This window comes from Hydrogenophaga sp. (assembly GCF_048549895.1).
Lineage (GTDB): Bacteria > Pseudomonadota > Gammaproteobacteria > Burkholderiales > Burkholderiaceae_C > Hydrogenophaga.
Window position 1 is genome coordinate 1 of the sequence record NZ_JBLYYB010000041.1, and the last position, 56,104, is coordinate 56,104.

59 protein-coding genes (1 of these 59 cut by a window edge) are annotated in these 56,104 nt (G+C 59.5%); 52 read left to right on the forward strand and 7 right to left on the reverse strand.

Annotation, left to right across the window (positions count from 1 at the left end; translation table 11 throughout):
* The 17 genes from ACN4F8_RS03485 to ACN4F8_RS03565 form a co-directional block, all read left to right on the forward strand.
* The coding region (locus tag ACN4F8_RS03485; protein ID WP_419472325.1) for a hypothetical protein at positions 1-488 on the forward strand (488 nt) is incomplete at its 5' end.
* Positions 489-685: 197 nt separating this feature from the next.
* Positions 686-1,450 carry a type IV secretion system protein gene (locus ACN4F8_RS03490; RefSeq protein ID WP_159608885.1) on the forward strand — a complete coding sequence of 255 codons (765 nt, stop codon included), beginning with the start codon at positions 686-688 and terminating at the stop codon, positions 1,448-1,450.
* The gene (locus tag ACN4F8_RS03495; protein WP_236574439.1) at positions 1,447-2,310 is read left to right on the forward strand and encodes a TrbG/VirB9 family P-type conjugative transfer protein; all 864 of its coding nucleotides are present in this window, start codon (positions 1,447-1,449) and stop codon (positions 2,308-2,310) included. Before ACN4F8_RS03490 ends, ACN4F8_RS03495 begins: the two co-directional genes overlap by 4 nt.
* Position 2,311: 1 nt before the next feature.
* Positions 2,312-3,610: a TrbI/VirB10 family protein gene (locus ACN4F8_RS03500; RefSeq protein WP_159608886.1), complete on the forward strand. Its 1,299-nt coding sequence runs from the start codon at positions 2,312-2,314 to the stop codon at positions 3,608-3,610.
* A gap of 11 nt (positions 3,611-3,621) precedes the next feature.
* Positions 3,622-5,259: a TcpQ domain-containing protein gene (locus ACN4F8_RS03505; RefSeq protein ID WP_419472326.1), complete on the forward strand. Its 1,638-nt coding sequence runs from the start codon at positions 3,622-3,624 to the stop codon at positions 5,257-5,259.
* Between the two features lie 14 nt (positions 5,260-5,273).
* Complete coding sequence (locus tag ACN4F8_RS03510; RefSeq protein WP_162147767.1) at positions 5,274-5,675, forward strand: TcpQ domain-containing protein; 402 nt, start codon at positions 5,274-5,276, stop codon at positions 5,673-5,675.
* Positions 5,672-7,345, forward strand: coding sequence for a PilN family type IVB pilus formation outer membrane protein (locus ACN4F8_RS03515; protein ID WP_419472327.1), 1,674 nt, complete (start codon positions 5,672-5,674; stop codon positions 7,343-7,345). Before ACN4F8_RS03510 ends, ACN4F8_RS03515 begins: the two co-directional genes overlap by 4 nt.
* A complete protein-coding gene (gene pilO2, locus ACN4F8_RS03520) occupies positions 7,345-8,658 on the forward strand; it encodes a type 4b pilus protein PilO2 (RefSeq protein WP_159608890.1) in 1,314 nt (437 codons plus the stop codon). The genes ACN4F8_RS03515 and pilO2 overlap by 1 nt, the downstream gene beginning before the upstream one ends.
* Positions 8,645-9,229 (forward strand): hypothetical protein, encoded by a 585-nt coding sequence (locus ACN4F8_RS03525; protein WP_159608891.1) that lies wholly within the window; start codon positions 8,645-8,647, stop codon positions 9,227-9,229. Before pilO2 ends, ACN4F8_RS03525 begins: the two co-directional genes overlap by 14 nt.
* Positions 9,230-9,268: 39 nt before the next feature.
* Positions 9,269-10,768, forward strand: coding sequence for a GspE/PulE family protein (locus tag ACN4F8_RS03530; RefSeq protein WP_159608892.1), 1,500 nt, complete (start codon positions 9,269-9,271; stop codon positions 10,766-10,768).
* A 2-nt stretch (positions 10,769-10,770) separates the two neighbouring features.
* A complete protein-coding gene (locus tag ACN4F8_RS03535) occupies positions 10,771-11,850 on the forward strand; it encodes a type II secretion system F family protein (protein WP_159608893.1) in 1,080 nt (359 codons plus the stop codon).
* Positions 11,847-12,416, forward strand: coding sequence for a prepilin-type N-terminal cleavage/methylation domain-containing protein (locus tag ACN4F8_RS03540; RefSeq protein WP_236574440.1), 570 nt, complete (start codon positions 11,847-11,849; stop codon positions 12,414-12,416). The genes ACN4F8_RS03535 and ACN4F8_RS03540 overlap by 4 nt, the downstream gene beginning before the upstream one ends.
* Positions 12,417-12,477: 61 nt before the next feature.
* Positions 12,478-13,419, forward strand: coding sequence for an ATPase, T2SS/T4P/T4SS family (locus ACN4F8_RS03545; protein ID WP_159608894.1), 942 nt, complete (start codon positions 12,478-12,480; stop codon positions 13,417-13,419).
* 1 nt (position 13,420) lies between these two features.
* A complete protein-coding gene (gene pilM / locus ACN4F8_RS03550; protein ID WP_305727056.1) occupies positions 13,421-13,879 on the forward strand; it encodes a type IV pilus biogenesis protein PilM in 459 nt (152 codons plus the stop codon).
* 3 nt (positions 13,880-13,882) lie between these two features.
* Entirely contained in the window at positions 13,883-14,938 is a 1,056-nt protein-coding gene (locus ACN4F8_RS03555) for a type IV pilus twitching motility protein PilT (RefSeq protein WP_159608896.1), read from the forward strand.
* A gap of 83 nt (positions 14,939-15,021) precedes the next feature.
* Complete coding sequence (gene pilV / locus ACN4F8_RS03560) at positions 15,022-16,554, forward strand: shufflon system plasmid conjugative transfer pilus tip adhesin PilV (RefSeq protein WP_159609085.1); 1,533 nt, start codon at positions 15,022-15,024, stop codon at positions 16,552-16,554.
* Between the two features lie 154 nt (positions 16,555-16,708).
* On the forward strand, positions 16,709-17,464 hold the full coding sequence (locus ACN4F8_RS03565; protein WP_159608897.1) for a YcbK family protein: 756 nt from the start codon (positions 16,709-16,711) through the stop codon (positions 17,462-17,464).
* Between the two features lie 188 nt (positions 17,465-17,652).
* Here ACN4F8_RS03565 and ACN4F8_RS03570 read toward each other — a convergent pair whose 3' ends face one another.
* A complete protein-coding gene (locus tag ACN4F8_RS03570; RefSeq protein ID WP_419472328.1) occupies positions 17,653-17,862 on the reverse strand; it encodes a hypothetical protein in 210 nt (69 codons plus the stop codon).
* Between the two features lie 125 nt (positions 17,863-17,987).
* Here ACN4F8_RS03570 and ACN4F8_RS03575 point away from each other — a divergent pair, with 125 nt between their 5' ends.
* A complete protein-coding gene (locus tag ACN4F8_RS03575) occupies positions 17,988-18,542 on the forward strand; it encodes a hypothetical protein (RefSeq protein ID WP_159608899.1) in 555 nt (184 codons plus the stop codon).
* A 68-nt stretch (positions 18,543-18,610) separates the two neighbouring features.
* On the opposite strand, the gene ACN4F8_RS03580 is transcribed toward ACN4F8_RS03575, so the two are convergent.
* Entirely contained in the window at positions 18,611-19,393 is a 783-nt protein-coding gene (locus tag ACN4F8_RS03580) for a hypothetical protein (protein WP_159608900.1), read from the reverse strand.
* A gap of 269 nt (positions 19,394-19,662) precedes the next feature.
* Between ACN4F8_RS03580 and ACN4F8_RS03585 the strand changes: the two genes are divergently transcribed.
* From ACN4F8_RS03585 to ACN4F8_RS03605, 5 genes are all read left to right on the forward strand, one after another.
* Entirely contained in the window at positions 19,663-19,962 is a 300-nt protein-coding gene (locus tag ACN4F8_RS03585) for a hypothetical protein (RefSeq protein ID WP_419472329.1), read from the forward strand.
* Positions 19,955-20,338, forward strand: a complete 384-nt coding sequence (locus tag ACN4F8_RS03590) for a hypothetical protein (RefSeq protein ID WP_159608902.1) — start codon at positions 19,955-19,957, stop codon at positions 20,336-20,338. Before ACN4F8_RS03585 ends, ACN4F8_RS03590 begins: the two co-directional genes overlap by 8 nt.
* Positions 20,338-20,730, forward strand: coding sequence for a hypothetical protein (locus tag ACN4F8_RS03595; protein WP_159608903.1), 393 nt, complete (start codon positions 20,338-20,340; stop codon positions 20,728-20,730). The genes ACN4F8_RS03590 and ACN4F8_RS03595 overlap by 1 nt, the downstream gene beginning before the upstream one ends.
* Before the next feature lie 275 nt (positions 20,731-21,005).
* Positions 21,006-26,165, forward strand: coding sequence for a DEAD/DEAH box helicase family protein (locus tag ACN4F8_RS03600; protein ID WP_159608904.1), 5,160 nt, complete (start codon positions 21,006-21,008; stop codon positions 26,163-26,165).
* Between the two features lie 625 nt (positions 26,166-26,790).
* Positions 26,791-27,456 carry a hypothetical protein gene (locus tag ACN4F8_RS03605; RefSeq protein ID WP_159608905.1) on the forward strand — a complete coding sequence of 222 codons (666 nt, stop codon included), beginning with the start codon at positions 26,791-26,793 and terminating at the stop codon, positions 27,454-27,456.
* A 229-nt stretch (positions 27,457-27,685) separates the two neighbouring features.
* On the opposite strand, the gene ACN4F8_RS03610 is transcribed toward ACN4F8_RS03605, so the two are convergent.
* Positions 27,686-28,426: a hypothetical protein gene (locus tag ACN4F8_RS03610; RefSeq protein ID WP_419472330.1), complete on the reverse strand. Its 741-nt coding sequence runs from the start codon at positions 28,424-28,426 to the stop codon at positions 27,686-27,688.
* Positions 28,427-28,892: 466 nt separating this feature from the next.
* Between ACN4F8_RS03610 and ACN4F8_RS03615 the strand changes: the two genes are divergently transcribed.
* From ACN4F8_RS03615 to ACN4F8_RS03685, 15 genes are all read left to right on the forward strand, one after another.
* Positions 28,893-29,423 carry a hypothetical protein gene (locus ACN4F8_RS03615; RefSeq protein WP_159608907.1) on the forward strand — a complete coding sequence of 177 codons (531 nt, stop codon included), beginning with the start codon at positions 28,893-28,895 and terminating at the stop codon, positions 29,421-29,423.
* A gap of 70 nt (positions 29,424-29,493) precedes the next feature.
* A complete protein-coding gene (locus ACN4F8_RS03620; RefSeq protein WP_159608908.1) occupies positions 29,494-30,819 on the forward strand; it encodes a hypothetical protein in 1,326 nt (441 codons plus the stop codon).
* A gap of 219 nt (positions 30,820-31,038) precedes the next feature.
* Positions 31,039-32,409: a replicative DNA helicase gene (gene dnaB / locus ACN4F8_RS03625; RefSeq protein ID WP_159609086.1), complete on the forward strand. Its 1,371-nt coding sequence runs from the start codon at positions 31,039-31,041 to the stop codon at positions 32,407-32,409.
* The gene (locus tag ACN4F8_RS03630; protein WP_419472331.1) at positions 32,406-33,563 is read left to right on the forward strand and encodes a competence protein CoiA family protein; all 1,158 of its coding nucleotides are present in this window, start codon (positions 32,406-32,408) and stop codon (positions 33,561-33,563) included. The genes dnaB and ACN4F8_RS03630 overlap by 4 nt, the downstream gene beginning before the upstream one ends.
* Positions 33,564-33,813: 250 nt before the next feature.
* Positions 33,814-34,188, forward strand: coding sequence for a hypothetical protein (locus ACN4F8_RS03635; protein WP_159608910.1), 375 nt, complete (start codon positions 33,814-33,816; stop codon positions 34,186-34,188).
* 69 nt (positions 34,189-34,257) lie between these two features.
* Positions 34,258-34,467, forward strand: a complete 210-nt coding sequence (locus ACN4F8_RS03640) for a hypothetical protein (RefSeq protein ID WP_419472332.1) — start codon at positions 34,258-34,260, stop codon at positions 34,465-34,467.
* Positions 34,468-34,597: 130 nt separating this feature from the next.
* Positions 34,598-34,870, forward strand: coding sequence for a hypothetical protein (locus tag ACN4F8_RS03645; protein ID WP_419472333.1), 273 nt, complete (start codon positions 34,598-34,600; stop codon positions 34,868-34,870).
* A gap of 385 nt (positions 34,871-35,255) precedes the next feature.
* Complete coding sequence (locus ACN4F8_RS03650) at positions 35,256-35,612, forward strand: hypothetical protein (protein WP_419472334.1); 357 nt, start codon at positions 35,256-35,258, stop codon at positions 35,610-35,612.
* 20 nt (positions 35,613-35,632) lie between these two features.
* Complete coding sequence (locus ACN4F8_RS03655; RefSeq protein ID WP_419472335.1) at positions 35,633-35,779, forward strand: hypothetical protein; 147 nt, start codon at positions 35,633-35,635, stop codon at positions 35,777-35,779.
* A 136-nt stretch (positions 35,780-35,915) separates the two neighbouring features.
* Positions 35,916-36,521: a DUF7007 domain-containing protein gene (locus ACN4F8_RS03660; protein WP_419472336.1), complete on the forward strand. Its 606-nt coding sequence runs from the start codon at positions 35,916-35,918 to the stop codon at positions 36,519-36,521.
* Between the two features lie 366 nt (positions 36,522-36,887).
* Positions 36,888-37,091, forward strand: a complete 204-nt coding sequence (locus ACN4F8_RS03665; protein ID WP_159608916.1) for a hypothetical protein — start codon at positions 36,888-36,890, stop codon at positions 37,089-37,091.
* Positions 37,092-37,328: 237 nt separating this feature from the next.
* The gene (locus tag ACN4F8_RS03670) at positions 37,329-37,943 is read left to right on the forward strand and encodes a hypothetical protein (RefSeq protein ID WP_419472337.1); all 615 of its coding nucleotides are present in this window, start codon (positions 37,329-37,331) and stop codon (positions 37,941-37,943) included.
* Positions 37,940-38,215, forward strand: coding sequence for a hypothetical protein (locus tag ACN4F8_RS03675; protein WP_159608918.1), 276 nt, complete (start codon positions 37,940-37,942; stop codon positions 38,213-38,215). The genes ACN4F8_RS03670 and ACN4F8_RS03675 overlap by 4 nt, the downstream gene beginning before the upstream one ends.
* Positions 38,216-38,406: 191 nt before the next feature.
* Positions 38,407-38,760, forward strand: a complete 354-nt coding sequence (locus tag ACN4F8_RS03680; RefSeq protein ID WP_419472338.1) for a hypothetical protein — start codon at positions 38,407-38,409, stop codon at positions 38,758-38,760.
* A 285-nt stretch (positions 38,761-39,045) separates the two neighbouring features.
* Entirely contained in the window at positions 39,046-39,900 is an 855-nt protein-coding gene (locus ACN4F8_RS03685; protein WP_419472339.1) for a hypothetical protein, read from the forward strand.
* 139 nt (positions 39,901-40,039) lie between these two features.
* Here the strand turns inward: ACN4F8_RS03685 and ACN4F8_RS03690 are convergent, their stop codons facing one another.
* The 4 genes from ACN4F8_RS03690 to ACN4F8_RS03705 form a co-directional block, all read right to left on the reverse strand.
* Positions 40,040-40,411: a hypothetical protein gene (locus ACN4F8_RS03690; RefSeq protein WP_159608921.1), complete on the reverse strand. Its 372-nt coding sequence runs from the start codon at positions 40,409-40,411 to the stop codon at positions 40,040-40,042.
* 98 nt (positions 40,412-40,509) lie between these two features.
* Complete coding sequence (locus ACN4F8_RS03695; RefSeq protein ID WP_419472340.1) at positions 40,510-40,929, reverse strand: hypothetical protein; 420 nt, start codon at positions 40,927-40,929, stop codon at positions 40,510-40,512.
* Positions 40,930-41,067: 138 nt separating this feature from the next.
* Positions 41,068-41,418, reverse strand: coding sequence for a hypothetical protein (locus ACN4F8_RS03700; protein ID WP_159608923.1), 351 nt, complete (start codon positions 41,416-41,418; stop codon positions 41,068-41,070).
* Between the two features lie 23 nt (positions 41,419-41,441).
* Positions 41,442-42,782 (reverse strand): hypothetical protein, encoded by a 1,341-nt coding sequence (locus ACN4F8_RS03705; RefSeq protein ID WP_419472341.1) that lies wholly within the window; start codon positions 42,780-42,782, stop codon positions 41,442-41,444.
* Positions 42,783-44,044: 1,262 nt separating this feature from the next.
* Here ACN4F8_RS03705 and ACN4F8_RS03710 point away from each other — a divergent pair.
* The 14 genes from ACN4F8_RS03710 to ACN4F8_RS03775 form a co-directional block, all read left to right on the forward strand.
* A complete protein-coding gene (locus ACN4F8_RS03710; protein WP_159608925.1) occupies positions 44,045-45,598 on the forward strand; it encodes a tyrosine-type recombinase/integrase in 1,554 nt (517 codons plus the stop codon).
* 50 nt (positions 45,599-45,648) lie between these two features.
* Positions 45,649-46,347 (forward strand): hypothetical protein, encoded by a 699-nt coding sequence (locus ACN4F8_RS03715; protein ID WP_159608926.1) that lies wholly within the window; start codon positions 45,649-45,651, stop codon positions 46,345-46,347.
* A gap of 188 nt (positions 46,348-46,535) precedes the next feature.
* Positions 46,536-47,273, forward strand: coding sequence for an NUDIX hydrolase (locus tag ACN4F8_RS03720; RefSeq protein ID WP_159608927.1), 738 nt, complete (start codon positions 46,536-46,538; stop codon positions 47,271-47,273).
* 46 nt (positions 47,274-47,319) lie between these two features.
* Complete coding sequence (locus ACN4F8_RS03725) at positions 47,320-47,991, forward strand: uracil-DNA glycosylase (protein WP_159608928.1); 672 nt, start codon at positions 47,320-47,322, stop codon at positions 47,989-47,991.
* A 166-nt stretch (positions 47,992-48,157) separates the two neighbouring features.
* Complete coding sequence (locus ACN4F8_RS03730; RefSeq protein ID WP_419472342.1) at positions 48,158-48,934, forward strand: DnaJ C-terminal domain-containing protein; 777 nt, start codon at positions 48,158-48,160, stop codon at positions 48,932-48,934.
* A gap of 43 nt (positions 48,935-48,977) precedes the next feature.
* Complete coding sequence (locus ACN4F8_RS03735; protein WP_419472343.1) at positions 48,978-49,373, forward strand: hypothetical protein; 396 nt, start codon at positions 48,978-48,980, stop codon at positions 49,371-49,373.
* Positions 49,370-50,584, forward strand: a complete 1,215-nt coding sequence (locus ACN4F8_RS03740) for a DnaJ C-terminal domain-containing protein (protein ID WP_159608931.1) — start codon at positions 49,370-49,372, stop codon at positions 50,582-50,584. The genes ACN4F8_RS03735 and ACN4F8_RS03740 overlap by 4 nt, the downstream gene beginning before the upstream one ends.
* 95 nt (positions 50,585-50,679) lie before the next feature.
* Positions 50,680-50,997: a type II toxin-antitoxin system Phd/YefM family antitoxin gene (locus ACN4F8_RS03745; RefSeq protein ID WP_159608932.1), complete on the forward strand. Its 318-nt coding sequence runs from the start codon at positions 50,680-50,682 to the stop codon at positions 50,995-50,997.
* A gap of 70 nt (positions 50,998-51,067) precedes the next feature.
* A complete protein-coding gene (locus ACN4F8_RS03750) occupies positions 51,068-52,300 on the forward strand; it encodes a DnaJ C-terminal domain-containing protein (protein ID WP_162147768.1) in 1,233 nt (410 codons plus the stop codon).
* A gap of 124 nt (positions 52,301-52,424) precedes the next feature.
* The gene (locus ACN4F8_RS03755; RefSeq protein WP_236574442.1) at positions 52,425-52,628 is read left to right on the forward strand and encodes a putative motility protein; all 204 of its coding nucleotides are present in this window, start codon (positions 52,425-52,427) and stop codon (positions 52,626-52,628) included.
* 85 nt (positions 52,629-52,713) lie between these two features.
* Entirely contained in the window at positions 52,714-52,944 is a 231-nt protein-coding gene (locus ACN4F8_RS03760) for a hypothetical protein (RefSeq protein ID WP_419472344.1), read from the forward strand.
* Positions 52,945-53,053: 109 nt separating this feature from the next.
* Entirely contained in the window at positions 53,054-53,992 is a 939-nt protein-coding gene (locus ACN4F8_RS03765) for a DUF4189 domain-containing protein (RefSeq protein ID WP_419472345.1), read from the forward strand.
* Positions 53,993-54,046: 54 nt separating this feature from the next.
* Positions 54,047-54,514: a hypothetical protein gene (locus ACN4F8_RS03770; RefSeq protein WP_419472346.1), complete on the forward strand. Its 468-nt coding sequence runs from the start codon at positions 54,047-54,049 to the stop codon at positions 54,512-54,514.
* 602 nt (positions 54,515-55,116) lie between these two features.
* Positions 55,117-56,104, forward strand: partial view of a hypothetical protein gene (locus ACN4F8_RS03775; RefSeq protein WP_419472347.1) — the 5' portion only. 221 nt of this gene lie beyond the right edge of the window; the window shows 988 of its 1,209 coding nt (coding positions 1-988); the start codon lies at positions 55,117-55,119; its stop codon lies beyond the right edge, outside the window.

Sequence of the window (56,104 nt, forward strand, 5' to 3'; positions counted from 1 at the left end):
CACCCAGTTCGGTAATGGTTAAGGAAAGCACCATGTTTGACAACGTTCTCCAGCAGGTTCTCGCGCTCTCAGTAGAGGACCGAATGCGCATTCAAGGCGTGTTGAACGCCCTAGACAAAGCGCAGGCATCCCCGGGTTCCACTGCGAGCGAGCATCCTCCTGGTGCCTCGTTAGATGAGGCAACCAACTACGCGATCAGGACCGAAGAGCAGGAACTAACCGAGTGGCTTCAGACCGGTTCTGCTGATGCCCCGTATGTGCAGCTTGTACGCATTGACACCGCCATTTCCCAGTGCGAAACAGAGCAGGGCGTCGAAGTCCTGCAGGCCTATCGCAGGCGGCTTCTCGAAGATAACCCCGCTGTCGCAGTTCGGGCATCAGTCGTGAAGCTCGGTGCGGAGCGCCCCTTGTTGCTGGTTGGCGGAGTGATCGGATTGATCGTGGGCATCGTGGCCATCGGCCAGGGCATCTTCCGTAGCCTGTTCTAAGGCGACTTGTCGTTGCGACATCGCGCCGGCCGCCGTGCCTTTGCCAACTAAATCGCGGTTCCCTCATATCTCACTGGAATCCGTCATTCCACCTGTGCTTTTCTTTGGGCATTTGGAGGATATGACTGGAAACCCATTCGTTGGCGCAGCCTAGTTTCGTCCCGATATCCATAGCATCAGTTCTGAAAGGTACCTCTATGTCGTTCTTCCGAAAAAAACCCGAGCCGGAGCCACTCATCGGTCAAACCCGTGTCCTGGGCAGGCGTGGAGGGCAAGCTGCTGCTGAGCTTGCATCGCAGCCCAACACTCCTCCATCCGTGTTTGGTGATGCGGCTCACCAGTTTGGTGAGATCTATGGATCATCGAAAGTGGAGGCCACGCGCTGGTTCCTCATAGCGATGCTCTGTCTTGTGTTGGCATCGAGTGCAGTAGGTGCGCTGGTTCTGATCACGCCTCTGAAGGAGGTGCGCCCCTGGGTCGTTGAGGTCAACCCCACAACAGGGGTCGTCAACAGGCCAGTTGCCGTCGAGCGAATCGATCCCAACCTTGCAGTCGTTAAGGCCGAGCTGGCTCGATGGGTTGAGGCGGTTTATGCGATTGACCCTCAACGTTCGCGTGAATCGTTGCGCTGGGCCGCTGAACGAGCTGCTGGCAAAGCCCTTGGTCAGTTCACTGAATTCCGCGGCCGCGAACGCATCTTCGAACGGATTCGATCTGAGCCCGAAATGGTGCGCGAAGTGAAGATCACAGCCGTCGATGCAAGCCAACGCGGCACGGCCTTCATCTTTTTGACCACCACGGAGCGCGTTGGCAGCCAGCCCGTCAATCCGGAGCAGGTGAAGCGCTATCGGGTCACCCTCAACTACCAACTGACCACCGCCACGCAGGAAGCAGACCTGCTGGAGAACCCGTTGGGCATCTATGTCACCTACTTCAGCGACGCCGAGGAGCGACCACTGTGATCAAGCTTTCCCACTCCAAGAGTTTCCAGTGCCGTGCAGGCGCCATTGTTCTGGGCATCGTTGCTCTGTTCTCGGTGGCTGGTCATGCCCATGCGGAGTTGATCGCTACCCCATTGAGAGGGGACACCCGTTTGGTCGAATTTCAGTTCGACCAGGACAACACATTTCTTGTGCTCAGCAAGCCGCGCGCGGTTACCCACGTGCAGTTCGCACCGGACGAAACGATCCAGTCGGTGGCAGCTGGAGACACTGCCAATTGGGACATCACGCCTACCAAGAACCGCAAGAACCTGTTTCTGAAGCCGAAGTACGAAGACCTCGATACCTCGCTGACAGTGCTCACGGACAAGCGCACGTATCAATTCGTGCTGCGCTCCACCGGCGACGGGAAGAAGTGGTACCAGCGTGTTTCATGGGTGTACTCCCGCGAGGTCGTTCTCGACATGGAGCCCATGGTGGGCGACGAAGCAGCGACTTCTCAGGCGGGCTCAACGGCTCTTGCGCCGACCACCGCCAGTGGTTCAGACGCAACTGCAAGCGGCTACCCGGGTGGGATCGATCCCGGGAAGATGCGGTTTGGTTACAAGGTCGAGGGCGACGCCAAGTTTAGACCTGAGGTGGTCTTCGACGACGGAAGATTCACCTACTTCCGTATGCCCTCGGATCTCCAGGAGCAGCCAGCACTGTTCGCAGTCATTGAAGGCGACGACTTCAGCCTGGTCAACTACACCGTGAATGGCAACTACATCGTTGCTCAGCGAGTGTTGGAGAACGCTGTGCTGAAACTGGGCAAGCCCGAGGTGCGCATCAGGCGTGAGCCTCCCAAGCGTGGGTTCTTCGGCCAAACGACCGGGGAATGACATGCCAACGGCTAACGAAAAACTGATCTCCCATGAGGTTCCAAAGCCCGGCATCCCGCTGAAGAAGTCCACCATCGTCGCAGTAGCCGCTCTCGTTGCGGTGCTCGTCGGTTTCAGCTCGCTCCTGCTGCACGACGGCGGAAGCAAAGGAGCGGTAGCGGCCCCTGTTGCTCCAAAAGATGCGCCGCCTCCTACGACGGGTAACGCAAGTGTCATCGATGAAGAAAGCCGGCTTGCTGAGATGAAGGTTCCGGACGCTTCGCCCGTTCCACCTGCTGTGCGCCGGCCGAACGGTTCCGCCGCACTGTATGAAGACCAACTGTCAGCTATGGACAAGTCCGGTGGACCACTCGGTCCAGGCGGTCCTCTTGCGCAGGATCCACAAGCTGCTGCTAAGGCTCAGCAGGCCGCCCTCGATCTTGAGCGCGAGGCAGAGGTGCGACTCGCAAAGGCGGTGATCTTCGATTCCGATGGCGGAGCTGCGGCTGCGCCAGCTTCCCTCGGCGTTAGCGCTTCCCCCTTCGGACCTGGCGTAGAAGCGCTCGGCAGTGCTGGCGGCTTGCCATCACTGCCTTCTGGCGCAGACCGTGGCGCCGCTGCCTTGGAGGCTGCCATCAATAGGGCTCAGTTGGCACAGACCGGTGGCGGGGGCGGTAAGTCGTGGATGAAAGAGTACGCAGGGGATATTCAAAAGAAGGGCTCTTCATCCGCTCTGAAGTCCACCAAGTCAGATATCGAGTTCGTCTTGCATCAAGGCAAGGTGATTCCAGCTGTCCTGGGCCGCGAGCTCAACTCCGATCTACCCGGAAGGATCACCGCGTTCACCACGGTGAATATCTACGACTCGCTGGGGCGCGGTCACCTGCTGATTCCAAAGGGAAGTGTTCTCGATGGCCAGTACGACTCAGAGATCAAGGCAGGTCAAAGTCGAATGTTGTTTGCATTCGAGCGACTGATCTTGCCGGATGGAACCAGCTTCGACCTTCCTCCTGCGCCGGGTTCCGACATGCGTGGTGCGGCCGGTATCGAGGGCAACGTGAACAACCACTTTTTCAAGATGTTCATCAGCAGCTTCTTTGTGGCGGTCCTGGCTGACAAGACCACGATGCCAAGCGGCCAAACCAATATCGGCACTTCAGGGCCCACTACTGCCGCTGGCCAGGTGCTTGTCGATGTGAGCAAGTCGATTCTCGAACGCAACCGAGTCATTGCGCCAACCATCACTGTCCCTCAGGGCCAGCGAATCAACGTCGAGGTGGTGAGCGACATGGAGTTCCCGGGCAGCTACCGGACACGTTGATAGGAAACAACATGAAATTCAAATTCACGAAGATCACCGCAGCTGTCGCTTTCGTCCTGGTCACGACCACGGGCGCAATCGGAAGCGATTCAAAGCGCGTGGGCGCCTACGACTTTGGCTATCTCACATCAGGGCACCAAAAGGCGGCCCCGGTGCAAGTTTTCGATAACGGGAGGGCAACGTACTTCCAGTTCCGAGCGGGTGAAGCGATCCCAGCGATCTTCGCCAAAGTGGCGGGGGTTACTACCCTGCTGGTTCCCGAACACGAAGGCCCCTACATCAAGGTGCCAAGTGTTCATGGCGAGTTCACCCTCCAGCTGGGCCGATCCCAGGCCATGGTTGTTCATGGTGATGGCGTTCGCTTGGACGCGCCAGCCATTTCAACCGTTTCGCCCTCGGGTATGAAGGCTCCCTACATGGGCGGCCAAGTTGCACCCGGAACGCGGCTGGTTGCAAGTCTTGCTAGCCAGGCTCCAGCGATTGTTGATGACGCAGAAGACCGCAACAGCTACGCAACACCTGTAAAAGGCGATCGGGTGCAGTGGGGCACGGGCGAAGCTTCCACCCAGTCGTACGCTGTTTGGTTTGGCAAGGGCCGTTCGATCCTTGGCCCCCAGGGTAAGGCCCTCCTTGTCAAGTTGGCAAAAACCTCACCGCATGGCACCACATTCACCCTGGTGGGACGCGATGACGATTCGCTGAAGGAAGGGATCGAGCAGGCGCGCGCAGAAGCGATGCGCAAGCAGATGATCCTCGGCGGGGCTCCCGCGTCTGCCATCGTCATGAAGAACGCGGTGACCGGCAAGGTGGAGAACGGGCTTTGGGAGTCCAACGTCCTCGTGGAGACACCTGCGCCACGCCGCGCAGCGTACACCGCGTCTGCAGAAGCCGCACAAGGTCGAGGCGCTGTCTCGTCGAACCTTGAGTCTTTGGTTCGCCAGGGCGTGCTCTCACTGGCGCAAGCAAACGCATTGATGGCCAGCAAAGGCATCAGCGCTCCTCAAGCTGTGAACGGGCCTGCTGTGGATGTTCCCCCAGGTGGATACAACATGCTTGCGTCCGACAGGACAGTCCATGGGACTGTCTCGCGGTGGGCGAATGCCCTCGGCTACACCGTGGTCTGGGAAGTGCCTCAAGAGCTCGACGCGCAAGTCAGTGGTGACGCCGCCATCAAGGCTTCAACCATGAAGGAAGCACTTGAGCGCCTTCTCTCCGGCCTTCGCAAGGCTGGGTACCACATCGATGCGACCGTCTACAGCAACCGGGTGATCCGATTCTTGCCGGCAGGTACACCGACGACGACGAAAGAGCCAGAGGCTCGACCCGCTCCAACAAACAGCATTCCGACGCAAAAAGTTGAGCAAGCTGCAGCAACGAACGGAAACAGGTACGAAGCCGCCTCGTCCTCATGGGTGGTCAGCGCTGAAGATAAGAGCATTGAACAGTTGCTAAACCGGTGGGGTCGCGATTCGAACTGGTCTGTTGTATGGAATGCCAAGGACACGGTGCCAATCACCGGAAACGCTGTGATCGATAAGCCAAGTTTCCTGACTGCCGCAGACCAAGTGATTGCCCAGGCGGGTAGCGCGGGCTACAGGGTCAGAGCAGTGGCATATGCAAACAACACGCTGGTCGTCAGCAGCTACTGAGATTCAAGGAAAACATGATGAACGCAAAACATTTCGCAATGGCATGCCTGGTTGTTTATTCCACTGTCGGTCATGCCCAGGTCATCCGCGTGGTGCCGGAAGCATTCCCGATTCAGGGCTCACCAGCCACTTTACCCATCCGGCCAATGGAGAAGGCACCGCCGCCGCCAGTCGACCGCACATTGTCAATCAAGGCGGGTGACCTGATTTCTCCGCGCATTGTTGAGTGGGCCCAGCGCAATGGGTACTCGCTCACGTGGGAAGCAGGTGAGTTCCGCAGCGGAGCTGACCTTGTGCTCACCGACTCCTTTGAAAAATCACTCGAAGCCTTCCTTGGATCTATGCGCTTCAACAAAGTGCAGCTCGAAGCAGAAATCTTCGCCAACAACGCTGTTCGCATCCTGGAGGTCAAGTGAACTTTATCAAGCACACCGTAGCGCTGAGCGCAGTGGCCGTCCTGGGTGGCTGCTCAACCTCCACCCTCACGCCAATCACGCAGGGCGTGAATGCCGTTCAAGCGGAAAGCGACCGCGCAAATGCCAACCTGCGGTCCGGAACTCCCATTGAACGCAGTGACGATAGCTTCATCCGTCGATCCACCAAAGTCTGGGTGCCGATCAGCAAGGTGGACGCAAAGATCGCTCCTGCCGCTGCTGCAGCACTGGGCCGCGACCTCGCAGTCAATCGCCGGTTTTCAGGCTTGAGCGAGATGGGTGCCTACATCACGCAGTTGACCGGTGTGCCGGTCAACGTGGCCAGCGCTGCTCTCAAGGCCAGCGTTGAAACAATGACCAGCGCCGGCGCTGAGGCTGCGGCCAGCAATTCGGGGACCCCTGGCTCGGCCTTGCCTCCTCCATCTCCCCTGCCGATGCCAATGCCTATGCCCAGCATGCCGGGCGCAATCGGTGCGCCAGCAACCCCGACCTCGCAGGTGGCCTCCATCGTTTACACGGGCAAAGTGTCGGGATTTTTGGACCTCGTCGCAGCTCGCTACGGTGTCAGCTGGGAGTGGGCCAACAACGGTATCCACATCTTCAAAACGAAGTCCCAGACCTTCCGCCTCGCCGCGCTACCTGGTGACACCAGTTTGGCGAGCAAGGTAGGTACCCAGTCCAACAACGCCACTGGCAGTACGCAAGGAAGCCAGGCCAGTGGCTCTTCCAACAGTGAGATGCGCGCCGGCGTTGAGTTTGCTGGTTTGAGTGTCTGGAAAGGCATTGAAGACAGTATCAAGACCATGCTGTCTCCCGCTGGCAAGCTGGTTGTGACCTCTGCTACGGGCACGATTACCGTCGAAGACACGCCAATGGTGCTCGACCGCGTCGGCAAGTTCATTGAAGACCAAAACAAAGCGTTGTCACGCCAAGTGGTGATCAATGTCCGTGTTCTGGCAGTCGACATCTCCAAGTCAGAGCAGTACGGCATCAACTGGGACATGGTCTATCAGAACGTGAACCGTGGGCTGGGCCTGAGTCTTGCAAACAGCAATCCTCTTATTGGTGGCTCGAATCTTGCACTCAGGGTGCTGTCCGGCTCTATGTTTGACGGCTCATCAGCCATGATTGAAGCGCTGTCCAAGCAAGGTCGCGTTTCACAGGTGACCTCGGCGTCTCTGGTCACGATCAACAACCAGCCCGCGCCAATTCAGGTTGGGCGGCAAACCGCCTATCTTGCGTCGAGCACGACCACCATTGGAACTGGTGGCGCCGGCAACACTGTCACGCTGCAGCCTGGTCAGGTCACCACGGGATTCAGCATGAACATGCTGCCCCACATCCTGGACTCCAAGCGATTGATGCTCCAGTACTCGGGCGATATCTCGACGCTCACCAACCTGGCTACGGTGAACTCGGGTGGTTCTTCCATTCAAACGCCTGAGATCGACACTCGTAACTTCCTTCAGCGCACCTTCCTCAACAGTGGCGAAACCCTTGTCGTGACAGGCTTCGAGCAGTTCGCCTTGAACGGCGATACGCAAGGTGTTGGGCATGCAGAAAACCTTGCGCTGGGTGGCCGGCTTAGTGCAACAAATACTCGCACTGTGCTTGTGGTGCTCATCCAGCCCGTGGTGGCAGGTGGTCTGTAATGTCCAAGGTTGAAACCGTCGAGTACGGCGGCGCGACCCTTGTCACGGGACTGCTCTGGCAGCCTCTGGCCGGGTCCAACCCGAGCGAGCGTCTCTCTGAGATCAAGGGGTACGGAAAGGAACTGAACCTCGATCTGCAGGTTCTGCAACGCGAGAACCTTTGCGTGGGAATGGCAAAGTCCAGTTCGAGCAAAGGGAGTGCTGCCGTAAAGCGCGGTGCTGTGTCACTGGCGGCCGCGCTTTCCACAAAGATGCACGAGCAACACAATGCTCGCGACTTCATCCTAGTGATGGAGATCGACAGCGGTGTGTGGTACTACCTCGCTCAGAAAGATGGCGTCATCCTCCCCGACGGAGATCAGGTGTACGGGGAAGAGGATGTCATCAAGTCCCGCTTCTACCAAGACGCCAGCTTGGGCGAGTGGACCCACTCGATCGTTCCCGGCCACTGGGGAATCTCTGGTTCGCTTGAGGCGCCGCAGCTCGAGCAGATCCTACCCCTTACCGGGAAGGGCAAGGGCAAGCTGAACTCCGCGAAGGATTGGCGCCTCGAGCCCATTTCCGTCAGCGCAGGCCAACTCCTAGCCGCCAACTTGAAGCCGATTGCCGTGTTGGTGGGCGTCATTCTGGCTCTCACCGTGGGCTTCGATCAATTCAAGAAGTGGCAGCGAGATCAGGCTATCGCTGAGGCCGCGCGCCTTGCAGCCGAACTCGCAGCCATGCAACCAGCTGTCATCCCGCGTCCACGTCCGTGGGGCGAGATCCCTCACGCTGCCGATCTGATGGCGGGGTGCATGCGCGCAACGGCTGGTGTGAAGTTGTTCCCCGGCAACTGGGATCTGGTTGGCTTGAACTGCTCGAACGGGGTAGTGACCATTTCTTGGCGTCCTCGTGCATACGGGTGGATCGAGCACCTCAAGCAGGTCGTTCCCGATGTGGTGATCTCGCTTGACGGAAGCCTTGCGTCCAGCACCAAGGCGCTTCCTCAGTTCCCCGCGGCCAATGACGAGGATCTATACACCGCGAATGAGCGCCTGGTTGTGATGTATGCAGCGGCACAGCGCTTCGGAGTGAAGTTCGGCGCAACACCCGCTGTGTCTCAAGCTCCCCAGCTGCTCCCTGGCCAGGGCGCTGTACCTCAGGAAGTTCCGCTTTGGGAAGAGGTCGGCTGGAAGGCAGAGGGGGTCACTCTGCCAGAGACAGTGCTTGCTGCACTCGACGGCAACGGTTTCCGCCTTCGCTCCATGAGCGGTCAATGGGTCAATGGTCAATTCATTTGGACGATGGAAGGTTCGCAATATGTACGCAAATAAGTTCTCAGGCCTCTTGGCTTTTCTCTCGTGCACCGTTTCTTTGGGTGCCTCGCTGGCCCAAGCGCAGGAGGTTCCTTCAACGGCACTAGCCAGCGTTCCTCCAGCTTCGGTGCCCTCTGTTACCACCGCCCCTCCATTGGCGTTGCGTACCAGCGAGTCTGCGAACCTCATTGCAGAGATCAATGAGCGCATGAGTGTCATGCAGGCTCGGCTGGCGGAGCTTGAGTTGCAGGCCAAGATCGCGGCCAAGAACGACGAGATCCGTCGCTTCGGCAAGCAGCCCGAGGGAATCGATGAAGGCTTCACGCCAGCCGTCATGGAAATCAGTGGTGTCGATGGAAAGCTGATGGCCAACCTGATGGTGCAGGGCGGAAACATCCAGACGGTGCGTGTTGGTGACAAGGTGGGTGGCTGGGACATCAAGTCGATTTCTATCGACTCTTTGACCATGTCCCGCGGCAAGGAAACCAAGCGCTTGAGCTTCGGCAGCTTTGTGCAGAGCCCGCAGCCAGCTGCACCACAGGGACCTCAGGTTCCCGGCATGGTCCCTGGAATGCCCTTTCCACGCTGAGCATCCCCCAAACGTCATCGGTTCCGGAGCTATTCGAACATGAAAGTATTGACTGCCAAAGGCGGTGAGATCTCCCTGACGGACGAGCTTCGTTCGATGGTTGCGTATCTCGATGACGGACGGTTGTTCATCTCAAAGTCGCACGTGTTCAACCCGCATGTGCGAGGGTTCGTCTCACGCTTGGAACATCAGGGCAAAAAATTTCAGATTCAACATTGCGACCTCGCCGTTATTGCAGGGTATTACGAGAGCACTGCAACTTCCGAAACGCAATCCAACATGCAGGTTGTTGCACGTCAGCTATTCGAACGAGCAGTCGAGCAGCGGGCTTCTGACATCCATATTCGGGTGAGTACCCGCCGTCGCACAGAAATCCTATTTCGCATCCACAACGATTTGACGTTCATTGAGGAGCATACGTTCGAATACGGTGATCAGCTGTGCACGACCATTTTCCAGGCCATGGCTGACGTATCCGACGCGACGTTGGAAAAGCTGAACAGGCAGGACGCACGGATCTCTGAACGAACCAAGATTCCCGAGAAGTTGGATGGCATCAGGATCGCAACTTCGCCCCAGGTGGACGGATTCATTTTCGTTCTGCGACTGCTCTACAACGATGCAAATGATGATCTTGACCTGGCACGTTTAGGGTTCCACCCCGAGCAGTGTCTGGCGATTGACACACTGAAAAAGAGCACGAGTGGCGTGGTGGTTATCGGTGGGCCGACTGGCTCGGGTAAATCCACGACTCTCCAGCGCACGCTTGGCTCCATCATCGCAGACACCGAAGGCCGCAAGCACATCATCACGGTGGAGGATCCACCGGAGTACCCAATTCCCGGCGCGGTGCAGACCCCTGTCACCAATGCTTCGACTGAAGAAGAGCGCTCAAGGGAGTACCAAAAGGCAATCAAGGCCTCCATGCGGCTCGATCCCGACATCATCATGTTGTCGGAGGTGCGAGACACCCCTAGCGCACGCCTTGCCGTCCAGGCTGCAATGACTGGCCACCAGGTGTGGACCACGCTGCATGCCAACAATGCACTGGGCATCATCGACCGCTTGATCGACCTCGGAGCAGATGCCGCGAACGTGATGGACCCCAGCACCATCGCAGGGTTGCTCTGCCAGCGTTTGGTGAAGGTACTTTGCCCCCATTGCAAAAAGCCGCTGACCGAACATACCGATCGTGTTCCACGTGAGGCGCTGGAACGCTACCTGAGCATCCTCAACATTTCCTCTGTATTTATCCAGGGCGAGGGCTGCCCGCATTGCCGCAACAGCGGTACAGCTGGTCGCACGGTGGTTGCTGAGGTTATTCCAACGGACGAACGTCTTATGCAGTACCTGCGTGACAAAGATCGTCTTAGCGCTCGGGAGTACATCACCAAGGAGCTTGGGTGCCTCTCGATGCTGGACCACACGATCCAGAAAATCAATGCCGGACTGGTGGATCCCTACCTTGCGGAAGATGTCGTTGGAATGCTGGTCACTCCAATCGTCCATGCGCCTCGGCGCCTTGAAGCGGTGGCTTGATCATGAATGAAATCGAGCTCAAGTATGCCCGTTGGGTTTTCCGGAACGGCACTGACCAGCGAAAGCGTGTGTGGAAAAAGCTCGCAAAGCTACTTTCCAACGGCGTCCAGCTCATTGAAGCGCTGGAGACGATGCGCGACCGTCGGGTTGTCCTCAAGGGCCCCAAGGAACCTGTCGCGGTCGCCCTTACTGAGTGGTTGCGCCGTCTGAAGAATGGTAGCCGCTTGTCTCAGGCCATCGAGGGATGGGTGGGTTCGGATGAGCAAATGTTGATTTCAGCTGGCGAACAGTCTGGTGAAGTTGACGCAGCACTGAACTCCACCACAGAGATCATGGATGCCAAACGGAAGATCCGAAGCGCGGTCATTTCCGGCCTTGCCTACCCGGGCTTCATGATGCTCATCGCGTTCGCCGTTCTCGTGATGTTCAGCTACAAGATCATCCCGGAGTTTTCGCAGATCGTCCCCTACGAGAAGTGGCAAGGGTTGCCAAAGATGATGGTGGACTTTGCGAACTTCGTAAGGTCCTGGATGCTTCTGCTTGCGGCTGTCCCTGTCTTGGCCATCACAGCCTTTGCGCTGAGCCTTCCACGCTGGAAGGATGGTTTGAGGATCAAGCTGGACCGATTCATGCCCTACAGCATCTACCGGATGCTGCACGGCAGCACCTGGATGATCAGCTTTGCCGCCCTTGTGTCAGCTGGTGTGCGACTTGAGAACGCCTTGGGGCAACTCATGGAGGGTGCATCACCGTGGATGCAGGTTCGCATCCAGGCGTGTCTCCGAGGGATGAAGTCAGGACTGAATCCAGGCGACGCTTTGCTCAAGACGGGATACGGCTTTCCCGACCCCGAAATCATTGATGACCTGGGTGTCTACGCACGCCTTTCAGGATTCGATGCCGCTTTGGCCACCATCGGCCGCGAGTGGATCAGCGAGTCGGTCGAACAAATCCAAACCATGATGAAAGTGGTATTTGGTGTAAGCGTTCTCATTGTCGGTTTGTTCATTGCCTTGATGGTTGGTGGACTCATCGGCATGGAACTTCAGATGACCGCAATCATGCAAGGAACCTACCGGTGACCAATCTTTTTACCAACGGAGAAACTATGAACTCGAAAATGACTTTGAAACCCCTGAAGAAGCAAGCCGGCATGACGCTGCTGGAATTGATCGCGAGTCTGTCCGTGGTCGCCGTCGTGGTCGTCGGTGCTTTGTCCCTTTACCAAAGTGCCACCGCATCTCAGCGCACAACCCAGATTACCCAAGATCTGACTGCGATTCGTGCTGCAACCAAGCAGATGTGGCAAGGCCAGGGCACGTTTGGCGCTAACGGCACGAGCTTGAACGACGTGTTGGTGGTGTCGAAGAAAGTGCCCACCACGATCCGCGTGGACACCACTACTGCTCCAGACACCCTGACGCATGCCGCCAACGGCACCGTCAACATTACCTCCAGCGTGACTACCTTCGACGTGGCCCTGACCAATATCGAAGAAGACCTTTGCATTCCGATGCTCACCGGCGCCCAGGGGTGGGTCAGCGTGACGGTTGCCGGTTCCGCTGCGATCACGGCTTTCCCCATCGCCCCTGCGACTGCCGTTACGGCGTGTGCGACGGGCACCGTTGTGACCTTCCGCGGCAACTGACCCTCATTGATCCATCGCCCCCCCTAACCATTGGGTGGGCAAATTCAAAGCCAGGAAAGCCATGCTTCAGTCTCTCAAGTTCAAAGACATCTATCTGGGTAGAAGCCGCGCGTTGCTGTCCGGCGTTCCGAACACCAAGGACCCGGTGAGTGCTCCGGTCGGCACTGAGCAAGATTTGGCTGAACTTCGCAGGGAGTGCGAGGCCATTGAAGCGGTGACCTCGCGAGAGGAGTTTCCGGTGCGATGCGGAAACGTTGCCTACCGCGCGTCTGTGATGCAGACGCTGGAAGAGCGGGTGTATGTCTTGCGCCGCATGCCAGAGTCCATCCTCAAGCCAGAAGATTTGAGCATTCACCCGGGCTATGTGGAGAAGTTGACCCGTCCCGGCTTGAGCGGGCTGGTGGTTGTTGCAGGTCCCTTCGGACAGGGAAAGACCACTACTGCCTCTTCAATCGTTGCTGCGCGTCTCTGCAAGTTCGGTGGTGTTGGAGTGACGATCGAAGATCCGCCTGAGATGCCGCTCGAGGGTAATCATGGTGAGGGCGTTTGCTACCAGACGTGGGCAGAACGTGGCGAATTCGGAGAGGCTTGCCGCAAGGCTGCGCGCTGGGCTCCCAGCATTCTCCTTATCGGCGAGATCAGGGAACCAGAAGCAGCAGCAGAAGCGTTGCGTGCGTCCATTAACGGCAGGCTTGTGTTTTGCACTATTCATGCTGACTCCGTCCCGATGGCAATCGAACGGATCTACTCGCTGGCCGTCGGCGCCATAGGGAACCCAGAAGACGCGGCGGGCCTGCTGGCCAACGGCTTGCTCGCTGTGATGCACCAAAGGCTTGAAGGGGAGCCGCGCAAGCCGAAACTGGAGTTCCTCTGGCTTGGAGAGCAGGATTGCGTTGGAGTGCGCAACACCATTCGACAGCGTAAGTTCGACCAGGTCGGTAATGAAGTGAAAGCGCAGCTCAATCGCACTCTCGTGCACCTGCCCGCATCAGCGAAGGTCTAACGTGGTCCCTATCTGGATTGCAGCAGTGTTTCTGGCGTTGGTGACTTACTACGTCGGCCAGGACATCCCCCGCAAAGAGGCTGTGAGCGTCGCGGCAATGGCGGATGTCTCTGCTACCAACTTCCTCGCCTACCGCCAGGCGGTCAGGAACTACATAACCGCTAACCCCGGTGCAACTGGAACGATCGACGATGCATCGTTGGTCCCGCACTGGTTGCCGGGCTATATACGCCGCGCTGAGTGGACCAATCTCATAACCGGTGGAACTCTCTACATCTACTCTACGACTGTCCTAAGCCCAGGGACAGTGGGAAGCATCTCGCAAAAAACAGCGGAGTCGATTTTGGTCGGCACCAAGAATCCTACAACTGGTCGGTTGCAAACGGCCACAGGTAACGACACCGGTATCAACCTCCCTGCTGCCATCGCTGGCGGCGCCCTTGTAATGATGGGTCTTTGAGAAATGCATATTCAAAACACGCTCGAACGGCTGCTCGAATCAGATCGGGTGTTCACTGACATCATGCTGGAGCAGGACGCTCCCTTGATGTTGAAGACGCCTCGGGGCTGGGTCGCTGCAGGGATTGACTTCATCCCCACGGTGAGTCACATCAATGAGTTCATGGAGCAGCTGGACACCAACTGGGAATCCAAGATCGTTCACGCAGAGGTCAACCGCCCCTTCGTGATCAATGAACGCCGCCTACGCGTCAACGCCTACCTTGCCAATGCGGGTGAGAAGCGCATGCTCTCGATTCGCAAGATTCCAACAAAAACACCAGACATCCAGTCCAGCGGCCTGCCATCGGGCCTGCGCATTATTCTGGATCATCCGTCTGGCTTGGTACTTATCTCCGGGCCCACGGGTTCGGGCAAGACGACTTCGATGGCCGCAATGGTTGACTCGATCAACTCAATGCGCCCCGCGCACGTGATCACCATTGAGGATCCTATCGAATACAAGTTCGAGCGGAAGAAGGCGGTTTTTTCGCAACGCGAGGTTGGGTCGGACTGCGATTCATTCCTCGACGGCGTTCGTGCGTCCATGCGGCAACGACCAGACGTCATTGTGATTGGCGAGATTCGTGATCGCGAAACTGCAGAGCAAGCTTTGATCGCCGGTGAATCAGGGCACCTCGTGATTGGAACGCTTCATGCGAGCTCCGGCGTTGGCACCATCAACAAAATGCTCTCGTTCTTCAAGGACAACGAGCGGGAAGGCCGACTCCAGTCGCTGGCCACATGTCTTTTGGCGGTGATCAATCAGACTTTGATTCCCAAGAAAGGCGGCGACGGCTACGCCCTGGCGGTGGACTTCATGGCAAACCACAAGCGCGAATATTCGAAGCTTCTGGGTTCGCCAGAACAGCTGCAGAACAAGCTTGACCGCGGAGATGACGTTTCGGTCAGCCTCGGTGCCTCCGCTTTGCGACTCATCCAGGAAGGTGTCGTCACCAAGGCAGACGCAGTGAAGGCAGTCATGGCCAACGCGGCAGCTTATGAGGCCGTTCGGGCCTGAGCGCACGTAGTCCTACAACCCATGCGTGATGGTTTCCCTCCACTACGCGCAGGATCCTCAATACAGAGTTGGAAGCAGACATCATGAAACTGATTCACAAGCGCGGTTCGATTCTTCGCGCAACACACCAGCGCGGTTTGACCCTTATCGAACTACTTCTGGCTCTCGGAATTTTGGGTAGTGTGATCGCTGGTGTTACCCAGCTTGTCCAATCAGCGGGCGATGATGCAAAGCTGTCTGTGACTGCCTTGCACACGAAGACTGTCGGCGACGCCGCAGCTCAATACATCAGGGACAACCACGCTGCTGTCCTTGCGGCGGCCACTGCATCTACGCCGGCGCTGATTCGGGTATCCGATCTCATCACAGCGGGCAACCTTACAGCAGGCTTTTCTTCAACAAACCCAGCTGCGCAGGCGACGTGCGTACTGGTTCTTGAGACCGCTGTCGGACGCCTGTCCGGCCTTGTAATCACCGAGGGCGGAAACGCATTCGACGATCTCAGTCTGGGGCAGGTTGCAGCGACCATTGGAGGCTCCGGGGGTGGTCTTTACTCCACCGCACCCACGACCGCACGTGGAGCAATGGGCAACTACAGTTTTGCGGTGGGCGCATTTGGCAACCCGAACCATTTGGGGCAGCGGTGCGACGGAACCGCTGGCAACATCACTGTGGCCGCTGGGCATCCAGTTATGGCACTCTGGTTTGAAGATGGCGCGGCACAGGCAGCGACGTTGTATCGCGATCCCGTCTCTGGAGCACCAAGCCTCAACACAATGAACACTCCCATCCTTATGGGCGCGGCCACGATCCAGGCTGCGGGATCGGCGTGTGCAACAAATGGCGCGATCGGGCGCGATGCTTCCGGTGCAGTCCTCGCATGCGAGAGCGCTGTATGGAAGAAGGGCGGTAGCGCATTCTGGGAAGACCCAGTTGCTACGGCCGCCGGGCTCCCCCTGTGCAACGCGGCCTCCGTCAATCAGACGCGAGTAGTTCAGACCCCCAGTATCGGTGTTGGGCCCCGAGCGTTCACCTGCAATGGTGCTGGATCATGGCTTCCATTGGGTGTCGATGATGCTGGCAATCTTGCCGTGGCGGGCACCGCCACCATGGGTGGGCTCATGCTGACCACAATCAACGTTGAAAACACGGCGTGCCCAGCTAATGGCCGTGTCTCCCGCAACGCTGCAGGCGCCACGTTGGAGTGCGATTCTGGCGGTTGGAGACGCAGCGTAAAAACGAGCGGTGACACGATGACCGGGACGCTCAACGTCAACAACGACACGTGGGGCCTGATCATGCGGAGCGCTGCAGGTGCCGACAACAATACTCCTCAAACGGCGACCTCGTCGGCCTACGTGAACGACATCTACCTGCGGTCCATTGGGCGGTGGGCCAGCACGCTTGGGGCTGCTGATCTTGCGCCCAACATGTACCAGGCTTGGGCCTATGGCGGATACAACTGGTACAACTATCCAGGTTGTGCAGCAGGCTACACAGCGGTGTACAAGTCTCACGACTCGGGTTGGGACAACCCTTCGCAGGGCGGCAGCAGTGCCGTGGTGTGGAAAACACTCTGCGCCCGTGGCGTTGGAACTACCGCACCCAATATTTGACACCTGCTCACGGTATGTTGCGCGGCCAATGGTGAGGCTTTGAGGTGAAACCGGGTTGTTGGCGGGGTCGACGTGACGCACGAACCCGCCAAACTTCTCCCATGAACCGGATCACCTCCACACCCGCGCCCAGCTATGCCCCGGGAAAAGCACAATGAAACGCCAAACCGCCATGTTTGGTGCTCCTGAGGTGCAATCTGAAAGTCGGCTGATCCTCCCCGAAGGCAGCGCCGGGAAGAGCCCATCCAGGCGCCGCATGCTTCGAACGCTTCTTGCAGCGGGTGGCCTGGCTGCAGGGGGGCTTGCTGCTCCCTCCATCGTCCTCGCAAGATCAGTGCAGCCACCAGTCGGTGCGCCGCAGCCAAACAGCGCGGCGGACTTTTGGACAGCTCCCCGGTGGGTCTGGCTCACGAGGCCTGCAACGGGAGAGCAAATACGCCAGGTCTATTGGCGCGACGGCTATCTGATCCAAGCCGGCTATGAAGCCGTCTCGTGGTTCATGAGGGATGTCCGGTTTGATCGCATGCTCAAGGCGAAGGACCGGCGAATATCCAGTGCGCTGGATGCAGGTCGCATCAAGCCTGAGCATCTCACGCCGTGGATGCTCATGGACCCAGTAATCCTGGACATTCTCTACGCGTACTGTGCGTGGCTGCAGGGCTTCGGCATCAATCAGCCGGTCGTTCTCACATCGGCACTCCGGCACATGCTGACGAATGCAATGACGGAAGGTGCGGCACGCGACAGCTGGCACGTCAAAGGTGGCGCTGCCGACATCGTTATCCCGAGTGTCCCAACGGCGATCGCAGCGGCCTTTGGCAAGTGGCTCTCGGGCGGCGGTGTGGGGCTCTACGCCAGCAAGAACTTTGTTCACCTCGACCGTGGCCGCGTTCGAGCCTGGGCAAGCTGATTCGTTGGCCAGACGCAAGCCGGGAGTCAACGCTTTTTGAGCAAGCGCATCTCTGGTTCGCGCACACCATGAGCGCGGCTCCACGGTGACCAGTTTGGGTTGATGTCAAACCCGCTCCAGCCTATACTCGATTCCGATTCGCTCAACTGAGCTTTCGTGTGCCTTGTGCACGCTTTCACCCATGCGGGCTACACCCGCAGGGGGGTAGTCCATAACCGGAAACAGTTATGACCATCCTCCTCACAATCGTCGCCTTCTTCGCTTTTGTTGCATTCATTGTCCAGCGCAACAGCAAGGCACATGCAGAACATTCCGCTCACAACGGAAGTCCAGACTTCGATCATCACGATGACGATGTCCACCAGCACCAGCACCAGCACCAGCACCAGCACCAGCACCAGTACTACGCCGACGACGACGTTTGAACGCGTGCGACAGTAGGTTCTTTCACTCTTTCAACCCTGCAGGGAATTCCTCCCTGCAAGGGGGGATTCCCCTTCTTTTTTCCATCGAAGGCAATCCCATGAAAACCGTTCTGTTCCAAAACTTCCTGCAACTTCCCCGCGCCTTCAAGGCAGTGGTGTTCGCAGAAATCTTCTCTGTCCTCGTCTTGGCCATGACCTTGATGCAACCAGCTCCGGCTGCTGCTCAGTCCGGCAACGTGTACGGGACCAACCAGGCGCAGAAGTACTCCTCTACAGAGGATGCTCTTGTCGTTCAGGTGACCTTGCGGCAGGTCGAGACGAGCTACCAGGCCCGCACCATCGGCGCTGCTGCTGGTGCTGGCCTTGGGGCTCTGATCGGACGCAGTGCCGCCAACAACACCACAGCCACCTCATTGGGTGCTCTTGTGGGTGGATTGTTGGGCGACCGTGCGGCTGCCATGACCTTGGGGGCCCAGGCCCAGGAGATCGTGCTCCAGGTGTTCACACCCGGTAAGCAGCCGCGTATCGTCACGATCGTCCAGCCTGCACCGTTTGACCGTATCGTCGCTGGCGAGTCGGTCTACCTGATCAATACCGCAGGTGCTCTGCGCGTGGTCAGGAAACTGTCGATGCCCGTCGCGTACTACCGCTGATGAGCAGACAAAAAAAGCCCGGTGTCCTCTCAAGGACCCGGGCCTTTTTTTTGGTCTCCTGGAGTGCGCTAGTTCATGCCTTCGAGGCTGCGGTTTGCCTCATCCGCCGGTGTGTAGATCTCCAGCGTCACCTTGCGCCTCTTGCCGCGCGCGAGCGTGATCGCCTTGTCATGCTTCTTGGCCCTCTTCTCCTCAAAGATCACCACCTGGTCCGCATAGTCGATCAGGCTCTCCTGCAGCGGCCGACTGTTCCGCGTCTCGGGCTTGCCCATGTAGGCCACCGGTACGAAGCGGCTCAGGCACCAGTCATGGAGCCGCCATGGCGTCTTGGCGTTGCAGCTCGACACGAGGGTCCACGTGGGCAGGGGTGAAACAAGCTTGGCTACTGCCTTGCCGACTATGGCCTCGGGCGCCGTATCTGCACCGATGAAGGTAACGAAGGCGCCGGTGCGCCACGTTTCAAACCGCTCAAGACAGGCATCGATGAAGCGCTCGGGCAGGGCGAGATCGCCAAGTCCAGCTTTGATGTCAGAGAGCTCAGCGCTCATGAGGTTGAGGTCACTTCGCTGCAGTGCCAGCATGCCCAGACCAGAAATGAGAATCGAAGGCCGAACCATGTTCCAGTCCGAACGCCAGGCGTCCTTGCGCAGCCGCGAATAGCGCTTTGCTTCCTTGAAGGTCGGCGAGTGCAGGATGTAGTCGCGGTGTGTCGGGTGCAGGGGCATGAATTTGGCGGATTCATACCAGTGCAACAGCGACGCGTACACATGCTGAACTCTGGGTTCGCCCTCCCCAGCTGGCACCCATGGACCAAAAAAGGAAGTTTTCAGGAGTTCGTCGGCTAGGTTCATACCTGCCAATCTACGTGCAAATCGACGGTGATTTGCTCGGGCTACGATGCCTTTCCCATGCATTGGCCACGGCTGCCACAAAAGTGGCCCGGATGCTTTGACCGAACGCACGGGCGCCCCTATCATCACGACTGTTCGGCATCCTTTGCCATCGCTGTTCTCGTGACAGCCTTCAACACCTGACCTGCCTCGCAAGGCGCAAGAGCTACACGCTTTTGTTTTCGGTCATCCCTTTCGCACCATCTTCATCACCTGCACTGCAGTCGTGCGTGGGTTGGCGCGTGTTCGGCGGCGTTCCGCCGCCTGGAAATTTTCATGAACTAAAAAACTTGTACAGCAAAGCTGTGACGGCGCACGCCATGGGCGAGTCGCTTGTCCTCGAAGGGGGAGACACTTCTGTCGCGGTCTTCCCCTGTGGAGGACTGCAGCTTCAGATCCTGCCCTTGGTTCCCAAGGGTCAGGGTCGAGTCATCTGTGAGGATGATTTTGAACAGTTCGCAGCTGTGAAGTGGGAAATCCATCCCAACTTCCGCGCGCTGATGAACACACTGGGAGAACAACGTGGTTAAAAACTACTTTGCCATCGAAAAACCCAGGAAGATCCAGATCGCGATCCCAGGCTACGACTGTGGCGCCGTCCTGAAAGATCAGGAGCGGCGTCGCAAGGAACGCTCTGTGCGTGAGATGAAGGCCAAGCAGCGTCACGCTGCCCAGTCAAACTCACCTGCAGCGGTCCAATTGCCACCCGTGGTCACCAAGAACGAGGTGCCTCAAGTGGTGCCGGCCCAAGTGGTTGCTCCAGCGATGGCGCAGTCACCTGCAGACGAAGTGCTGGATGAGGAAATCATGAGCTTGAATGCGGCCGCCTCCAGTGCGGTCGACGAACAGGCTTTCGGTGAACTCATGGACGCGTTCGGTTGCGATCCTTCGAATGGAGGCGCGTGATGCGAATTGCCCACTTCAACCATTTCGTCAACGTTGCTGACAAGCCCAAGAGCATCGAAGAACAACTGCGATGTGGCGAGCTCATTGATGTCACTGCCTATGCCGGGAAGTTCCTCGGTGCACGGCGGGTCTTCATCGATTCGCGCGTCCATGAGCGATTCGTTGAGTGGAGCAGTGCAGCGGTACGCCGCCACGCTGTTCACCGCGAGGCTCAGCATCGGCTGGCCAGCTTGCTCGAAGCCAGCGCCTACGCGGCGCAGGTCAACGGCGGCAGCAGCTTTGTTGCCCGCGCGATCGACACGGAAGGCCCGGAAAGAGTGTGTACACGCCACATCTTCCAGCTGAGAAACGTCGAGTGCGGGGCACGCCCAGCCTGGCTCATCACGATCTGATCAACCTACCTTCAACCTGAACCGAAGGCCCCTGTGAAAGCAGGGGTCTTTTCCCAGGGCATGCGCACAGCGTGTCACTGCGGAAAGACGGCAGACCTCTCCGGGGTGCTGCCGCTTTCGTCATTCGCATGAGCACCCTCGGGGCTCCGAATGTCGGCCTGCGCTTTAACGCACAGGTCGACCGTTAACAACTCTTTTCAACCTTCGCGGGAATGCAAGCCACTCCCGCAAGGGAGAGGTGTGTTTCCCGCTTTTCCTTTCAAACGGAGAAACACATGGCAGCTTCTGCTCAACGCAACTCCCACAACAGCGAAAGCAACGTGTGGATGGGTGGCCTCACATTGGACGACTTCGAGATCCCCTCGAAGAAGACCCCAATCGCAGTGGTCTCCTCCGTCATCACTCAGGTGGTGTTCGACATGGCTGACGCCAGGTCGAATGCTCCGGAGGAAGACGGAAAAATCGAACTGCTCGACAGCTCGTTCGCACCCGAAGACGATGCCCTGGGCACTGTCCTCGACCAGGTGTTGAACGGCTGGGGCACGGAGAGCAACGATCTGGACTTTCAGGACCGCAGGGCCCTGTGGCCCTTGACGGTTTCTGACGACTATCGCCCCTCGGCCTCGGCCGAGCAGCGCGCCAGGGACAACATCAGCGCAATCAGGCTGGTCAAGAGCTTGTCGCAAGACAAGCGCAAGATCAGTGTGGACGAAATGGTGCAGCTGCTGAAGTTCAGCGGGTGGGGTGGAACCGCAAGGATCTTCTCGCCCGATGGCTCCACGCCGCACGCATTCTCCGCACTGCGCGACGAGCTCAAGTCGGTCACAACCGATGACGAGTACGCCGCCATGCTGAGTTCAGTGAACTCCGCGTTTTTCACAGACCCGCACCTGGTGCAGGTCCTGTGGAAGATCGTGGCCAAGCTGGGCTTTGAAGGCGGACGCGTGCTGGAACCCTCAGCCGGCGTTGGTCACATCATCGCTGGTATGCCGCAGGAAATGGCGGCAAAGAGCGATATCACTGCGGTCGAACTCGATCAGGTGAGTGCAGCAATGCTCGAGGCAAGTTTCGCGCCCTACGGACTGCAGGTTCACGCCTGCGGACTGGAGAAGGCGAAGCTGCCCTCGGCGTTCTTCGATTTAGTCATCGGCAACGTGCCGTTTGGCAAGTACAAGTCGATGGACACAAGCAAGGCGCCCTACGCAGACTGGAGCATCCACAACTACTTCCTTGGAAAGTCGGTGGATCTGGTTCGCCCAGGGGGCCTCATGGTGCTCATCACAACGAAGTCAACGCTGGACAGCGAAAAGGACGCGCATCGTGAGTGGATCTCGGCTCACGCCGAACTGCTGGGTGCGTTCCGCCTGCCAACCATGGCGTTCGAATCGTTTGCTCATACGCAAGCGGTCACCGACATCCTGGTGTTCAAGCGTCGTGAGACGCCGGACTATCAGGCATCACCGATTTGGCGTGACACGTTCGATGCAAAGCAGGAGCTGTTCAAAGCGAACGAACCTGCGAGCAAGAGCGTCTACAACCGCCACGCTGGCCGCTCCACGCAAGTGGGCAGCAAGATCAACGGCTACTACCTCCGACACCCCGATCACATCGTGGGCAAGCTGGCGTGGCAATCGGGTCAGTATGGCGAGAAGGCCGTTCCAGTCTTCGACGGCAACGTTGAGGAAATGGGCGAAATGCTCAGCCATCTGGTGGAAACCAAGATTCCGAAAGGGGTCTACCAAGCACGTGCAGACGCCGGCGTGCCCAACCTCGTGAGCGCGATGACGCGTTACGCGAACATCACCCAGGTCACACCGGGGTCGTTCGTTTTGCGTGACAACCGCATCTGCGTGAGCGAGGGTGAAGAACTGCTCGATTTGGATGGTCTGTACTCCGGCACGGCGCGCAAGCGCATGCTGGGCATGATCGACATCCGGGACGCCGCGCTTGCGGTGATCAGTTTCCAGGCTGGCTCGGACGATGACGAACAGTTGGCAGTGTTGCAGAAGCGTCTTGGGGCGACCTATGACGCGTACGTGGCCCAGATGGGGTTCCTGAGCACCACGGCCAACAGCCGTGTGATGCGGGGTGACCCCAACTGGCCGCTGATGCTCGCGCTGGAGATCTGGGACGATGAGAGTGCCAAGGCCGAGAAGGCTGACATTTTCACGAGACGCACTGTTGGCCAACCGGTGCTGCCTGAAAGGGTGGACACCGCGAAGGATGCGATGCTGATCAGTCTGGCCCTCTACGGTCAGATCGTCCTCAAAGACATGGCGCTTCGCACCGGTAAGCCGGTGATGGAAGTGGTCAAGGAGATGAACAACACCGGCATCGCGTTTCGCGACCCGGTGCTCGCACGTTGGGTGCCTGCAGATGAGTACCTGTCTGGCCACATTCGCGAAAAGATCGGTGAGGCGAGAGCCGCCGGTCCTGCGTACGAGGAAAACATCAAGGCGTTGACCGAAGTACTGCCCGCCGATCTCGGCCCAGCAGAAGTCGAAGCGCGCTTGGGGGCACCGTGGATTCCAGTCGAGGTGGTGAAGCAATTCGCCACCGAGCTTGTGAATGACACACGGGCCACGCTGACGGTCACCTTTGACGCCACCACGGCAACGTGGAGTGTCAAGTCGACCAGCTACAACCTGGAGTACGTGGGCGACCACACGCTGCAGAAAACGAAGTGGGGCACCGACAAGCGCTGCGCGCTGGTGCTGGTGGAAGCTGCTCTCAACCAGCAGCCGCCCACGGTCAACATGACCATCAACGGCACCGTGATGGTGGACCCGCAAGCAACGCTGAATGCACGTGAGAAGTGGCAAGCCATTCGCGACCAGTTCCGTAACTGGATCTACCGTGATGACGCGCGCCGCGATGCACTGCTTCGCTTGTACAACGATGAGTTCAACCAGGTTGTTCCGCGCAAGTTCGATGGCTCGCACCTTCACCTCCCCGGGATGAGTGCTGCCGTGGTCCCGTACCCTCACCAGAAGGACGCGATCTGGCGCATCGTGGTCAATGGCAACACCCTGCTGGCGCATTGCGTCGGCGCGGGCAAAACCATCACGATGATCGCCGCAGGCATGGAGCTGCGTCGGCTTGGCAAAGCACGCAAGCCGCTGCACGTCGTGCAGAACTCGACGTTGGAGCAGTACTGCGCTGAAGCGGTTCGCCTGTACCCACAGGCGAAGGTGCTGATGGCAACGAAAGATGACCTCGCGGGCGACAAACGTCGCACGTTCGTGGCCAAAGTGGCAACAGGAGATTGGGACGCTGTCGTGATGACGCAATCCAGTTTCGAACGCCTGATGCTCAGCCCTGAGCGCCAGGAAACGTTCATCGATCAGATGTTGAGTGAGGCTCGCGTTTCACTTATGCTGACGCAGGATTCAGGCGCAAAACGTTCCATCAAGGAGCTGGAGCGCAGGATGAAAGACTATGAGGCCAAGCTTCAGCGTGTGGTGGAAAACGGCAAGGCCGATGACACTGCAATCTGGTTTGACGACCTCGGCGTGGACCAAGTCTTCATTGATGAGAGTCACGCGTACAAAAACCTCGGAAGAGTCAGCAAGATGCCCCGCATGGCGGGTTTGCCGAACGTGGCGAGCCAGCGTGCATTCGATGTCTTCATGAAAACGCGAGTGATCATGGAGATGCGTGGAGGCAAGGAAGAGGGAGTAGTGATGGCCACGGCCACGCCAATCTCCAACAGCCTGGCCGAGTTCCACACGATGCAGGTGTACTTGCAGCCCAAGACGCTCAAACGCTACGGCATCTACGAGTTCGACGCCTGGAGCGCAAGCTTCGGGGAGAGCGTCACCGGCATTGAACTGGCTCCCGATGGAAGCGGGTTCCGAACAGCAACTCGTTACTCAAGGTTTGTCAACCTTCCGGAACTCATGGCCATCTTCAAGGGGGTGGCTGATGTGAAAACGAAGGCGATGCTGAAACTGCCGACTCCCGAAATCATGGGTGGACGTCCGCAGGTGTGTTCGGCTCAGCCAAGCGAGGTACTGAAGGAGATCATCGGTTCGTTGGTCAAGCGTGCAGACGCCATCCGCGAGCGACGTGTGAAGCCTGAAGAAGACAACATGCTGGCCGTGACCAACGATGGTCGACGTGCAGCACTGGACGTGAGGATGGTCGCCCCTGGCCTCCCATTCGACCCCAACGGTAAGCTGGCCAAGGTCGCTGAAAACGTGCATCGCATCTGGCAAGAAGGTGCAGCGCGGCGTCTGACGCAACTGGTGTTCAGTGATCTGGGCACGCCCGGTGGTTCGGGGTTCTCGGTGTACGAAGAGGTCAAGCGCCTTCTCGTGCTCAAGGGAATTCCAGCAAACGAGATCGAGTTCATTCAGAGCCACAGCAGCGACACCGCGAAAGCGAAGTTGTTCAAGCGGGTTCGGGAAGGTTCGGTCCGCGTCTTGCTGGGCTCCACGGCCATGATGGGTACAGGCACAAACGTGCAAACGCTACTCAAAGCTTCGCATCAGATAGACGCCCCATGGCGGCCGTCGGATGTTGAGCAGCGAGACGGTCGCGCAGACCGCCAAGGCAACACATGCGAGAGCATCGAGTTGTGGCGCTACGTGACAGAAGGATCGTTCGACGCGTACAGCTGGAATCTGCTGGACGTGAAGGCGCGATTTATCGACCAGGTGATGACGGCGGAAGCCGGTCTGCGCTCGGTGGAAGACATCTCGATGACGGCTCTGTCGTACGCCGAGATCAAGGCGATCGCCTCCGGCAACCCACTCGTGCTCGAAAAGGCTACGGTGGACGCCACGGTGCAAAAACTCGCTTTGAAGTTGGACCACTACGAGCAGGATCGCTGGCGCATGGGCCGTCGCAAGACGGAACTGCAAAAGCGCCTGGACTACATCGAGAAATCGATGGACAAGTTCGATGCGGTGGGCAAGGAAGCGAGCGGTCTCACAACCGCTGTGCGCTTCACGCCTTGCACGTCGACGGCATCTGCAGCGATGGCCACGGAAGTAGACAACTGCCAAGCCTTGGGATCCGCCATCAAAGCGGTGAGCAAGGTGTTGGTCGGCACCAGAACGATCGCGACCTGCGGGTCGTTCGAGCTGGAGATTGACAAGTACCTCGGTACTTCTGATCTGGTGGTTGTTGACACCGTGACGGGCACGCGAGTGTCTGTTCGCCGTCCGAACCTGCATGACCACGCTGGTGTGGGTGCATCGGTGTACGAATCTGTCAAAGGCTTCGCGAGCCTGCCGGCGAGCATGCGCGAGGAATTCGGTCGCAAGACTGAAGAAATCGCGGGTATCACCGCCATGCTGACGCAGGACTTCGAGTTCGGCGAGCAGCTGCAGGCGGCGCGCACGCGGCAACGCGAGATCGAGGCAGCCCTCGATCTGGACAAGGCCACCGAAGGCTCCCAGGCAATGGGTGCTCAGGCCGAAGCCAACTAAAACGGAGAGCCCTCCCAGTCGCAAGACTGGGGGGGCTTTTTCTTTGCCTGTCGTTTGTTGAGTGCACCTGCATCGGGTCGTGCCACTGGCAGTGATCGGGGTCTACCACAACACTTGCGATGACCAACATTTGGGGCCACGGCTGCCTAGATTTCCGGCATTCTGTTCAAACCCGCATCACGCTTGAGGTTCCGCGCAGGTTGGCCCACCTCACGGGCACGTTATCCCAGCTCTCTGTGGATAACTATTTTGTTGCCGGATGTGTTGCGGTCGACATTGAGCCACACCAGCCGAACTAATCCTTGGCGCAGGGGGCGGTTGTGTGCTGCGTATGACCGGGCCGGGCCCACCCGAGCCGACGGCGACAAGTGGCCCAGATGGGCGGACAGTTGCGCGATGCTGGGCTACATTCAAACCCGACCTCTGCCCTCAAGGCATGCCTGTCGGCCCCGTGCTGACGTTTACCTACGACTTCGCCCCCTCTTTTGCGGGTCGAGGTCAAGACCACTTTCCTGTTTCGCCGGCGTCGAGTCGGCAAGCAGCGGTCCATTCTTCCAACCCGCGCCGGGGCACAGCCTGCCCCGACCGGGTGCGCTGCCGCCTCTGAGCATCTCTTCAGATGAGCATGAACAAAGAACAGCAGATCCACACCTACGCCAATGACCTGATGGTCGGGCGAAGCAGCCTGGCCAAGTCGCTCGGGCAACTCAACCGCTGGTGTCTCACTGGGCGCTGGGCGCCTGACGTGCAAGCGCAGCAGATCCAGGCGGTGCAGACCATTTTCCAGAACCGCGACGTTGGCCATCTGCTGATGGCGGCCCACGGAAAGACGCGTTGGCCCGCCTTCTTCGGACAGTCGCCCTACGGCGAAGTCTTCGCCTTGCTGAATCTGGCGATGGCCGGTCTCAGCTACCGGCGTGAGCACAACCAGGTCGAACGCACGCTTCACGAGGCAATGTTCGCCCACGTCGCGCCCGCGGCCGCACTCGCGCGCGCAGCACTGAACGACAAAGGCCGCGCCAATCGCTACCCGCGTCTGCTGGACGGCATGCGTGAAGTGGCCATCTTGTCGCACACCGAGGCCGACGCAGCGCTGCGTATTCTGTTGCGCATGCATCCTGATGACCGCAGTTCGGCCGCGCCGTCGTCAGAGGCGGCAGCCCACTTCGGTGGCAACCTCAGGATCGTGCACCAGGTGCTGCTGCGTCGCGAGGTGCAGCGCCAGCGCCGCGCGCGCATGAAGGTCCAAAACGAACAGCGCATGCTGCAGGAGGAACAGGTCGCGGCCTGATCACTTCAACCAAACAACCCCCGGGGCGCGAGCTGCCGGGGGTTTTTTCGTTGTGTCGGCGCTGTGCACGGGCAGATCGAACACGGATCGGTGGCCACCCGCGCGACGCACGGCACTTCCGCTGGATTCAAAGTCACAGATCGGCCAAGCACAAAGACAAAGCCCCCGGGGCCATGGGCGTGGCCAGCGGGGGTGTTCAGGAGGCGGGGGATTGAGAGAAGGGCAGCGATCAGTGCACGGCTGCGTGAGCGGGAATTCGCGAACGGGCGTGGCGCGGCTCCAGCCGATCGCCCATCACGCAGCGTGTCAATCGCAGGCACTCGGCGCGCTTGGCAGCGGTGGCCACGTCCAGGGTGTCGAACGTGCGTCCCATCCAGGTGTAGCGCACGGTCTTGAAGAAGAAACGCCGAACCTTCTTGCGCTCAATGGGAGCGCTCTCGGCGCGCATGAGCAGCTGCAGGCGGCGTGCCTCGAAGTCCACGTGCAGGTCGTGCAGGATGTCGTTGGGGTTGAGGCTCAAGCGGTTGGCCTTGCGCCAGCCCTTGGCGAAAAATTCGTGCTGTCCCATCTCGAAGATGTAGGCGCGCACCGACTCATGCACCAGCGGGTTTTTGGGGTCGATGCGCAGCAACTCGGCCAAGGCGGCGTTTTGCAGAGCGACGTCACCGCAGTGGTAGGCCAGTTGCTCGATGCCGGTGGGGCGGCTGGCCGCGCGCTGGGCCAGGGTGCCGATCAGCGGGATGTCGCTCACACCCTGTAGCGGGGCAGGGCCTGAGGCCACGTCCAGCTCGGACGGAACGACGTCCGCCGGCATGAGATCGCTGGCGAACTGCAGCGAGTCAAGGAAGTCGCGCGGCTTCTCGTTGTGCCGGACCACCTTGACCTCGGCACGGGAGCTCGCCGGCGCGGCCGAAGTCTGGCCAGCAAACGAGGCGACCGGGAACAGGGACAGAAGGCTCTTGAGCAGCATGGCGTGATTGGGATGAGTGAGCAGAGGCCGCTCTACGCGACACGATGACCAAATTCTGGCCGCCATCGCAACGAACCTTGCCGCGCCAACGCATGCAACTTCGTTCATTGCCACCTCTTGACACCGGCCTGAACCGAGGTAACTTTAATTACCAACGAAGCGCCTTTCTGCAGCTCCCCCTCTACCCTCCCACACCTATGCGCCGAACCCCCCTTTTGATAAACCTTCTTTCTCCCCTTCATCCCACCTTGCACCATGGCCGAGGCGGTGTCCGAGCTCCGCATCCTCTTCACGCAACGAGAGAAGAGGTCTATCAGGAAGGAGGGGGAGTTCTGGCGAATGCCATACGATTGGTAATTAAAGATAGTGGTCTGCTACCGCTCCTGGTGGTGGAGAGCTTCAGCATTCGCACCGCGCGTGTGCTAGGCAGCCGGCCTTTCTTCCAGTTGCAGCCAGGTTGAGCACCATGTCCATCTACTTCCACCAGTCAACGGCGGGCGGCCTGGGTGAGATTCCACCGGACGCCGACTTTCTGGTTCTGCTCATCACCCGCGAAGAGGTGGAGGCGGGACATGTTGGACGCTGCGTAAGCGATCTCTTGACGCTCAGCACCGACCAGGCGCTGGTGGCGCGCTTCGTCCACGGGGTCTCCTTTTCGGTCCTGGGCTACGAGGACGACCCGCGCCATCTCTACGCCGTCCCTGAGTTCAAGGTGTTCCTGCAGGCCCTGAATCAGCAATGGCCTTACTGGATTCACTTCCTCACGCCCGAACCCGACATGTGGCGCGTGGTGTTGTTGTCTCTCCTGCCCGATGCCAAGTCGGTCGACCTGGGGGATGGACGCAAGGTTCTCGAATACGACCGCTACGCTTTCAAGTTGACGCTGGACCACCTCGTGAATGCCGTGAACAACCTGCACCTGCACATGCGCCTGGACGTAAAGGCCCGCGCCACCATCGTTGACGCGACGTTCAAAGTGATCCAAGCGACCTTCTGAGCCCACTGCCTGCACGCGCCCCCGATAACCATCTCGCCTGATACCCCGACACGACCGAAGCAGATCCACCATGTCCACCAAAGAAACAAAGCCGGCTGCCGGCGAACGCAAACCAAAGCCAGCCGCCACCCTAACGGGCGCCGAAGAGCTTTTCGAAAACTGGTGTGAGAAAGTGCAGCAACGGGAATCGCTCGCCGACGCGACCAAGAATGTCAACAAGGTCATGTGGAGGGCCTATGCCGAGTGGCTCGTCGACCAAGGCATAGCCGGCTGGCCAGCGGCCACGGCGGAGACGATCAACAAGTTCTTGAATGGCGCGGCGCCGGGGAAAAACAGCCGCCGCAATACGCTCAAGGACAACGTGATGTCCAACTTCACCCGCCAGCGTTACTGGCGCATCCTGCGGGGCGTCTACCACCATGCAAGCGGGCAGGGCTGGATCGAGGACAACCCATGCATCGGCATGGATGACGCGGTGCCCCACATTCTCGGCCGCGACCTCCAACCTCAGGTACTGCCCCCGGGCCTGTTGGCGCTGCTGCAAGACCAGCACCTGCTGCGCGCGGTCCACGCGCCCAACCCCGAGCGCCCCGGTGACTGGACGGCCTTGCGCGACCGCGCCGCCATGGCGCTGCTGACCGAGTGCGGGCTCACCACCGCAGAACTGATCGCGCTGCGCGGCAAAGACCTGGCCGTGGGAGAAACCGCGCTGATTCTGGCCATGCAGAACACCCGCAGCGCGCAACGTTCGTTGGGGGGTGACAGGCGAGACCCGCTGGCGACGCTCACGCCTGAGGACAACCCCGCTGGAGCCCGCCACCCCGGGGCACCGGTGCGACTGGACGTGCCAAGTTCAAGCGACACGGTGAGTCGCTCCTTTGAGCTTAGCGACGGTTGCGCCAGTCTCGTGCTGCCGTGGGTAGCGCTGCGCGAGCAGCTGCTGCTGCGCCACGCCGCCAGCTGCAAGAACCTTCGAGATCTCAAGGCATATCTCGCCAAACACGGGCTTGGGGAAGCATTGCTGCCCTCGCGCCAGGGCATGAGCACCGCGACGCCGATGCCAAAAATGGTCCCTGCCACCGTCTACCACCTGGTCAAGCGAACCTTCGCAGGGATTTTCAAAACACCGCAGGGCGCAACACTCAACAAGCGCAAGGAAGGCGTGAAGGTCGCGCAAGGGGCATCCATTGTGCGCAACAGCCTCATCCAGCAGTGGGCCCAAACCCTCGGTGCGGCCGCGGCCATTGAGCGTGCTGGCTTCGAGCGCGCCGATTCATTGCGGGTAGCCGCCTCCCTGCTCGCGCCTGTGGTTGCGCCAGATGAACCGGGCGGTGCCAGCACCGGAGCCAAGGTCAGGCAGGGCCGCCCTCGCGCCGCAGAGCTTGCCAAAAAGTAAGTTTTCAAGCAAAAACCACCAGCGAGATCCACCTTGAGCCAAGACGACTTCGATGATGTGACCGTTCCCTCCATGCGAGATGGGAGCGGGAATCTGTTTTCCGGGCCCGCGCCCACGGCCCGCGAGCCGGGCATTCCTGCTCCTCGCAGGTCGGGTGGAACGTCCTTTGCTGACTCGCACTTTTCTGGTCCATCGGAGCACTACCCACCATTCGATTCGATGGAGCCAGATCCCCAGACCGCCGCGCTGCGACTGCCGCCGCACTCGATCGAGGCCGAGTCCAGCGTGCTGGGCGGCCTGCTGCTGGACAACGCATCGTGGGACAGGGTGGGCGACATGCTGCGCCCAGACGACTTCTACCGGCACGAGCACCGGTCGATTTTTGAGGCGATCATGTCGCTCATCAACGCAAACCGAGCGGCCGACGTGGTGACCACCTACGAGCGCCTGCAGGGCATCGGCAAGAGCGACGCCGCCGGCGGGTTGGCCTACCTCAACTCGCTCGCTCAGTACGTCCCCAGCGCGGCCAACATCCGGCGCTATGCCGAGATCGTGCGTGAGCGTGCCGTCCTGCGCCAGCTGATCGCAGCCAGCGATGACATCGCCACTGCCGCCTTCAACCCCAAGGGTAGGGAGGTGGCCACCATCCTGGACGAAGCCGAGCAGAAGATCTTTCACATCGGCGAGCAGGGCTCCCGCATGAAGGACGGGTTTCAGTCGATGGAGAGCCTGGTGGTGACCCTGCTCGACGATGTTGTCGAGCGCTCAGAAAATCCCCAGGATGTGACGGGGCTGCGCACAGGCTACATCGATCTGGACAGGATGACTTCGGGCCTGCAGGCCGGTGACCTGGTCATCCTTGCCGCGCGCCCGAGCATGGGCAAGACGGCCCTGGCCATCAACATCGCGGAGCACGTCGCTTTGCACGAACGCAAGGCTGTCGCAGTTTTCTCGATGGAGATGGGGGCCTCCCAGCTTGCCGTGCGTATCGTGGGCTCCATCGGACGCATCAACCAATCGAACATGAGGTCCGGCAAACTCACCGACGATGAGTGGCCGCGCCTGACAGAGGCGGTCGAGCAGTTGCGTGGCGTTTCCCTGCACATCGACGAGACGCCGGGGCTGCGCTCTGGCGAGCTTCGCGCGAATGCCCGCCGCTTGGCGCGCCAGTGTGGCGGACTGGGGCTGATCGTCGTGGACTATCTGCAGCTGATGACCGGGAGCACCAGCGAGGGCGACAACCGAGCGGCCGAAATTGGTGAGATTTCGCGCAGCTTGAAGATGCTGGCCAAAGAACTTCATTGCCCGGTGATTGCCCTGTCCCAGCTCAACCGCAGCGTGGAGACCCGCACCGACAAACGCCCCATGATGAGCGACTTGCGCGAGTCGGGCTCCATCGAGCAGGACGCCGACATCATCATGTTCATCTACCGCGATGAGTACTACACCAAAGAAGCGTGCAAGGAACCAGGCGTTGCCGAAATCATCATCGCCAAACAGCGAAATGGACCCACGGGCATCGTCAAACTGTCGTTCATAAATCAGCTTACGAGGTTCGAAAACCTCGCATGGTCGGGGGCTGACGTATGAGCCAGCTTTTCGCAGCGCTGGACGCCCGCGGTGAAATTCGATTTGTGGGGGACGTGCAGCGAGGTGCGGCATGCGCCTGCTTCTGTCCCGATTGTTCCAGCCCGCTGATCGCGCGTCAAGGCACGGAAAAGGAATGGCACTTCGCGCACGAAGGAGGGCAAGAGCGTCCCGAGTGTCTGGTTGGAGCGCAGAACCTCTTGCGCCGCTTTTGCATGGAGCATCTGCAGTACCTTGCACTGAGCGGGCCATTGACCCTGCCGCCATGCCGAATCTTCGCACAACTTACGACCGCCTACTTTCGTGGCCACGAGCCGATTGAAGTCGCCGAACAGTTCATGGGATCGGTTCGTTGGGAAGAACGCCCCGCTCGTGACGCAGCCGCCGGCACCGCGCGACTCACCTCAGGCGTTGAAGTGGTCGTGTTGATTCACACCCATGAGGGCACTCCCTCCCACCCACTGAGCGCGGGGCAGGAGGTCGCCTCCGTTGCCTACTTCCTGCCGCCTCCCGACCCGGCCGCGCGTCGAGACGCAGCGTCGCTAGTCGCCCACATCGAGGGCCACGGCAAATTCCTGTGGCTCCACCATCCTCTGCTCAAACAACTGCACGCGCAGGCCATGGCAAGGCTACAGCAACGGTCAGACGAAGCAATGAAGGAAGCGAACGCACGCCTCAACCACCAGGCAGGCATCACAGCTGCTCAACGCTGGGGCAAAAGTGCCCAAATGTTGCGTGAGCGCATGCACGGCGGTGGACAGGAAGGCAACGAACCTCCTGCGCCGCCGCCGCCCCCACCGTCTTATCCGATGGCACCTGGACACGCGCCATTGGCCAGCTTCCAGTTTTTCGAACTGAAGTCTGGTGATGCGTGGGTGGTGTATCCGATGGACCCGGAGTTCGTGAAGCGAGCTTGCACGCCTGAACTCATCGCGGCATGCGGGCCCGGGGCAAAAATGTACGGTGTCGCTCCCTATCCAGAGCCCTACGAGGGTTGGGATGAAATGCTCCCGCCCAGCGTTGGTCGAAGTGATCTCGAAAACGGCCTGTACTGGGTCCCTCAACCGCTGAACGCGGCCATGTTTCTGAGCCCCCGTTCCGCTCGCACTGATTCAAACAGGGACTGGAATTCGTTCCTCGCGAATGATCCCCCATAGTCGCTGGTGCGCCGAGCGGAATACCGCGGTGCTGCTTGAGAGAGCGATGAAAAACGTACAGACAGTTTTCACCACCTAACGCCGACTGGCCTGATTGGGTTGCGCGCCAGGCTCACTTCGCTCATCCTTCACCCACCTCTCGCTTTCGCGAAAGAAGCGTGTCATTGCACGCAATCAACCTTCCTGCTGGGATCACTCCCAACAGGGGTGCTCCTTTCAGGTTTTCAACAAGAAAAAGAAAGGAGTACACATGACCTTTGATATCACTGTCTTGGTCGCTCTCGCGCCTGGTCTGCTCGCTGCATCCATGGTGCTGCTTGTCGCTGTTCCACTGCTATATCGGACAAGGACGGTGCAAGCCGTCCTCGAATCCGTTGTACTGGTAGGTCGGCTACAAGAAATCACGCACGAACTGTCGTGGGTCGGTGCTGGTTTTGCTGCTCTGGTGGGATACACCGAAAAGGACAGCTTCCTGTACCTCGTGACCGTCCTGTGGTTTGCACTGTTTGCCGCGATTTCAACTGCTCTGGCGTATCGCGTTGCGGCACTCCAGAAGCTGGAAACGTCTGCTGCGCAGCGCCTCATGCAGCCCGTCAAGAAACAGCGTCGCCGCAAGACAATCTGAAAAGATAGCCTTGCGGTGCACGGAACACTTGGCGCACCGTAGGGTCCACCCTACAATCAGGACAACACAATGGAAGTCACACAACAGATCATGTCAAACGTTGACGCTTTGAAGATCATCATGCTCCTCGGCATAGTTGCGGCGACGCCGCTTTGCTTTTTGCTGCATCGATCGAACAAGGAGTTGGCGGAGAAGAACCGCCGTTTGGAATCTCTGGATGACGATGTCGAACTGGGCATCCAGAACGACATCGAGGACAAAAGAGCGCACGTCGCGTAAGCACTGCGTTTACGAGCTAGAAGCTCACACCAACAAGCCGCCCCGGGGTCAAACCTGGGGCGGCTTTTTCTTTACCCACGCTGGCCGTAAAAGCTTCACGCCACGCTCCAGCTCACGCACCAAAACCATCATGGAAACTCACCGCATGCTCGCATTGAGCACAGCACATCTTGCGCAGTCGACCCTCGAAAAAGGCACGGACGCATTCCAACGTATCGCGGCCTTCGAGAAGGGCGAGTACGGTTGGTTCGTCTACGTCCCCGAGCCACAGCTACTTGAAGAACTCGTGGAGGGTCTGACCGAAGACGTGGCCGCCTGCATCCGTTTTGCGGCAGCGCAGGACATGCAATGGATCATGTTTGACCGCGATGTCGATGTGATCGACCAGCTGGCCAGCCATTGACGCAACACCGGCTCGACACCGGGCCCCATCGGGCAAAGTCGGGAGAAGAAGAGACAGGCCGCGCGGGTAACCGTAGCGGCCTTTTTTCTTGTCAGCTCCAAGCCCTCACCGGTGGACGGTGGCCGGATCGGGTTGCGGCGGCTTGGGCGAGCCACGACACTACAAACACTTCGCCTTCGCGACGTAGCGCCCCTCGTGGACGCATTCAACTTCACCCTGCTGGGATCCACCCAGCGGGTGGCTCCTATGCAGATTTCACATCTCACAGGAGTCCAAAATAGAAGCCCCTCAAGAACTCACCGTTGTGGCCCCCGCTGTCGTGGTATGTGTCCTGGCTGTGCTGCATCGCTTCGGCGCTCGCATCGCGGCCTGGGCTGACGCCGTGTTGAGCGAGCCCATCAAGGTTGAACTGTTGCGCGACTCGCTGCTGAACATTGCATACATCGGCTCGGCCGTTGGTGCCTTGGCCGGCGACGAAACGCAGCTGTTCACCTGGTTCGTCACCTTTGCATGGTTTGCGGCGTTTCACGTGTTCTCTCTCGCTGCAGTTGACCGCCTGGTGCAACTGAATGCGCAGAAGGACCGCGAGATGCTTTTGGCCGCAGCAAGCCTGCACCGCAAGACCGCTGGCACTGTCCGGTCCATCGTTCGCGATGAACTGGCTCGCGCCAATGGAACAAAACCACCGAGTAGTCGTTCAGCGCCCGTGCGTGTTGATGCCTACAATGAGACCAACACATGACAGCACTCTCACAACTCGCCATGAACGCCATTCAACTCACCATGCTCGCCGCAATCATTTGCATGATTCCCGGCTGGCTGTGGATGAAGAAGTCCAACAAGGTCTTGGCTGAGCGAAACCGCTTGGCCCAGCATCGCCTGGAACTGATGGCAACCCGCTGCGACTGAACAACCAGTCTGGCAACCACAGGCCGCATCGGGCAACCGATTGCGGCCTTTTTCACACCCTTTTCAACCTCCCGATCCGGGCATCTTGTCCCGGTGGGGGCATGGCGCGCGTGTCGGGGCACAGAGCAACTTTCCCATGAACACCATTCCCAAGATCACCACGACCCCGTGGGACAGGCCTGATGACGTGACTTTCCTGAACAAGGAACACACTGTCCTCAGGGTCTCAACACCTTCACATGGCGGCATCGGCGTACACAAAAGTCAGCAGATGCCCGGGCACCTGGCCAACGGCATCGATGAAGGCGGATTCCTCTGGTACGAAGAGGACTCCCACTGGTCTCTCGTTGTGCTGGCGTTTCCAGACCTCTTCGAGGAACGGGTGCGCGAGAGCGCCAAGACAACAGCGGCCAACTGGTATCCAGATGAGTACATGGCGCACTTCGGCGTGACGCTCAGCATTGAGCAATCGTCGACGCTTGCCCAGCGCGATCGAGATCTGCGCTTGGCCAACAAATTCACGGTGAGCTCTGCGTTCTCCGACACAACGTGGAACGTGCCGAAGGGTTTTGTATACGCCTCTGGCTACAGGAAATCCGACGGTGCACACCAAGGCTTTCTGGTTCCGAAGGAACAATATGTGAACCCTTATGAACTGGTGCTCGACGACTACCCACGATGGAGCCCAGACAAGAGCTTCCCGTACATGAAAGCGGCCGAAACAACACCGGCAGCCTCCTAACCGGCGCAAGTTGTCGGATCTCTCACGAATGGCCCAGCTCACTGCATGTGAACTGGGCCTTTTTACTTGTGGGTCTCTGGCTCGTTGCGCTAAACTTCAGGCTTACCACGGTGTTTACACCTTGTGCAGTTTCCTAACTGCAGTCAACTTTGACTTGTCGTTATGACCAGTCCGCTGCTACCAGATAGCAGTCAACACAGTTCTCTCACTGTCCGCAGTGTTTGAACAGAGTGCACGCTGGCCCCCAGTCGTGCCTCGCCACACGTGATGTGGTTCTCCTTGTCGGCCGCGTCGTTCCTTGTGGGTCTTGCTTCGTTTGCAGGATCCAGAAGGGGCGACGTGCCCGACAACCCTTAGGAGAGTTCCATGTCCACGACCAAGAATGCGTCGATCCGTGAGCCGTTTGCCGCGTCGGTCCTTGTACAGGCCGGCGTTCCCGCCAAAGATGTCGTCTGGTTCAACCGCCTCACGCCAGCTGCAAAAATGCAGGCACTGGTGACAGAGCGCGGCAATGCCGTCCGTGAAGCTGTTCGCAACTTCCTCGGTGGCAGCCAGCCGACCTTGGCCTGAGCAAACACTGGTCACCCTCAATAGCCCGCGGCTTCTAAAGTCGCGGGCTATTGCTGTTTCTCGACCTCCTATTTCTCGTCTCTCATTGGCCGGTTCAAGTTGCCCTCGGCACACACGTCGCGCACAATCTCATCACTCGGTTTTACCGTTGGACAGTCTTGTGCTGTCAGTCAATCAACCCATTGGGGCCCCAGCTGCCCCATGGGGGTCTGGTGTCCCTCTTTTTTTGAGATCACCATGAGCCACCCCTCCGATGTCGTCTTCAACAACATGCGCGCAGTGATCGAGGCCCCCGGCTTCCCTCTGCTCGTTGCATACAAGAACGACTTCTACAAACACGACCGCCATGAGCTCCGTCGCACCTTCAGCGAGGAGATCACCTACCTGTGGATCGTGCGCGACTCTGGCACCCACCTGTACCCACTGCACATCGACAAACGCGTTTGCCAAGAAGCGGATGCCGCACTGCGCATGGACGGCCCCCGCAAGCTGTACGTGGTCACACCGAACTCCGTACAGGAGATTGATCTGGCCAAGGCCAGAAGTCTGATGAGCACGTTCAACTACGAGGTCAAGAATGGCTTCGTGATGAAAAACAAGTCGACCAACCTTGCCAGCGTCTGGCCCACCACTGAGTGGGTGAAGGGTCAACTCAAGGGCCGAGTGATCTACTTCTCGGACAGCCCCAAGGACCACCTCACCCACCTTGATCGCATCGCGCTTCGGCGCATTGCTGTCCACGAAGTGATCCATCTGACTGGCAGCATCTTCACCCCGGTCATTGCGGTGACCTTCAACGGTGAAGACCTGATGCACGAAGAAGAACTCCAGGACGATGAGTGCAACGCATGATGACCTCCTGGAATGCTCCCCCGCGCACCCTGGTGGTGAAACCCGGCATGATCGACGCCTGGGGCATGACTCTGCTTGCAGAAGACTGCGCCAACGTCCTGCAGGTTGAGACCCCCGAGGGCTACCTGATCAAGGTCGTGCCGATAGAACAAGACCTGGGCGGGCAGCCGACCGATCTGCGCGACTTCCTCCAAGAGGCAAGACGCACCCATCGCGATTGGCTTCTTGTACAGACCACGCCGACGCCTGTGATCCCGACACTCATGCAGTGACGAATCGCAGCGAAGGACTGCAACCAGTGCTTCCACTTGGCCCTTCGGGCCCAGGTGGATTCCTTGAGCTTCTCCACCGAAGGGGCTGAAGGAATCCGGCACGCCGCATTCGCTGTCCTCGTGACAGCCTTCATCAGAACCCACCGGGAACACCACCCGCTGGGGCAGGTGTTCCCGCTTCAGGAAACACCATGGAAACCGCAATCACTCAGATCGCAGACGACCGCTTTGATCAAGAGATCATCGCCGGCGACCCTGGTCGATACGACGCCATCGAGATTCAACCTGTCCGCGACTTTCTGTCCGGGCAAGTGGACCAAGGAACGTGCGTCGAAGTCGACTATGTTTCACCCAACTTCATCTCCACCTACCTGCACTGCAAGCAAGGTGGCGTAGAGTGCATCGGCGATCACCCCTCCTATGCGCTGGCCATGGCCTACGCCCAAGAGATGTCCGCCAAGTACGACTGGCCGATCAACGATTTTGTGCCCAAGCAGTTCCACGCTGCTTTGCCCACGCATGAGCTCGACACGGCTGGCGCCTGAGACGGTTCGCCGGCTCATGCGGCAGAACAACAAGACGATTCGGGGGCTTGCCCAGCAGATGAACATCCCAATGACTCGAGTTCGCCACGTGCGTGAACACGGTGTTTCGGGGTCGGCCTTCTGCCAGGACTGGCTCGAAGCCCTTGGCGCTCCGGCACCGGTGGTCTCGACCTGACTCGTTCACGAAGTAACTTTCAAAGGGTGCCACCTGGCGCCAAAACATCATCAACCCTCCGGGCCCCAAACCCGGAAGGGGAGGGGCCTGGTTTCTCTTCGAAGAAAACCATGACACTCAAAATTCAAGCTGACACGTTCGCTCGCGAAAATGCACCCGCCTTCCTGGGCAAGAACATCCGTCAGTACAAGTGGTCCAGTTTCACTGGCGAAGTCGCTCAAAACAGCCTTGGCGGCGTGTCCTTCGGGGCTGACGCGCAGGGTAAGGTGGTCGAGCAAAAGGAAGGCTGGACGCTGGTCAAGCTGACTGCTTCGACCTTCAAAGTTCTGCGCACGGAGTTGCTCAGCCAGGAGGTGGCGATCGGTGACACCATCGACATGAAGTTCTACAAGCTGCGTCGTTTCGATGGCTCACCAGCTGACGGCTCCGACGACCCAGCGGTCGACGGCTGCCGTTCCTTCATGCTGACCGGGGCGAAGACCAAGTTTCCTGTGGCCGGTGAAGACCGCTACCTGGAGCACAGCTTCCCCCGCGGCAGCGAATTCCCGGTCGTGTCCAATCCCTATTTGCTCGACATGTTGCGGCAGATGGAGGAGACGGCAGTCAACAACGGCATGCGCCGCACGGTCAACGTGTTGGTGGATGCAGGCGCCAAAAACCTCGCGTTCATTGATCCACCCGAAGAAGACTCCTGCCGCGTCGCGCCGGGGATCTCGATGGACATCAGCAGCACGAAGTTCAAGGGCCAACTGATTGTGAAGTACGACCGCGGAGCAGACACCTACGTGGTGGAACTCACCGACTACCAGTTCGGGGAAACGCAGACCATCACCGATGTTCACTTCCCGGAATTGGGCCCTGTGCTGATTGATGCGATCGATGACGGCCGCTGGCTCAAGCCGACAATCACCATCACCAAGGCAGCGGCCAAACCGAAAATGGCTGCATCGCCGGCGCTCGTCTGAGCGTCAACGCCGCACTCACTCCGACCCTTGCGGTTGAGTGGGGTGTAGGCACAAAGTAAAAAGGCCCTGGACTCATGAGTCCAGGGCCTTTTTCGTTGTGGGTACTGCATACGCCGCCCACTGGATGTCCGCGACCCGGCTACATGGCCAACGCCGCCGCATCGACGGCCTGACCCGCGCTCAAGGCCATCACCATGCGCATGACAACGCGTAGATAGTTCGCACGGTCGACCAAGCTGGTAGGCCGCAGCCAGTGCCGCAGGCCCAGTTTGTCGATCATCTCGTCCAGTTGTGGATCGAGGTGCAGCGCCGTCTTGAATTCGGGCACTACGAGATCCGGGCGCTCCTGGCGCAGCGCTGCCTTGAGTAGATCGCGCCCATAAACTGTTCCCAAGAGCCAATGCCGAGCTTCTGTGTCCGAGCCTTCGGCAGCCGCGGCGGCAGGACCGTCCGGCTCCGAGCGCTGCGGGTAGAACTGAAACGACATGTCGATATCCACGGCGTAGGGCATATGAAGCGGCAAAAGGTGGGTTGGTAATCAGTTTGGCCCTACACGTCTGCCCACGGTCGTTAGGTGGCGGCGGGAACGTGCACTTCGGCAGCGATAGCTCAGCCCCGGGAAATGCCACGGAACGAAGGAGCGGAGTAGCCCAGCGAAAGCTCAGTGTGAAACTTCACGAGCGTGAAGAAAGCACCGATCTTGGCAATGAAGCCCACTGGCTTTGCCCAGTTACGCAGGCCCAGCAGGTCGATCATGTGGTCCAGATCTGCATCCAAATGTTCGTCATTGCCGAACACCGACGTCTTCGTGCCCGGCACTTCACGCTTGAGCTTCAGCTTGAGCAAGTCGCGTCCTTCGTCAGAGTCAAGAAGCCAATGGCGGCTGCTGGAGGCTTTGACGACGGCGGCCTTGGGGCGGACGGTGGCAGTAGATTTGAACATCTTGGTGGGCACGTAGGAGGCTTCGTAGTGGGTGCGAAAGCTGCTTGCGGAGAGAGTGGCGTTGGTTGGGTTGTTCATCTTGTTCACCGTACTATTTGGTTGGGATGAACATAGATTCTCATAGAAGAGGTCTGTGTCAAGGGCCTGTTTCGCCTTGGCCAAAAAAAAGACCGGGAGAACCCGGCCTCTTGTTCGCATGGCTGCGAACGGGGTTGAGCGAAGCAGTCAGGAATGCGGCTCCAGGAAGCTGGTGAGATCCTCGCCGTACAACCTGGTCACGTTCTCGTTGTCACTCGACCTCAACTGCGTTGCCGCTTGTGTGCTCAATCCTTCGTTGGCTGTTGACTGGTGAGAGACCATGCCCGCCCTCGGTAAGGCAGCCGCCTGGTGCTGCACAACACCCGACCGGATGTCAAAGCCAACCCGAAGCAGATACAGCGCTTCGCGGAATCGCGCTCTCGCGGGCAGAGAGTTGAGATAGTCGAATACATCGCCCATCGAAGGCTGGACAGTCATCTTGATCAAGATTCCGCCTGCCTCTATCTCCAGATCCTTGTCTTTGGGCTGCATTGCCATCTTCGACTCCAATCAGTTGTTGATCAACGCTTGCCGGGGTGGGCGATTTCGGCGGCGATCTGAAACCCACGAACGTTGGAGAAAACGGAGTCTGGATCCAACTCCATGATCTTGGCGAGCTTCGGATGGTGCTTGGCAATGAAGTGTTGAAAGACCTTTGCTCCGCCACCCGTCATCAGAACGGTTGACACCGCGGCCGTGCTTTCAATTGTTGAGAGCATCGCGTCGACCGACTCCTGGAGCACGGCGTCGATCGAACTCTGGAACTGGCTCATCTGGTATTCGTCGCCGGCGAGCTTGAACGACTCCGAACGATGGCGAATCGCCTCGTCAATGATCTCGATGACTTCAAACTGGTTCTTGTAATCCGGGTCAATTTGATCCGCAACGGCATAGGCGCAGGCCAGCATCGACTTGGGATACGCGCCGGAGCGAGCCCAGTTGGGCACACGACCTTGCGAGACAAACCAATCCAGTGTGCCGCCACCGGCATCCACGACGAGCGTCCAACCTTTGCGCGCGCCGGACTGCGGATTTTGAGCGCCGAAGTTCAACAGCGCTCCTTGCGGTTGGACCATCACCGTGACGTGATTGACTGTCACCCGCTTGAACGGACCACCTCCTGATGCCTGGCCGATCAAATGCTCTCCCAAGGCACGCTCCTTCAACGCGTCGCGGTACTCGCTGAAGTTGTTGAGCGGCAAACCCAGGACCAAGTGGTCGATCACCAGTTCATGTTCAGCGGCCGCGTCCTCTGCCATGTAGTTCAGCGCACCTCGCATCAAGGCAAGGTACTTGTCGCTGGCGCTGTAGTTGGGCAGCACACTGCGTGGCTCCTTACCCGTGCTCTGGAAAACCGAATCCTTCCCCACAAAGTAGGTCACGCCAGCCACCTCGACCATGCATCCATCTGCCCGAAGAGTGGTGGAGTCCGACATCCGCCGATTCGTGGCCACGCGCGGCGCGAGGGAAGGGAAGAGATGCGTTGAGATCTGGTTCATTCCCTCGTAGGCCTTGCGACCGTTGGTGTACTTGACGTTGAAGTAGCCGACGTCAATTGCGCGTGCGTCCACTTTCACCACTTTCATATCTCGCTGCATAGGAACTCTCCATGTTTTTTCCTGCACGACCTTGTGCTGCAGTGGATTCTGTTGGCGGCCTCCACAGGTGGCAAACCGTTCCGGCCAGTTTGGAAGAGAAGAGTCTGGAAACATGCTCAAAACCGTCTCAAAACCGTCCCAAGAGCCCGGTGATAGCTTTTCCTCTGCGAAATCGTGTTTGGATAAGTCTGCAAACCGTCTCAAGACCTGCCCAAGACCACCTCTGGAAATCGGCAGCGCCGAGGCCTCCGCTTCCTTGATCAACCTGGATACCCCTGGAATGGGCCTGCGACGCCCACCAGCGCATCTAGATCACCCACAAGAAGGGGGCACAGTCGTTTGCAAAACCACATTACGGCTGCAGTCCGCCCCCGATCGACTCAGTTGTCAACAGGCATTGGCACCGTCTTGCCCCATCCGGGATCCCACACAGAGTGATGATCAGGGCTTATGGAATGAGGCTTCCGGAAGAAGTCACCAGTAGTGAAACGGGCACAGAACAAATAATGGGTTCTGAACCGGCGACCGCTGAGAACGAGTTATTCACAACAAACTGGCCGGATTGGGTTGCTGCCTGTGGTCGGGCCGCTTATCTTTCGCTCCGTGCATGTCCATGTGACATCTCAGAGGGGCTAGTTCCCTCCGCCTTCGGGATGGGTAACTCCATCCAACCTCCACCGTGAGGAACCCCTGCTGCAAGCCATGTGCATGTAGCAACACAACGAGCCTTAACTGGCCTCGTTGCCCGGTCCAGTGTGACCAGCAGCCGAGCCCTTGATGCGGAACGGAAGTGGTGAAGTCAGTTTTTTGACCTTGCCCACTAGCAACAACATCCACGGCCTGTACAGGCCTACCTGCAAGCGTCATCCCCTGCGATGGCGTTTGTGTGGCCGCGTTAGCGGAATCGTTATCTCACGTACCACGACATGATTTTGTGAGCCGGGCCCCTTGGGGTGCGGCAGCAAACGAGCGATACCGCCTGACTCTTTAGTCGGGAGCCAGTACGGCGTAATTGGGTATATGCGGGACATAGATTGTCACTGGCGCCTCCGACCAAGTCCGGGGGTGAAGTGAGAGAGATTGGGTAGCGAACAGCTACTTCCCGGGTGGTCGCCCTCTCGACCCTGTGCGCCTGTGTTGGCGTGCGGTTAACCCTTCTCAACGCGCATCACTGCGTTGAGTTGCCCTCGCAAGAGGGAATCCACGCAAGAAATCATTGCTGGGTAGGAGATGTTGCTAAAGACGAAATCAGATTTGACTTGGGTGTGCCGTGCCTCTGGGCCTGAACAGGGGTGGATAGAGCAGGGACGTGTGAGAGAGGGGTTCGCGAGAGGTGGGGTGCATTGCGCTGTTGCACCAGGCGCGGGCGAAAAGTTGGTTTATTGAGGCGATGGGGCTTGATCTGTGCGAGCGGCTTGCAATTCGTTTGCAGGGTGCACAGGTGAAGCCCCACAGGTGGGTTTCGGGTGGGCAGGTGCTCAACCAGCCCTTGAAAAAGTTGCTTTACGTGATAAGGAATGAAAGCCATGCGCGATGATGATTTCACTGGACAGCAGGATGGTTCGCCTGAGGGCGGGCCGGGCGAGGGCGAGAGCCTGAAAGCCCGTCTTGCTCGTGAGAGGGCAGAGGCGAAGAAAGTCAATGCCAGCATGAGTGCGCAGGCCAAGCGCGAAAAGCTGAGCGCACAACGCCGGCGTGCAGGTGCGGGCCTGAGCGAGGCGCTGCTCAAGGAGGTCGTGGCCCGGTACCGCGGCGACATCAAACGCCAGGTGGCGAAGTTCATGGAGAAGACGCGCATGCCAGCCGCGACTGGCCGCGCACGGCAGGTCAGTGACAAAACGAGAAGTGACTTTGGCGACAACCTCATGCGCGCCGTCGCCCAGCTGAAGGAAATCGGGATGCCGATCCAGAACCTGAGCGACCTGAGCGGCAAGCACGCCGTCGCGCTCATCTCCTACTGGAAGGATGAAGACCAGGCGGCCGCAACCATCCAGACCAAGCTGAGCGCGCTGAGGAAGTTCTTCACGCTGGTGGGCAAGGAGGATGCACTGCCCAAGGCCGTCAAGCTGTACGACATGCTCGCGCAGAAGGGCATCGACCACGGCGGCTTGCGCAGAACGCAGGTGGCCACCACCAGCAAGAGTTGGTCCATGAAGGGCGTCGACCCGCACCAAGTCGTCAAGGATGTGTATGCCGAGGATTCGCTCGTGGGCATCCAGCTCAAGTGTGAGGTTCTGTTCGGCATGCGCTTGAACGAAGTCCTGCACTGGCAACCCAATGCCACCGACGATCCCCGGCGCTTGCTCATCCTGGACGGAGCGAAAGGCGGGCGCGTGCGCTTTGTGGATTACTCGAGCGACCCCGTGCGGGCGGCCCTGCAGCGCCAGCTGGTGGAGGAGGCCAAGATCGCGGCACAGATGCACCCGCGCGGCGTGTTGCTGCGCAAGCGCCAAACCGTGCAGCAGGCCAAAGACCGCTTCTACACCGTGATGAGGAAGGTGGGAGTGACCAAGGCTCAGCTGGGGGTTACCGGCCACGGCCTGCGTCACGAGTTTGCAGCCAACCTGTACGAGGAGATCTCCGGCCTGCGTCCACCGGTGGAAGGTGTCCACACCCAACAGGAGTATGAAGACCGCCTGGGCGCGGTGGAGCAAGCCGAATTGGCAGTGTCACGGGCGCTGGGCCATGCACGTCCGTCCATCTCCAGTGCCTACAACGGCTCGCGCTTCCAGATCGCAGGCGGCAAGATGACCCGTGAGTCCCGCATGCTGCTCAACAACCTGGTCGACGTGTTGGAGCAATCCAACGTGGCCAATGTGTTCCGTGAGTTCGCAGCCGACATCGCCTGGCTCACCGGCAGCGCCGCACTGGGGCAGGGTCTGAGCAGCGGCCAGTACATCGAGATCACCGTGCGCATGAAGGATGAGGGCGACGGCCTGCAGGGGATGGCCGCTCGGACCGAAGCGCTGGAAGCCAAACTCAACAAGTTGGTTCAGCGCCAGATCGTGCTCAAGAGCTGGCTCAAGAGTTCCGATCCGGATCCTGCGCTCGACGGCTTCATCCGGGTGTTCGGGTGGTGAGCGTGGGGTTGAGCCGATAACATCGGTGGATCAACACGCACGAGGAACCGATGACACCGCAGGAATCCTATCTCCAAGATTTCGCCGCCTACCTGTTTTGGAACGTTGCAGCTGAAGAGGGCGTGGCTGGCGCGGTAGAGCGGTTTGAGTCGAACGACACAGACTGGGCTCGACGAACCCACCTCATCGAAAGGTCGCTCGAGGAAGCCGGACCGGTGAGGCTGAGTGCCGGTGACATCGACGTGCTGGTGGCCAATGCCGTGAAGGAACTTCGGCGGTACAACGCGCGCGGGGTGAACATCGCAGGCGTCATCTATGCGGATGACCGTGAAACGATGCGATCGCCAAGCGCCATGGGACTTGTCATCCCGAAGCTGCAAGCACCCCGGGTGAGCGCGAAGACCCCGCAGAGCATGAGCGCCGTTCAGAAGACAGGCCAGCTGTGCATCCGCCACCCGCTTCCAGCCGTGGTTTTCTCATCCGTCGTGCCTGAGGAAGGGAAAAGCGTCTTTCAGGTGGCCGACACCACGCGCGCCCTGGGCTACCCCTACCCGATGTTTTTGACCGGGATCGGTGTGCACACCCTGGGTGATGGTGCCTTCGCGCTCACAGGCATGTTCATCGTGCCAATTCAGGATGACCATGCATCGGCCGCCATCAAGGCGTGCATCCCGAACTGCATGCTGGTGCGAAGCGGCTTTACAACCGGCGGACTTTGCGAACACACGTTTGAGTTCGACTGGGACTGACCCGCAGGTGGTTTGGCGTCCGGCTCTGGCCTGACTGCGGATCGCGGCTCTGGATGGGTGTTCTCAATCTGGTAGACCGGCAGAAAAAGCAACTTTGTGCCAACACATGAATTCCGGTTGGTTGACCCCATTGAGTTCGGGCGACCACATGGCAAGCTGTGTTCACACCCGATGAAGCCAGTCACCGAATGAGCCCCACGCACAACCCGCTGTCATTGCCGCTGTCATTGCCGCCCTTGCCCCTGCAGGCCAGCGCCCAGATCGATGCCTACTGGTCGCGCCCCCTCTCCAGCTTTGACCTGCACCCGCACGGCTACAACACCTCCCTGGCAGCGCTGGGTCGCCAGCTCAGACGAAGTGCAAAGCCCGGCGCGCGCGACCTCTTCAGCCGCGCCAACATGTTCGGCCACCTCACCGCCAGCGCGCTGGTGCTCGCACCCGATGCCCATGGCGAACTGCACGCACTTCTCGTGCACCACAAAGCCAGCGGCCTGTGGCTGGTGCCTGGTGGCCACTTCGAGCGCGATGCCAGCCTGTGGGCAGCCGCGGCGCGCGAGGTCCGCGAGGAAACCGGTGTGACCCAGATCAAGGGTGTCCCACTCAACCAACCGTGGCAAAGCAACTTTCACGCGTTGCCGGACCTGCAGCAGGGGCTCGACGGCGACAGCAACCCACCGGTGTTCGACATCGACACCCACAGCATCCCGGACAACCCTGCCAAGGCTGAGAAGGCACACCTGCACCACGACTTCCTGTTCCTGGCCATGGCCGAGTCCACCAGCGCGCTCACCCCGCAGCTTGAGGAAGTGCACAACGCGCGCTGGGAGCCCCTGCGAGCGCTGGCCACCCACAAGAACCGACGCATGCAGCGCGTCATGCGCAAGTTCCAGCGTCTGTGCGACATGCCGGCGCCGGTGCGCGCGTGAGACCCGACATCGCGGCTTATCTGCAACTCAGAACAGGACACATCAAATGAACGCAGAGAAATTTGTTCAGGCACTGGCATCGATCCGCCTGCCCAACGTGTTCAACCCCTATGCCGACCAGTGCGGGGTGCACGACCAGGCCCATGCCGCCGAGAGCCGGCGCAACTCACTTCAAAGCTACCTCGATGCCGTCCAGGCGCTGGGGGTGGACACCATCTGGATGGGGCGCGACCTGGGCCACCGTGGCGGGCGGCGCACCGGTCTGGCCCTCACGGACGAACAGCACCTCAGTTCCGTCGCGCGCCGGTACCCGGGCGCCCAGGCCGCCAAAGTCACCACCGGGCCCGTCATGAAAGAGCGCACAGCCGCAGAGATCTGGCGCCTGCTGGACCGCCTCGATGTGCCCCCGCTGCTCTGGAACGTGTTTCCGTTTCACCCCCACGAAGTGGATGCCCCGTTCACGAACCGCAAGTTCACGGCCGGAGAGCTTCGCCTCGTTGATGAGCTCAATGCGGAGTTGGTGAAGTGGCTCGGTATCCGCAGCATCATTGCGATCGGCGACGACGCCGCACGCTACGGGGCCAAGTTCGGCGCGCCGGTGGAGCGCGTGCGCCACCCCAGCTTCGGCGGCACGTCGGACTTTCGCGCTGGCATGCAGCGTATCTACAAACTGCCGGACATCGGTGCGGCCTCATCGCAGCAAGGCCCGCTCTTTTGAGGACACGCGCATGCAACGCGTCATGCACAAGTTTCAGCGCCTGTGCGACATGTCAGCGCCGGTAGGTGTGTGAACGCAGCGCTCACCCATCACCGGCAAGGCCTCTTTTGCAGGGCGCTGGATTGAACACCTCACCCTTGAACGATTGATAAAAAGAAAGGCCGAAATGAACACACCGGACACGCCTCACCTGGGGACATTGCGCGCGTTTGTGGTCGAACAGCGCAACTGGGACATTGAACTCAGCGTGGAGATGACGATGTTCGAGGCAGCGTTCGGTTGCGAACTTGACCTTGAAGGAACGATACAAGACCCCTGTGGTGAATGCATGGGTGCTGGAGCCAATATGAGTTGCCGGACCTGTAGAGGTACTGGGCGTCGAGCCAGCCGCTACTGGTCTACGCCAGTCAAACTCCCGGTGGGCCTCAAAGACGGTCGCACGCGCATTCCCGGGTTCGGTGTCTCCACCGGGATTGCTGGCCTGCAGGGAGATCTCGTCGTCTATGTGAGGATCACAAAGAATGAAATGTTCCGCCTGACCAGGAGCGGCCGCCTGGATGCCTACGTTCCCATCTCGCAATGGACATGGCTGTTAGGCGGCAAGGTCATGGTCCCACTGCTCGATGGGGCAAGGCTTGTAGAGTTCTCATCCATGGACCACGAGATCAGGATCGCGGGACAGGGTTGGCCCAAGGAGCTGGGCTCCCACGAACGGGGAGACCTGATCGTCAATCTGGTACCTCAGGACTTTCGCCTGAAGGTCGCGCAGCGCAAGTTCCTCGAACAGATGGCCCGCGACGAACGCAACAAATACCTGACCAGTTGGGACAGGGAGATAGAGAAGTGGGCGCAGGGCTCCGCAGAATCACGCTACCTCCCGCCCGAACCCAAGAAGAAACCCAAACAGCAGCAGAAGACGAAAGATACGAGCCCCACATCGTAGGGCCGTCCTTTTTGTCAGTCTCAGGCAGGACTTGCGCAACGCGATGGCGCAGCAAGACACCTCCATTACTGGGATGTTGGAAACAGAGTCGGGCTCTGAGCGCATGCAAGCTGCGCAAAAGGCGTGGACGAGCGCCTGCAGCCCTCATGCCATCCAGTGGCTGCTGCAGAACACCACCAACACCAAAGACACTCACCCCAGCGAGATCCTGCTCTCGCTGGGGTGGACGTGCATCGGTGGCCAGTGGAATGAGGACCGCGCTGCCACCGCGACGTTCGCGCAACGACGCACAGAAGGGCAGATGGTGGCGTTTCCCGAAGCCCCAGGCCGCCGCAAAAGCGTGAACCGCGAGAACGGGGCGGCCCACGATGGGGCTGGCCAGATGGGTGCTCACGCGTTGTATCCTCCTGTCCTAAACATCCCTCTGAGCCGCCTTTGAACAAGCCCCAGATGTCCCACCGAGAGGCTTATCGTGAGCTCGAACTCACGGAAGGCTTGCCTCTCGCCGAGGTCAAGACCCAGTACCGGCGTCTGGCCAAGCTCTGGCACCCCGACAAGAACAAAACCCCCGGGGCCGGCGCGCGCATGGTGCGCATCAATCTGGCCTACGAGGTGCTGTGCCTGTTTTTCAGCACGCCGTATACCGGGTACTCCACACACGACAGCGGGCAAGGATTCGCCGAAGGCGGGTTCGGTGGTTTCGATGGGTTTGGCCAGCGCGGCTACGAAGACCACTTCACCGATGACCAACCCTTTGGTGGATCCAGGCGAAACAACACCGAACCGGTGTACGCAAAGCGGGGGCGAACGATCACCCGCAAAATCAAAATCACACTTTTCGAGGCGGTGTTTGGCTGCAAGAGAACGGTGGAGGGGGAAGTCACCGACAACTGCTCACGCTGCGGTGGCTCGGGGCGCAAAGGGCCACACCAGTTCTGCGAACCATGCAGGGGGCAAGGCAGGATTTTCACGAACCCCAGACACAGGTACGGGTCCATGTCGCAACGCTGTAGCGCGTGCGCGGGAAGCGGCTACCAGGAAAACAAATGCCCAGCGTGTGAGGGCTCCGGCCATGGGCACATACGCCAGTGGTCTGAGCAAGTCACCATCCCCCCGGGTGCTCACCACCAGGGGGTCGTTCGGATGCAGGGCAAGGGCGGCCAATCCAGCAGCAAATACCTCCACGGCGACCTTGTCCTCTCCATCGAGATCCTCGATCACCCGCTGTTCAGCATCACCGACCCGGCCGACGCACTGGGCGATGACAGCCTGTGGGTCATTGTTCCAGTTTCATATTGGACCTGGCTGATTGGGGGCGATGTCGTGGTCCCGCTTCTCAATGGTTCTCGCCTCGTTTCCTTCCCTGCCCACGCACAACACATCGCTGTTGCAGGTGAAGGCATGCCCACTCGCAGAGATCCAAGCAAGCGCGGTGATCTGATCGTTCAGCTCGATCCCCTCAAGCCCAACGAGGTGAGCCCCGAGCATCGCAAGATCATCGAGCAGATGGCCAGGGAGCAGGAAAACTCCCACATCACGAAATGGGACGATGACATGCGCGACTGGACATTGGGCTCAACCGAGAGCCGTTTTGGCGAAATCAAACCAAAGAAGAGAACCGCCACGAAAAGGGCCGGCCGCGCAGGGTGAGGCGGGCCGGTGCAGTTCCAAACAACCCTATTGAAAAGCCCCCAACAAAGCAAACTCGGGGCGTAGGATGGTGAAAGCTCATCAGAAACACCACCATGAACGTTCTCAAAGTCACCCCTCAACAGGTGGACCTGTTTTCGCTGGTCGAGAAGGCCAACGAATCGGCCAACCCCATCTTCCTCAGGGCCAAGCAAGGCAGCGCAGTTGTCGTCTCTCAAAAAGAATGGGAAACCTTGCAGGAAATGCTGGTGATCTTTAACACGCCCGGCGTGCGGAAGGATCTGCAAGAGGCAATAGAAAGCATCACTGCGCCACCTTCGCCCACGAGCGTCACAGACAACGCACCACGGGCCGAGCTGCAAGATCGCACTACTCCCGGCATCGCATCAGGAAAGCAAGCGCGCAGGGGTTGAAAAAAGGTGGCGGGCCGTAGGCTGTTTTCGCGTTGTATCCTGCGATCCTCAACACGCCCGTGAGGTGCAGGTGAACAAGCCGCAGATGTCCATCCGAGAGGCGCTAACTGCACTCGAACTCACCGAGGAGGCGACCTTGGGCGATGTCAGGCACCAGTACAGGCGCCTGGCTATGGTCTGGCACCCCGACAAGAATGCCTCGACCAGTGCCGCCACCCGCATGGTTCGCATCAACCTCGCCTGGGAGTGTGTGCTCAAGTTGTTCCAGGATTGCGTTGGCAGCGCAGACCGCGAGTTTGACGACATCAAGGTCGTAGCCGCCTTTGCAACGGTGCATCTCAACAGCGTTGGCGCCTCGAGCAACCCATTCGACTTTTCAGGCAGTTCCAGCCCCTGGCGCTCTGCTCACCAAGAACGTCAAGACCCATTCTGGCAAGGGCAGCAGTTCTACGGCGGCACTGTGCCCGGCAAACGCGGGCGCAACATCAAACGCAAGCTCAAACTGACGTTGTTTGAGGCCGCCTTTGGCACGGTGCGAGAACTGGAGGGTGAGGTACAGGACCTTTGCACTACCTGCGGGGGGGACGGCCGCTCCAGTCGCCATGGCCGCCAGTGCACAGCATGTCGGGGAGCCGGCGCCATCCGAGCCGACCGCTCCTACAGCCAAAGGTGGAGCTCAGCCAATGTCGAGTGTCCAACCTGTCGAGGCCACGGGCAGATCTTTGAGAGTTGCAAAGCATGTGAGGGCAACGGCCTCGGCGCCATGCGCAAATGGAACACAGTTATCAAAACCCCGCCCGGGGCACGCACAGGAGACGTTCTCGTTCAATTCGGAATGGGCGGCAAGTCCAGCAGCCCCGACCTGCAAGGCGAGCTCCATTGCTCCATCGAAGTGCTGCCCCACGATTACCTCCACCTCAACGAAGATGGCGTGCTGGAAGTGAACGCTCTGGTGTCAATTTGGCGGTGGATCGCCGGGGGCGAGGTGGTTGTGCCGCTTCTAGACGGATCCCGGGTGGTGCGATTCCCGTCCATGGCTCATGAGGTGTATGTGAAAGGTGAAGGATGGCCAACGCCAGAGGGCAAGGGAGTGCGCGGTGACCTGTTGGTCCAGATGATGCCGCTTCCGCTCGGGGAATTGACGCAGGAGCAACGCCAGGCGGTTGATAAGCTGGCCAGCGAGGACATGCATCCATTCCTGAAGCAGTGGGATCAGGCCATGCAGGCTTGGACCCACGGCACGCAGGCCACGCGTTTTCCTGAAAAGCCCCCTCGGAAGAAGAAGGCCCCGGGCATGCCGTGAGCAGTGCTGTGCGAGGCGCAAGGTGAGCAAGTTTCATTCGTCGGGGCCACCCGGGGCGGCCAGTGGGATCAAGATCTCCCTCATTCAACCGATAGAGAGGGATCTCCATTCACCAGGACCAAAAGTGGACGTTTCTCCCGCAGCAATGGTTGGTGCCGTCGAGGCAGCCAAACAGGCCAACACCACTCAAGAAGTGCAAGTGGCCGTCATGAAAAAGGCCATGGACATGCAGGGCGCGGGCACGCTTTCGTTGCTGCAGAGCGTCACCGGCAACCTGCCGTTGGCCACCAGTGGCAGTGTGGGCACTCAGCTCAATCTGCTGGCCTGAAAGCCTCGGCGAATTTCTGCCGATAGAGAAGCAAACGCCCAACTCAAAACGGCGAACGCAATCCAACGCTGCGAAGGCTCCACTGTTGCTCCCATCCACCCGCGCGGAAGTCACGGGCGAGGGCGTGTATGAAGTCCAACTCACCGCAGGCAAGACTCACTACACGTGGGCCATGTTTCGCCCCATGCACCAGCGCCAGATCCTGAATGCGGCGGCGCCATCCCGGCAGGCAAGGCGCAAACCTTCCGTGGTTCGCAACGTCACCCTGAACGATAACTGCGTGAACACCGTGGCCCACCGCGAGCCGGACCTTTGATGCGAATACCCCCTTGAAAAGTCGAAGACCTTCTGTAGCCTGAGTGCAGGAAAACCGATTTCTCGAAGCCATCAGATGGCATCTCCATAAACCAACTTTTTGTGAACACATGAACCTTCAACTGATCCTCAAGCGCGCCGTGATGGGTGCACTCCTGATGGTGCCCGCCCTGTGCATGGCCTGGGGTGCGGTGGCCGCAAACGCAGACTCTGGGACGCACACCTCGACCGGCTATGGCAGCGCGAGCGAGGCCGAGCAAGCGGCAGTGAAGGGCTGCGAGAAAATGGGCCTGCCCTGCTACGTCCTGATCGAAGCCGCCAACGGCGGGGCGTTTGTCGTCTATGTCGGCAAGGATGGCTATCACGCAGCTTACGCACGAAACCCCGGCGAAGCCAACAACCTCGCCAAGGTCGGTTGCCGCAAGAACTACAAGGCGTGTGAACTCCGCACCGCTGCCTGGGACGAGGGCGCCGTCTGGCTCGCAGTCGCCAACAGCGACGGGGGCTCGTGGGTTCGCTACAACATCACGGATCCCGTGGAGGCCCAGAAGCAGGCCATGACCGACTGCAAGAGCAAATCGTCCGCGCCCAACACCTGCGCCATCGTGGGCAATGACGCTCACAAAGGGCACGTGGCCATTGCAGCGTCGGAACGCGTCAAGCTCAGCTACATCGCCGTCGCCACCGGCCGCGAAGCGGCGGCGGCGGGGGCTATGAAAGGCTGCGCGGAATTGCCCGGCAAGCCCGATGACTGCAAGGTGACTCAGCGAGTCAGCAACGACGAGTCCCTGCCCACCCCAAACGCCATGAAAGCACTGGCAGCACAAGCCGAGAAGAACCGCGACGCGAGGAAGCGCGTGAAGTCAAGCGCACCGGTGCAGACCGCGCGCACCACGTCGAGGACCACCGAGCACTACACCTGCGAGACCACCTGCACGAACGCCAGCTGCGTGAGCAGGTTCGGCGATGGCAAGATCCTGCGATGGACTGCGCAGATGAAACACGATGGCTTCAAATGGGCCTTGGACACCAGCAACTGCGGGCGCTGATTTGCCGCGACCCTGAAGACTTCAGAACTCCACTCTCATTTTGAGGAATCTCCCATGAAAATCACCACCACATCCCCCCGCCGTTCAGTCCACGTGCTGTTCGCCTCTCTGGCGCTCTCGATGGCCGCGCTGCTCGCCGGTTGCGACCAGACGAGTTCGATCATTCAATCCAAGCCAACAGTTGTTCCAACGCCTGAGGTGATCAAGGCCTGGCGCAATCTTCACGATGGTTGGCAGTGGAATTACACGCAGTTCGAAGTCACGGGTCTCGACTGTCGAAATCTCACTGCGGAAGAAAAAGCCAAAGAGGGTCGCAAGCTGAAAGAAGGCCTGACAGTCGACACGTTCTACCAGACCATCATCTCTTGCACCTACCACCTACAGGCGGATCGCGAAGAAAAAATGGCCGGCGGGCGCAAGCAAACAATCGGTCGACAGCTCACCGAGAACTGGTTCATTCAGGCCGGTGGTGACGCCACCAAGGCCCAGTGGCAGAGCCAGACGAGAAAACTCGATTTCTGATCGCGATCGCCGTGGGGCTGGCCAGCGGCGCTGCAACGCCAATAGGCTTGCCAGGTATGCCCATGTACTGAGCGCACTTGGCACCAGCCCCACGGCTAGCGGCGGGTTCGAGCCCCCGCGCTGGCCTGTTTCGTTTGACGCGCACTCTTTGGTGCATCGACAATCCTGCAGATGACGGGCAAAACCCGAGCATCCACGCGCGCAGCTGAGCCACCAGGCGCGCCACGGGTGATCCGGTCTTTCTCGACGATGTCGGAAAAGGCTGCTGCGTAACACCAGCAGTTGTGTGCCTCGTGCACACCAAACGTGTGCTTTCACCTCGCGTGATTGCATTCAAACCTCACCCCTTCGGGCAACACGCTTGCCCTTTGGGGTTGCTGTCGTCTGAAGGTTTTCTTCAACCCTCAGACAGCACCCACCAGTCGCAGCTTTAACGCTGCGGCGCTGTCAGCAGTTCACCACCACCACCCGCAGGGACACCAAGCTCCCAGTGGGCGCGGGTACTGCTTTCTCTGTTCACAACATCCGCCTCGCCTCCAGACCTCCACAGGTCCAGAGCGCGTGAGTGCGGGCCTTTTGCACATCTTTTCAGGAGCCAGCAAATGCAAAGCAACAAGACGAACAACGGCGCCGCTCAAAAGCAGGCCACTCAGTCAAAATCTCACCAGCCAGTCTTAGAGAGAGTCATCGAGCGGTCATTCGAGTGGGCGACGTACATCCTTATCAGACTTGGATGGCAGTTGCTTCTTGTTGCCACCATCGTGAATATTCCAATCCGATTGGCGAAGTCTCTCGCGAAACGCTCCGTACGTTCACTTCAGCAGAAATCGACTAGCACGCCAGAGGCAACAGAAGCACTAGCCCTCAACGTGGAAGCAGATGAAGAGGTCCCGGAAGCCGTAGAGGAAGATGCGACCGCCTACGTCCAAGGTTTCGATTTCGAAGCTGCCGACTGGACCTGTGGTCTGCCTCTGCAGCCGGCCGTTGGAGTGGTCCATCTGCGCGGCTACACGAACCGATGCATCGTCAAGCGTGACCTCATCATCAATGAGCCACGCCTGCGCGCCATCATGAAAGGCCGCCGTTTCAGCCTGCCCGACGCCCTCTACAACCCTGTGGAAGGCACATCGAGCATCAAGGACGAATCGGTAGAGCTCGCTGAAGCACTCATCAACCGCATCGGCGCCGAGGCCCGCACCACTGCCATGCGCCGTGGTCGCCCCAGCAACGCCGACCAGGCCGCCCCGCAATGGGCACCGTGGGAAGAGGACGATGAGCAAGCCGCAGCACGCGAAGCAGCAGCCGCTGAAGCGCTTGCCTCGGCAACCGCTCAGGCAAGCGCTTCAGCACAGGCCCAGGCGCAAGCCCTGGCCACGCTGCAAAAGACCATGGCACGCGAACAAGTGAATGCCCCCGTCCTGCCCAAACAGGTCGAGCAAGCAGTCACGCAACGCCGTGAGGAACGCCAGAAGCAGGCTGCGACCACCATCGCCAGCACCGCCAACGTGTTCCATGCCCAGTCCATGAAAGGCATCACCTACGTCGGTCGCATCGCTCGCAGCGGCATGACCAAAGTTGCTCCACGCAAAG

What these genes read in the sequence shown, in the direction of transcription:
- ACN4F8_RS03635 (WP_159608910.1), top strand. Translation starts at nt 33,814, where the DNA reads ATGACCTTTGATATCACTGTCTTGGTCGCTCTCGCGCCTGGTCTGCTC.
- ACN4F8_RS03555 (WP_159608896.1), top strand. Translation starts at nt 13,883, where the DNA reads ATGCATATTCAAAACACGCTCGAACGGCTGCTCGAATCAGATCGGGTG.
- ACN4F8_RS03770 (WP_419472346.1), top strand. Translation starts at nt 54,047, where the DNA reads ATGAAAATCACCACCACATCCCCCCGCCGTTCAGTCCACGTGCTGTTC.
- ACN4F8_RS03530 (WP_159608892.1), top strand. Translation starts at nt 9,269, where the DNA reads ATGAAAGTATTGACTGCCAAAGGCGGTGAGATCTCCCTGACGGACGAG.
- ACN4F8_RS03490 (WP_159608885.1), top strand. Translation starts at nt 686, where the DNA reads ATGTCGTTCTTCCGAAAAAAACCCGAGCCGGAGCCACTCATCGGTCAA.
- ACN4F8_RS03535 (WP_159608893.1), top strand. Translation starts at nt 10,771, where the DNA reads ATGAATGAAATCGAGCTCAAGTATGCCCGTTGGGTTTTCCGGAACGGC.
- ACN4F8_RS03600 (WP_159608904.1), top strand. Translation starts at nt 21,006, where the DNA reads ATGGCAGCTTCTGCTCAACGCAACTCCCACAACAGCGAAAGCAACGTG.
- ACN4F8_RS03655 (WP_419472335.1), top strand. Translation starts at nt 35,633, where the DNA reads ATGAACGCCATTCAACTCACCATGCTCGCCGCAATCATTTGCATGATT.
- ACN4F8_RS03685 (WP_419472339.1), top strand. Translation starts at nt 39,046, where the DNA reads ATGACACTCAAAATTCAAGCTGACACGTTCGCTCGCGAAAATGCACCC.
- dnaB (WP_159609086.1), top strand. Translation starts at nt 31,039, where the DNA reads ATGGAGCCAGATCCCCAGACCGCCGCGCTGCGACTGCCGCCGCACTCG.
- ACN4F8_RS03710 (WP_159608925.1), top strand. Translation starts at nt 44,045, where the DNA reads ATGCGCGATGATGATTTCACTGGACAGCAGGATGGTTCGCCTGAGGGC.
- ACN4F8_RS03620 (WP_159608908.1), top strand. Translation starts at nt 29,494, where the DNA reads ATGTCCACCAAAGAAACAAAGCCGGCTGCCGGCGAACGCAAACCAAAG.
- ACN4F8_RS03630 (WP_419472331.1), top strand. Translation starts at nt 32,406, where the DNA reads ATGAGCCAGCTTTTCGCAGCGCTGGACGCCCGCGGTGAAATTCGATTT.
- ACN4F8_RS03615 (WP_159608907.1), top strand. Translation starts at nt 28,893, where the DNA reads ATGTCCATCTACTTCCACCAGTCAACGGCGGGCGGCCTGGGTGAGATT.
- ACN4F8_RS03670 (WP_419472337.1), top strand. Translation starts at nt 37,329, where the DNA reads ATGAGCCACCCCTCCGATGTCGTCTTCAACAACATGCGCGCAGTGATC.
- ACN4F8_RS03640 (WP_419472332.1), top strand. Translation starts at nt 34,258, where the DNA reads ATGGAAGTCACACAACAGATCATGTCAAACGTTGACGCTTTGAAGATC.
- ACN4F8_RS03510 (WP_162147767.1), top strand. Translation starts at nt 5,274, where the DNA reads ATGATGAACGCAAAACATTTCGCAATGGCATGCCTGGTTGTTTATTCC.
- ACN4F8_RS03645 (WP_419472333.1), top strand. Translation starts at nt 34,598, where the DNA reads ATGGAAACTCACCGCATGCTCGCATTGAGCACAGCACATCTTGCGCAG.
- ACN4F8_RS03580 (WP_159608900.1), bottom strand. Translation starts at nt 19,393, where the DNA reads ATGAACCTAGCCGACGAACTCCTGAAAACTTCCTTTTTTGGTCCATGG.
- ACN4F8_RS03675 (WP_159608918.1), top strand. Translation starts at nt 37,940, where the DNA reads ATGATGACCTCCTGGAATGCTCCCCCGCGCACCCTGGTGGTGAAACCC.
- ACN4F8_RS03605 (WP_159608905.1), top strand. Translation starts at nt 26,791, where the DNA reads ATGAACAAAGAACAGCAGATCCACACCTACGCCAATGACCTGATGGTC.
- ACN4F8_RS03565 (WP_159608897.1), top strand. Translation starts at nt 16,709, where the DNA reads ATGAAACGCCAAACCGCCATGTTTGGTGCTCCTGAGGTGCAATCTGAA.
- ACN4F8_RS03665 (WP_159608916.1), top strand. Translation starts at nt 36,888, where the DNA reads ATGTCCACGACCAAGAATGCGTCGATCCGTGAGCCGTTTGCCGCGTCG.
- ACN4F8_RS03715 (WP_159608926.1), top strand. Translation starts at nt 45,649, where the DNA reads ATGACACCGCAGGAATCCTATCTCCAAGATTTCGCCGCCTACCTGTTT.
- pilV (WP_159609085.1), top strand. Translation starts at nt 15,022, where the DNA reads ATGAAACTGATTCACAAGCGCGGTTCGATTCTTCGCGCAACACACCAG.
- ACN4F8_RS03725 (WP_159608928.1), top strand. Translation starts at nt 47,320, where the DNA reads ATGAACGCAGAGAAATTTGTTCAGGCACTGGCATCGATCCGCCTGCCC.
- ACN4F8_RS03735 (WP_419472343.1), top strand. Translation starts at nt 48,978, where the DNA reads ATGGCGCAGCAAGACACCTCCATTACTGGGATGTTGGAAACAGAGTCG.
- ACN4F8_RS03680 (WP_419472338.1), top strand. Translation starts at nt 38,407, where the DNA reads ATGGAAACCGCAATCACTCAGATCGCAGACGACCGCTTTGATCAAGAG.
- ACN4F8_RS03595 (WP_159608903.1), top strand. Translation starts at nt 20,338, where the DNA reads ATGCGAATTGCCCACTTCAACCATTTCGTCAACGTTGCTGACAAGCCC.
- ACN4F8_RS03720 (WP_159608927.1), top strand. Translation starts at nt 46,536, where the DNA reads ATGAGCCCCACGCACAACCCGCTGTCATTGCCGCTGTCATTGCCGCCC.
- ACN4F8_RS03765 (WP_419472345.1), top strand. Translation starts at nt 53,054, where the DNA reads ATGAACCTTCAACTGATCCTCAAGCGCGCCGTGATGGGTGCACTCCTG.
- ACN4F8_RS03575 (WP_159608899.1), top strand. Translation starts at nt 17,988, where the DNA reads ATGAAAACCGTTCTGTTCCAAAACTTCCTGCAACTTCCCCGCGCCTTC.
- pilO2 (WP_159608890.1), top strand. Translation starts at nt 7,345, where the DNA reads ATGTCCAAGGTTGAAACCGTCGAGTACGGCGGCGCGACCCTTGTCACG.
- ACN4F8_RS03700 (WP_159608923.1), bottom strand. Translation starts at nt 41,418, where the DNA reads ATGGCAATGCAGCCCAAAGACAAGGATCTGGAGATAGAGGCAGGCGGA.
- ACN4F8_RS03500 (WP_159608886.1), top strand. Translation starts at nt 2,312, where the DNA reads ATGCCAACGGCTAACGAAAAACTGATCTCCCATGAGGTTCCAAAGCCC.
- ACN4F8_RS03690 (WP_159608921.1), bottom strand. Translation starts at nt 40,411, where the DNA reads ATGCCCTACGCCGTGGATATCGACATGTCGTTTCAGTTCTACCCGCAG.
- ACN4F8_RS03610 (WP_419472330.1), bottom strand. Translation starts at nt 28,426, where the DNA reads ATGCTGCTCAAGAGCCTTCTGTCCCTGTTCCCGGTCGCCTCGTTTGCT.
- ACN4F8_RS03545 (WP_159608894.1), top strand. Translation starts at nt 12,478, where the DNA reads ATGCTTCAGTCTCTCAAGTTCAAAGACATCTATCTGGGTAGAAGCCGC.
- ACN4F8_RS03660 (WP_419472336.1), top strand. Translation starts at nt 35,916, where the DNA reads ATGAACACCATTCCCAAGATCACCACGACCCCGTGGGACAGGCCTGAT.
- ACN4F8_RS03745 (WP_159608932.1), top strand. Translation starts at nt 50,680, where the DNA reads ATGAACGTTCTCAAAGTCACCCCTCAACAGGTGGACCTGTTTTCGCTG.
- ACN4F8_RS03730 (WP_419472342.1), top strand. Translation starts at nt 48,158, where the DNA reads ATGAACACACCGGACACGCCTCACCTGGGGACATTGCGCGCGTTTGTG.
- ACN4F8_RS03505 (WP_419472326.1), top strand. Translation starts at nt 3,622, where the DNA reads ATGAAATTCAAATTCACGAAGATCACCGCAGCTGTCGCTTTCGTCCTG.
- ACN4F8_RS03525 (WP_159608891.1), top strand. Translation starts at nt 8,645, where the DNA reads ATGTACGCAAATAAGTTCTCAGGCCTCTTGGCTTTTCTCTCGTGCACC.